Origin of the sequence: uncultured Oribacterium sp., from assembly GCF_902481605.1 — a bacterium.
Lineage (GTDB): Bacteria > Bacillota > Clostridia > Lachnospirales > Lachnospiraceae > Oribacterium > Oribacterium sinus.
In genome coordinates this window covers 1-57,671 of sequence record NZ_CABSXI010000006.1, presented here as the reverse complement: position 1 = coordinate 57,671, position 57,671 = coordinate 1, and the positions used below count along the sequence as shown (strand labels likewise).

54 protein-coding genes, 1 pseudogene and 1 other annotated feature (1 of these 56 running past the window's edge) are annotated in these 57,671 nt (G+C 42.7%); of the genes and pseudogenes, 10 read left to right on the top strand and 45 right to left on the bottom strand.

Annotation, left to right across the window (positions count from 1 at the left end; all coding sequences use genetic code 11):
* The 5 genes from RDQ32_RS02320 to RDQ32_RS02300 all read right to left on the bottom strand — a co-directional run.
* Nucleotides 1-829, bottom strand: the 5' portion of a protein-coding gene (locus RDQ32_RS02320; RefSeq protein WP_308578970.1) for a BMP family ABC transporter substrate-binding protein. It extends 353 nt beyond the left edge of the window; the window shows 829 of its 1,182 coding nt (coding positions 1-829); the start codon lies at nt 827-829; the stop codon falls past the left edge of the window.
* Nucleotides 829-2,145 (bottom strand): amidohydrolase, encoded by a 1,317-nt coding sequence (locus RDQ32_RS02315; RefSeq protein WP_308578969.1) that lies wholly within the window; start codon nt 2,143-2,145, stop codon nt 829-831. The genes RDQ32_RS02320 and RDQ32_RS02315 overlap by 1 nt, the downstream gene beginning before the upstream one ends.
* 150 nt (nt 2,146-2,295) lie before the next feature.
* Nucleotides 2,296-3,615 carry a sugar MFS transporter gene (locus RDQ32_RS02310; protein WP_007158143.1) on the bottom strand — a complete coding sequence of 440 codons (1,320 nt, stop codon included), beginning with the start codon at nt 3,613-3,615 and terminating at the stop codon, nt 2,296-2,298.
* Between the two features lie 249 nt (nt 3,616-3,864).
* Nucleotides 3,865-4,422 (bottom strand): type III toxin-antitoxin system ToxN/AbiQ family toxin, encoded by a 558-nt coding sequence (locus tag RDQ32_RS02305; protein WP_007158144.1) that lies wholly within the window; start codon nt 4,420-4,422, stop codon nt 3,865-3,867.
* Between the two features lie 250 nt (nt 4,423-4,672).
* Nucleotides 4,673-6,703 carry a leucine-rich repeat domain-containing protein gene (locus RDQ32_RS02300; protein ID WP_007158145.1) on the bottom strand — a complete coding sequence of 677 codons (2,031 nt, stop codon included), beginning with the start codon at nt 6,701-6,703 and terminating at the stop codon, nt 4,673-4,675.
* A 154-nt stretch (nt 6,704-6,857) separates the two neighbouring features.
* Here RDQ32_RS02300 and RDQ32_RS02295 point away from each other — a divergent pair, with 154 nt between their 5' ends.
* Together RDQ32_RS02295 and RDQ32_RS02290 are read left to right on the top strand one after the other, a co-directional pair.
* Nucleotides 6,858-7,268, top strand: coding sequence for an AzlC family ABC transporter permease (locus tag RDQ32_RS02295; protein ID WP_308578976.1), 411 nt, complete (start codon nt 6,858-6,860; stop codon nt 7,266-7,268).
* Complete coding sequence (locus tag RDQ32_RS02290; protein WP_007158147.1) at nt 7,265-7,597, top strand: branched-chain amino acid transporter permease; 333 nt, start codon at nt 7,265-7,267, stop codon at nt 7,595-7,597. Before RDQ32_RS02295 ends, RDQ32_RS02290 begins: the two co-directional genes overlap by 4 nt.
* Before the next feature lie 33 nt (nt 7,598-7,630).
* Here the strand turns inward: RDQ32_RS02290 and RDQ32_RS02285 are convergent, their stop codons facing one another.
* Nucleotides 7,631-8,212, bottom strand: a complete 582-nt coding sequence (locus RDQ32_RS02285) for a hypothetical protein (RefSeq protein ID WP_007158148.1) — start codon at nt 8,210-8,212, stop codon at nt 7,631-7,633.
* Nucleotides 8,188-8,367 carry a hypothetical protein gene (locus tag RDQ32_RS02280; RefSeq protein WP_040649604.1) on the bottom strand — a complete coding sequence of 60 codons (180 nt, stop codon included), beginning with the start codon at nt 8,365-8,367 and terminating at the stop codon, nt 8,188-8,190. Before RDQ32_RS02280 ends, RDQ32_RS02285 begins: the two co-directional genes overlap by 25 nt.
* A gap of 130 nt (nt 8,368-8,497) precedes the next feature.
* Here RDQ32_RS02280 and RDQ32_RS02275 point away from each other — a divergent pair, with 130 nt between their 5' ends.
* The 5 genes and pseudogenes from RDQ32_RS02275 (at nt 8,498) to RDQ32_RS02255 (ending at nt 13,441) form a co-directional block, all read left to right on the top strand.
* Nucleotides 8,498-8,848 (top strand): nitrous oxide-stimulated promoter family protein, encoded by a 351-nt coding sequence (locus RDQ32_RS02275; RefSeq protein WP_007158150.1) that lies wholly within the window; start codon nt 8,498-8,500, stop codon nt 8,846-8,848.
* A 61-nt stretch (nt 8,849-8,909) separates the two neighbouring features.
* Nucleotides 8,910-10,763 (top strand): ABC transporter ATP-binding protein/permease, encoded by a 1,854-nt coding sequence (locus RDQ32_RS02270; RefSeq protein WP_007158151.1) that lies wholly within the window; start codon nt 8,910-8,912, stop codon nt 10,761-10,763.
* Nucleotides 10,756-12,477, top strand: coding sequence for an amino acid ABC transporter ATP-binding/permease protein (locus RDQ32_RS02265; RefSeq protein ID WP_007158152.1), 1,722 nt, complete (start codon nt 10,756-10,758; stop codon nt 12,475-12,477). Before RDQ32_RS02270 ends, RDQ32_RS02265 begins: the two co-directional genes overlap by 8 nt.
* A gap of 58 nt (nt 12,478-12,535) precedes the next feature.
* Nucleotides 12,536-12,676: pseudogene (locus RDQ32_RS02260) on the top strand (YbaK/EbsC family protein); the annotation flags it as partial.
* 330 nt (nt 12,677-13,006) lie between these two features.
* Nucleotides 13,007-13,441: a hypothetical protein gene (locus tag RDQ32_RS02255; protein ID WP_308578966.1), complete on the top strand. Its 435-nt coding sequence runs from the start codon at nt 13,007-13,009 to the stop codon at nt 13,439-13,441.
* 163 nt (nt 13,442-13,604) lie between these two features.
* Here RDQ32_RS02255 and RDQ32_RS02250 read toward each other — a convergent pair whose 3' ends face one another.
* Both RDQ32_RS02250 and RDQ32_RS02245 read right to left on the bottom strand, forming a co-directional pair.
* A complete protein-coding gene (locus RDQ32_RS02250; RefSeq protein ID WP_183683652.1) occupies nt 13,605-14,471 on the bottom strand; it encodes a PD-(D/E)XK nuclease family transposase in 867 nt (288 codons plus the stop codon).
* Nucleotides 14,472-14,699: 228 nt separating this feature from the next.
* Nucleotides 14,700-15,638 carry a YARHG domain-containing protein gene (locus tag RDQ32_RS02245; RefSeq protein WP_308578965.1) on the bottom strand — a complete coding sequence of 313 codons (939 nt, stop codon included), beginning with the start codon at nt 15,636-15,638 and terminating at the stop codon, nt 14,700-14,702.
* Nucleotides 15,639-15,886: 248 nt separating this feature from the next.
* On the opposite strand from RDQ32_RS02245, the gene RDQ32_RS02240 reads away from it, so the two are divergent.
* On the top strand, nt 15,887-16,231 hold the full coding sequence (locus RDQ32_RS02240) for a type II toxin-antitoxin system RelB/DinJ family antitoxin (RefSeq protein ID WP_050768777.1): 345 nt from the start codon (nt 15,887-15,889) through the stop codon (nt 16,229-16,231).
* A gap of 192 nt (nt 16,232-16,423) precedes the next feature.
* On the opposite strand, the gene RDQ32_RS02235 is transcribed toward RDQ32_RS02240, so the two are convergent.
* Nucleotides 16,424-17,833 carry an MATE family efflux transporter gene (locus tag RDQ32_RS02235; RefSeq protein ID WP_308578964.1) on the bottom strand — a complete coding sequence of 470 codons (1,410 nt, stop codon included), beginning with the start codon at nt 17,831-17,833 and terminating at the stop codon, nt 16,424-16,426.
* 81 nt (nt 17,834-17,914) lie between these two features.
* Between RDQ32_RS02235 and RDQ32_RS02230 the strand changes: the two genes are divergently transcribed.
* Nucleotides 17,915-19,234, top strand: a complete 1,320-nt coding sequence (locus RDQ32_RS02230; RefSeq protein ID WP_308578963.1) for an MATE family efflux transporter — start codon at nt 17,915-17,917, stop codon at nt 19,232-19,234.
* Nucleotides 19,235-19,544: 310 nt separating this feature from the next.
* On the opposite strand, the gene RDQ32_RS02225 is transcribed toward RDQ32_RS02230, so the two are convergent.
* The 32 genes from RDQ32_RS02225 to RDQ32_RS02070 form a co-directional block, all read right to left on the bottom strand.
* On the bottom strand, nt 19,545-20,423 hold the full coding sequence (locus tag RDQ32_RS02225) for an aldose 1-epimerase family protein (protein WP_308578962.1): 879 nt from the start codon (nt 20,421-20,423) through the stop codon (nt 19,545-19,547).
* Between the two features lie 202 nt (nt 20,424-20,625).
* Nucleotides 20,626-20,859 carry a FeoB-associated Cys-rich membrane protein gene (locus RDQ32_RS02220; RefSeq protein WP_183683643.1) on the bottom strand — a complete coding sequence of 78 codons (234 nt, stop codon included), beginning with the start codon at nt 20,857-20,859 and terminating at the stop codon, nt 20,626-20,628.
* 373 nt (nt 20,860-21,232) lie between these two features.
* The gene (gene feoB, locus RDQ32_RS02215) at nt 21,233-23,443 is read right to left on the bottom strand and encodes a ferrous iron transport protein B (RefSeq protein ID WP_308578960.1); all 2,211 of its coding nucleotides are present in this window, start codon (nt 23,441-23,443) and stop codon (nt 21,233-21,235) included.
* A gap of 10 nt (nt 23,444-23,453) precedes the next feature.
* Nucleotides 23,454-23,681, bottom strand: coding sequence for a FeoA family protein (locus RDQ32_RS02210; RefSeq protein ID WP_040649687.1), 228 nt, complete (start codon nt 23,679-23,681; stop codon nt 23,454-23,456).
* Between the two features lie 126 nt (nt 23,682-23,807).
* Nucleotides 23,808-24,017, bottom strand: a complete 210-nt coding sequence (locus tag RDQ32_RS02205) for a FeoA family protein (protein WP_040649688.1) — start codon at nt 24,015-24,017, stop codon at nt 23,808-23,810.
* A 454-nt stretch (nt 24,018-24,471) separates the two neighbouring features.
* Nucleotides 24,472-24,867: a metal-dependent transcriptional regulator gene (locus RDQ32_RS02200; RefSeq protein WP_007158168.1), complete on the bottom strand. Its 396-nt coding sequence runs from the start codon at nt 24,865-24,867 to the stop codon at nt 24,472-24,474.
* A gap of 110 nt (nt 24,868-24,977) precedes the next feature.
* Complete coding sequence (locus tag RDQ32_RS02195) at nt 24,978-27,128, bottom strand: heavy metal translocating P-type ATPase (RefSeq protein ID WP_007158169.1); 2,151 nt, start codon at nt 27,126-27,128, stop codon at nt 24,978-24,980.
* A gap of 154 nt (nt 27,129-27,282) precedes the next feature.
* The gene (locus tag RDQ32_RS02190) at nt 27,283-27,582 is read right to left on the bottom strand and encodes a DUF6110 family protein (RefSeq protein WP_040649607.1); all 300 of its coding nucleotides are present in this window, start codon (nt 27,580-27,582) and stop codon (nt 27,283-27,285) included.
* Between the two features lie 733 nt (nt 27,583-28,315).
* Nucleotides 28,316-28,495 (bottom strand): hypothetical protein, encoded by a 180-nt coding sequence (locus RDQ32_RS02185; RefSeq protein WP_007158172.1) that lies wholly within the window; start codon nt 28,493-28,495, stop codon nt 28,316-28,318.
* Nucleotides 28,496-28,606: 111 nt separating this feature from the next.
* Nucleotides 28,607-28,990, bottom strand: a complete 384-nt coding sequence (rplL, locus tag RDQ32_RS02180) for a 50S ribosomal protein L7/L12 (protein WP_009428111.1) — start codon at nt 28,988-28,990, stop codon at nt 28,607-28,609.
* Between the two features lie 65 nt (nt 28,991-29,055).
* Nucleotides 29,056-29,553: a 50S ribosomal protein L10 gene (gene rplJ / locus RDQ32_RS02175; RefSeq protein WP_040649608.1), complete on the bottom strand. Its 498-nt coding sequence runs from the start codon at nt 29,551-29,553 to the stop codon at nt 29,056-29,058.
* 118 nt (nt 29,554-29,671) lie between these two features.
* Nucleotides 29,672-29,855 (bottom strand) — a sequence feature (ribosomal protein L10 leader region).
* A 307-nt stretch (nt 29,856-30,162) separates the two neighbouring features.
* Nucleotides 30,163-30,885 (bottom strand): DUF3800 domain-containing protein, encoded by a 723-nt coding sequence (locus tag RDQ32_RS02170; RefSeq protein ID WP_040649610.1) that lies wholly within the window; start codon nt 30,883-30,885, stop codon nt 30,163-30,165.
* Between the two features lie 73 nt (nt 30,886-30,958).
* Entirely contained in the window at nt 30,959-33,184 is a 2,226-nt protein-coding gene (locus tag RDQ32_RS02165) for a right-handed parallel beta-helix repeat-containing protein (protein WP_308578957.1), read from the bottom strand.
* A gap of 304 nt (nt 33,185-33,488) precedes the next feature.
* Nucleotides 33,489-34,955 (bottom strand): RNA-binding domain-containing protein, encoded by a 1,467-nt coding sequence (locus RDQ32_RS02160; protein WP_007158178.1) that lies wholly within the window; start codon nt 34,953-34,955, stop codon nt 33,489-33,491.
* Nucleotides 34,956-35,477: 522 nt separating this feature from the next.
* The gene (gene rplA, locus RDQ32_RS02155; RefSeq protein ID WP_007158180.1) at nt 35,478-36,170 is read right to left on the bottom strand and encodes a 50S ribosomal protein L1; all 693 of its coding nucleotides are present in this window, start codon (nt 36,168-36,170) and stop codon (nt 35,478-35,480) included.
* A gap of 19 nt (nt 36,171-36,189) precedes the next feature.
* Nucleotides 36,190-36,615: a 50S ribosomal protein L11 gene (rplK, locus tag RDQ32_RS02150; protein WP_007158181.1), complete on the bottom strand. Its 426-nt coding sequence runs from the start codon at nt 36,613-36,615 to the stop codon at nt 36,190-36,192.
* Between the two features lie 108 nt (nt 36,616-36,723).
* Complete coding sequence (gene nusG / locus RDQ32_RS02145; protein ID WP_007158182.1) at nt 36,724-37,254, bottom strand: transcription termination/antitermination protein NusG; 531 nt, start codon at nt 37,252-37,254, stop codon at nt 36,724-36,726.
* A 10-nt stretch (nt 37,255-37,264) separates the two neighbouring features.
* Complete coding sequence (gene secE / locus RDQ32_RS02140) at nt 37,265-37,465, bottom strand: preprotein translocase subunit SecE (protein WP_007158183.1); 201 nt, start codon at nt 37,463-37,465, stop codon at nt 37,265-37,267.
* Nucleotides 37,465-37,614 (bottom strand): 50S ribosomal protein L33, encoded by a 150-nt coding sequence (rpmG, locus tag RDQ32_RS02135; protein WP_007158184.1) that lies wholly within the window; start codon nt 37,612-37,614, stop codon nt 37,465-37,467. The genes secE and rpmG overlap by 1 nt, the downstream gene beginning before the upstream one ends.
* 166 nt (nt 37,615-37,780) lie before the next feature.
* A complete protein-coding gene (locus tag RDQ32_RS02130) occupies nt 37,781-38,332 on the bottom strand; it encodes a prolyl-tRNA synthetase associated domain-containing protein (RefSeq protein ID WP_308578955.1) in 552 nt (183 codons plus the stop codon).
* A gap of 141 nt (nt 38,333-38,473) precedes the next feature.
* On the bottom strand, nt 38,474-38,863 hold the full coding sequence (locus tag RDQ32_RS02125) for a HEPN domain-containing protein (protein WP_308578954.1): 390 nt from the start codon (nt 38,861-38,863) through the stop codon (nt 38,474-38,476).
* Nucleotides 38,856-39,194, bottom strand: a complete 339-nt coding sequence (locus RDQ32_RS02120) for a nucleotidyltransferase domain-containing protein (protein WP_308578953.1) — start codon at nt 39,192-39,194, stop codon at nt 38,856-38,858. The genes RDQ32_RS02125 and RDQ32_RS02120 overlap by 8 nt, the downstream gene beginning before the upstream one ends.
* 46 nt (nt 39,195-39,240) lie before the next feature.
* Complete coding sequence (locus tag RDQ32_RS02115; protein WP_308578952.1) at nt 39,241-39,867, bottom strand: Fic family protein; 627 nt, start codon at nt 39,865-39,867, stop codon at nt 39,241-39,243.
* A 491-nt stretch (nt 39,868-40,358) separates the two neighbouring features.
* Nucleotides 40,359-41,186, bottom strand: coding sequence for an FctA domain-containing protein (locus RDQ32_RS02110; protein WP_308578950.1), 828 nt, complete (start codon nt 41,184-41,186; stop codon nt 40,359-40,361).
* Between the two features lie 16 nt (nt 41,187-41,202).
* A complete protein-coding gene (gene srtB, locus RDQ32_RS02105; RefSeq protein ID WP_308578949.1) occupies nt 41,203-41,946 on the bottom strand; it encodes a class B sortase in 744 nt (247 codons plus the stop codon).
* Nucleotides 41,947-42,188: 242 nt separating this feature from the next.
* Nucleotides 42,189-43,364 carry a sortase gene (locus RDQ32_RS02100; RefSeq protein WP_308578948.1) on the bottom strand — a complete coding sequence of 392 codons (1,176 nt, stop codon included), beginning with the start codon at nt 43,362-43,364 and terminating at the stop codon, nt 42,189-42,191.
* A gap of 419 nt (nt 43,365-43,783) precedes the next feature.
* A complete protein-coding gene (locus RDQ32_RS02095; RefSeq protein ID WP_308578947.1) occupies nt 43,784-48,856 on the bottom strand; it encodes a hypothetical protein in 5,073 nt (1,690 codons plus the stop codon).
* Nucleotides 48,857-49,334: 478 nt separating this feature from the next.
* A complete protein-coding gene (locus tag RDQ32_RS02090; RefSeq protein ID WP_007158195.1) occupies nt 49,335-49,742 on the bottom strand; it encodes a metal-dependent transcriptional regulator in 408 nt (135 codons plus the stop codon).
* Between the two features lie 245 nt (nt 49,743-49,987).
* On the bottom strand, nt 49,988-50,833 hold the full coding sequence (locus RDQ32_RS02085) for a metal ABC transporter permease (protein ID WP_007158196.1): 846 nt from the start codon (nt 50,831-50,833) through the stop codon (nt 49,988-49,990).
* A 62-nt stretch (nt 50,834-50,895) separates the two neighbouring features.
* The gene (locus RDQ32_RS02080) at nt 50,896-51,768 is read right to left on the bottom strand and encodes a metal ABC transporter permease (protein ID WP_308578946.1); all 873 of its coding nucleotides are present in this window, start codon (nt 51,766-51,768) and stop codon (nt 50,896-50,898) included.
* Nucleotides 51,769-51,868: 100 nt separating this feature from the next.
* Entirely contained in the window at nt 51,869-52,657 is a 789-nt protein-coding gene (locus RDQ32_RS02075; RefSeq protein ID WP_308578945.1) for a metal ABC transporter ATP-binding protein, read from the bottom strand.
* 12 nt (nt 52,658-52,669) lie between these two features.
* A complete protein-coding gene (locus RDQ32_RS02070) occupies nt 52,670-53,758 on the bottom strand; it encodes a metal ABC transporter solute-binding protein, Zn/Mn family (RefSeq protein WP_308578943.1) in 1,089 nt (362 codons plus the stop codon).
* Between the two features lie 375 nt (nt 53,759-54,133).
* Here RDQ32_RS02070 and RDQ32_RS02065 point away from each other — a divergent pair, with 375 nt between their 5' ends.
* The gene (locus tag RDQ32_RS02065; RefSeq protein ID WP_308578942.1) at nt 54,134-54,808 is read left to right on the top strand and encodes an SIS domain-containing protein; all 675 of its coding nucleotides are present in this window, start codon (nt 54,134-54,136) and stop codon (nt 54,806-54,808) included.
* A 462-nt stretch (nt 54,809-55,270) separates the two neighbouring features.
* Here the strand turns inward: RDQ32_RS02065 and RDQ32_RS02060 are convergent, their stop codons facing one another.
* The 3 genes from RDQ32_RS02060 to RDQ32_RS02050 form a co-directional block, all read right to left on the bottom strand.
* Complete coding sequence (locus RDQ32_RS02060) at nt 55,271-55,468, bottom strand: hypothetical protein (protein ID WP_308578940.1); 198 nt, start codon at nt 55,466-55,468, stop codon at nt 55,271-55,273.
* 11 nt (nt 55,469-55,479) lie between these two features.
* Nucleotides 55,480-56,778: an ATP-binding protein gene (locus tag RDQ32_RS02055; protein WP_308578939.1), complete on the bottom strand. Its 1,299-nt coding sequence runs from the start codon at nt 56,776-56,778 to the stop codon at nt 55,480-55,482.
* A 228-nt stretch (nt 56,779-57,006) separates the two neighbouring features.
* The gene (locus RDQ32_RS02050; protein WP_040649615.1) at nt 57,007-57,306 is read right to left on the bottom strand and encodes a HigA family addiction module antitoxin; all 300 of its coding nucleotides are present in this window, start codon (nt 57,304-57,306) and stop codon (nt 57,007-57,009) included.
* Nucleotides 57,307-57,671 lie beyond the last annotated feature (365 nt).

Here is a 57,671-nt window from a genome sequence, read left to right as displayed (position 1 = left end):
CCGCCGCGGCCTCGATAACCCCTACACTGGCAGGACCTGCTGCTACGAAAACGGTGTCCGCATTGTTGGCATACTGGGTCAATGCCAGGTCCTTTGCTGTTGCGGAATCCACATAGGAGCCTACATAGGAAACCAATACCTTTACCTCAGGATCCATAAACTTTGCACCCTGAATATATCCTACTGCAGAGTCATTGATGACCGCAGCGGTATCCTTTGCGCCTACGAAACCGATGATATTGTCTTCATTTGCATAGGGCATGGAAGACTTGGTTACCCCTGCTGCCAAAACACCGGCCAGGAAGGCACCCTCATTTTGCTTATAGCTCATGGAATATACATTGGAAAGGTCTCCCAAAGTATAGTCTACAGCAGTATCGAAAAGGATGTACTTCTTCTCCGGATATTCCTGGGCAATCTTCTCGGTGATTTCCTTCATGTCCCAAAGACCGGTGATAATCAAATCCGCATCGGACTCGGAAGCATCCTGCATAGCCCCTTCAAACTTGGTCTTGTCGTTCCCCATTTCCACCATGGTCACTTCCGCCTTGTCGGAAAGCTCTTCCTGAATCTTCTTCATTCCTGCCTGCGCGGAATCGTTAAAGGCCTTGTCTCCGAAGGAACCGGTAACCAAAAGGGTGACCTTCAGCTTCTTGCCGTTACTTTCCTTATTGCCTTCCGCCTTCTCCTCCTTAGCTGCCGGGGTAGTTCCCTCCTTCGCGGCCTCTGTAGCGGTGGTGGCTTTAGCATTTGCATTGCCTCCGCAAGCTGCCAAAACAGCCATCATTCCTACTGCACTCAATCCTAAAATCCAATTCTTTTTTCTCATTATTCCTTCTCCCTTTCGTAAAATAAACTTGTATGAAGTCTATCCAGCTCTGCCAGATAGTTCTCCTTCTTGAATTTGGGTACAAAGCTCTCTTGGATTCTTTTGGCTTCCGCCCCCTCGTTTTCCAAAAGTCGCATGACCGTATCCACAAAATAGTGGGCGGGAATCTGATAGGCCTCCCTTTCATTTTCCGTGCCGAAGTCCCGGCCATGAATTCGTCCCTTGAAGCCGGAAATGCCGATTTCCACCGTGGGGAAAAGCATGGACAGGTCTCCCATATCCCCGGAGGCTGTGCCGTGGGTTCCCTCCGCAATCCGGCTTTCCGGCATATAGCGAAGAATCTGGCTCCGTACCAGCTCCGTAAGAGCCGGATCCTGCTCCAAGGGAAAATAGCCCGGGGTATTTTGGATTTCCAGGTCGCAGTTTATGGCCAGAGCCGCTCCCCGTAAAGCCCGGTCCACCTTTCTCTCCGTGCTTCGGATAGCCTCCACCGTCTTTCCCCGAATATACATTTCCATCTTGGTTCTGGCAGGAACGGAATTCACCGTCTGTCCCCCCTCGGTTACGATGTAATGCACCCTGATGCAATCCTCCTCCGGAAAGCTTTCCCGAAGGGCATTGATGGCGGAAATCGCTAAAGTCATGGTATGAAGAGCATTTACCCCCAAATGAGGGTTAGCCCCGGCATGGGCCTCCGTGCCCAGGAAGGTGACCTTCTTTTGGCAGAAGCCGTTTAAGGAAGCTCCCACCTCGGCCTGATAGTCCGTGTCGATGAGCCCCATACTGTGGCAGGACAGAAGCACCGCACATTCATCAAAAAGTCCCAGTGAAATCATTTCCTGCTTGCCGGAGGAATGGGAAACCTTCCCCTCTCTAATGAGATTTCTTCGATAATCCATGTCGCAGAATTCTTCCGCAGGAGTGAAGAAAAGCTTCACCTTTCCCGGAAGCTGTTCCATAATCCCGGCTTCCTTCAGCGCCAAAAATACGGAAAGCATCACCCCGGTCTGGGCATAGTGGCCGCAGGCGTGGGCGGCATTTTGGTCGCTTGAGGCATAGGGATGTCCCAGAACCGGCACCGCATCAAACTCTGCAACTAAGCCGATGCAGGGACCTTCCTTTCCGGAATCCAAAGTCGCCATAAGTCCTGTGTAAGCCACCTCGGTAAAGGGAATCTCCGCATCCTGTAAGGCCTCTTCCACCTTTTCTCGGCTCCGAAATTCCTTATAGCCCAGCTCCGGGTTTTTGAAAATGTCTTCCGCCAAGGCGATGGCCTTGGGCAAAATACGTTCCAGTTCTTCATGTACTTTTTGCATAGGATGTCCATCCTTTCTTTAGGGTATTGGCTTGCTGTTGTACTGACTTGCTGTTGTACTGGCTTGCTGTTGTATTATCTTACTGTTGTACTATTTTTCTGTTTTACTATCTTGATTTATATGCAGCCTTGTTTTATATACGGTCTTGTTTTACTGTACCGGCTTGCTGTTGCCGTTCCCTCGGCGCAGCAGTTTAGCCTTTTTGGTCACTTGGAGCATTCTTCTGTAGGCAAATATCATAAGAAGCAAGAGGAACATAGAGTAATAGGGAAAGAGCTTCATACTAAAGCTTCTTCCCAGCACCCCAAAGAGGGGAGGCATAATCAAGGTTCCCACATAGGCTGAGGCCATTTGTGCTCCAATCAGGGCTGAGGAATGCTCCACCCCAAAGTTGTAGGGAGTGGAATGAATTACGGAAGGATAAACCGGGGCACAGCCCAGGCCGATGAGAATTAAGGCCGGCAGTACCATAGCCTTACTCCAGGGCGTAAAGAGGAGAAAAATACCGAAGAAGACAATGGCGCTTCCCCCCAGTACCAACTGCTCATCCTTCCATTTCATGGTAAAAAAGCCGGAAAGAAAACGGCCGAAGGTAATCCCAAAGTAATACAAAGCCACAAAGGAAGCCGCCAGATTCTCTTCCATTCCAAGAGCCAGCACCATGAAAGAGCCTGCCCATAAGCCCACGGTCTGCTCCAGAGCACAGTAGGAATAAAAGCTTGCCATACATTCCTTGGCTCCGGGAATGGCAAAAATCTCTTTCAGGCTTAAAGCTTTTTGTTTGGAGACTCCAGATGGAAGAGCTTCTTGCTTTTTAGCTTCTTCAGAACAGGATTCCAGCTGAGATTCATTTTGCCGGAACTCATTTTGCTGAGAATTTTCTTGTTTTGCAGTGCTTGCAGCATTTTCCTTAAGTTCCTCCGGCTTTTTCTTCCATAAAGAAAGACTGCAAAAAAGGGCAATAGCCAGAGCAAATTGAATCAGAGAAACAATCAGGTACCCCCTGCTCCAAGGCTCGCCCCTTTGTAAAACAAAGCCCATAATATAAGGACCTACGGAGGCTCCCAAGCCCCACATACAATGTAGCCAGCTCATGTGTCTGCTGGAATAGTGCAGAGCCACATAATGGTTTAAAGCCGCATCCACAGAACCGGCTCCAAGGCCATAGGGAATGGCAAAAAGGCAGAGCATAAGGAAGCTGTGGCTAATAGAGAAACCAAATAAGGCAATGGCGGTTAAAAGCACCGAAATTGCCGTAATTTTCCCGGTTCCAAAGCGACGATTCAATTTTTCACTGTTTAAGCTGGAGAGAATGGTTCCTCCGCAAATAATCATAAAAACTGTTCCCGAATAGGATACGGGAACAGCAAATTCCTGATACATGATCGGCCAGGCCGAGCCCAGCAAAGCATCCGGCAGTCCCAGACTGACAAATGCCAGATAAATCATGAGCAACAGTATAGAAAACATCTTCTCTCCCCCTTAAATTCAATACCGCTCAAGAATACTCTGAAAAGAAGTTCTGTGCAATAAATTTTAGGGAAAGTTATGATTTGAAAGCGATGATTTGAAAATGATGGTTTAGCCGCTTACTTTTTGCTCGGATTTCCTATAGTAGTCCAAAAACTCTTCATCTGTCATTTGCCTCCCCCTTTCATCGCAAAAAAGAGAAGCAAAATATTATTCCACTTACTTGATTATGCATAAGTAATTTATATTTTACTTCCAGTCCAGCATTGCTTTTTCTAACTCTGAAAAATTACAATTTGCTCTTCTGATAGTTCCTGTTTCCTTTTGCTTTTGATATAATTTTTCTACCTTTTTCATAACCTTTGTTTTTATCTTAAGGCAAAAAGCATATTCTTTTTCAAATAAGTCTTTGTATCTGATGTCATCAAGCTTATCAAACTCAATTCTTTCATAACAACCCTTCGGTACAGGTATCATTTTCTTAATATCCAATATAGACAATATGTGCATTTTTTCTTCATCAGAGTAATCTTTGTATATATCTCCATTTATAGTAATGTTATTATCAATTACTTCATAAATCAAAAAATGCTCATCAGAAACATTCTTCCATCTTTTGTGCTTTTCCTTTGCAGAAGATATTGGAATAAAATAATTATAGTTTTCTATTCCAACAATAATTCCAACAAATGGTTTAATACTGTTCCTATATGATGGGTTGTAATAAACTTCTGAATCTATTTGATTGAGATATTCAAGATAATCAGGATTTATAGCGTAAAATCCATATTTAATCGCTTCTGCCATTGTCTTCTCCTAAAAAAACAGAGAGGTTTTATCCTCTCTGTTCGCTTTAATGCTTCACCTTTGGGATATAGGTAGTGAGACACCTTCTTTAATGCTCCACCTTTAACGGTAGCGGGACACCCTTTTTATTTACCGGAAGTATAACAAATATTTTTAGAAATGTCAAATTGGTAAATTTCCTAAGATAATATCACAATTTATGAAATGCACCAATATACAGTACTTCAACTTAGTCTTTTCAGCCCGCTATTTAGTCTAAGCTTGGAACAATTTCTATACTGTCCAGTAAAATCTCCATATTCACTACAGGATTTCCGGAGAGTTTTACTTTCTTTAAGTTCGGAAAATTCCGGAGGGCGGAGATATCAGAGATGTAATTTTCCGAAATATCCAACTCCTCAAGAGTTGTAAGCCCCTCTATACAATCCAGGTTCTCCAGTGTATTTCCGGCAATGTACAGCCTTTTCAGAGCCTTAAAATGGGAGAGATAGGCCTTTGCGTTGGGATAGAAGTTCCTTGTTTCATTATCCAAATTTTGGATTCTCGCAAGAGAAAGATTTAAGACCTGAACCGTATAATCGTCCTCCAGTTTGCTCAGATAAAGGGGAAGAAGAGGCTTGTCCGCCGTAATACTATCATCTTCGAGCAGAAAATACATTTCCTTTACGCCGAGATTGGAAAGAGAACTGCTGTAGTCTTGGTAACTGTCCATGGGAGTTCCGCGGAAAGTAACTTTTTGTAGGGAAGGAAGCTCCCGTAAAGCCGGCCCTAAAGAAGGCAGTACCTCTCCTATAATGCCGTTTCCGACAATCACTAAATCACTTAGGCTATTCATACCGCGTAGGAAGTCTCCCTCATATTCCTGTGCACTATTATGGATAGTCAAACTCTTAAGAGATGGCATACCCGCGATTTTATCCAAGTCATTGCAATAAACCTCTGCATTTTCCAAAGCGGATAAGCCGTGTAAATCCGGAATCTCATAATTATGGTAAGCAAAGCCCAAAGTCTGTAAAGAAGTAAGGCTCGACAGAGCATCGGCATTTTTCAGATTACTACAGTCCAGGTAAAGGCTGTTTAAAGAACTTATATTTCTCAGCCCGTCCAATGAAAGAATCGGAAGACTGACGAGATGGAGCGACTTCAGCTTCGGCATATTTTGCGCGAACTGTAGATCTTTAAAATTCGGAATGTTGGAAATTCCCAGATTCTCAATCTGAGGCATACCGGATAGAACACTAAGATTTCCTACAGACTGCGAATAGGGTCCGTTTATAAATAAGCTCTTACAATTGCTTAAAGAGGAGAGTGGAGAAAGGTCCAATGGCTCATCTCTACCACTTTCTATTCTTAAAGCTAAGTGTTCCAGATTCGGAAAATAGCTGAGTACACTGATTCCCGGCTCGAAATCCGAGTCTACCGATACGGAGAGTTCTCTTAAAGAAGAGAAAGACTTGTAAATATCTGCAATATCTTTCGTTTTCGAATAATCATAACTGTAGGACGGCTCATCGCGGAACGTAACGCCGGAAAGACCGATGATTTTCTCGGGATTCAGAAGTGTTCTTTCCATTTCGCTAAAAGTAGCGTATTCTGTAGAAAAAAATTGCAGATTGGAAAGACAACGAAGATCATTGGCATTGTCATCATCATAGGAATAGCGAAAACCGGAGCCGAGGGAAAGAGAAATTAAACCGGTGAAAGGCTGTATATCCTCTTCGTCAAGATAATCCGCTCCGGGAAGATAGACGGTATGTTCCTCGACCGGCTTTCCGGAATCGTCCACCGAAGTGGAGTAAGAGAAAAACCATTTATCCACACCGTCAGAAAGATCCTTCTTCTTGATGATAGCAAGGTACTGTAAAGAAGCATAGTCCTTCGCCGTAATTTTTGACAAGGGCTTGGAAAAGGCCTTTTCAGAAAAGCTTTTCATCACATCCGCTTTCGGAGTCGTTCGGTAGCTTTCCTTATTGCTGACAATTCCGGGAGAACGATAACGAAGAAGGGGAAGGATACTTACAAACAGAAAAGCAGTGGAAAGAATGCCGAGAATGACAACAACCGCAATTACATTAAGCAACTTAGAGTTATTATGTACGGTGGCATCGGGCTTATTGTAATTCACTTCCTTTATATTAAAATTCTGAGTAATGTTCGGCTTATACGGCTCGATGTATACCTTGGTATTACAAAACTTACAGGTGACAAAGCCTTCTTTTAATCCATCAGGTATATCAAGCTGGCCATGGCAATTGGGGCACTCTATTTTAGTGACAGTCATAGTTGATCCTCTTTACCTTTTTGTATTGATTTTATTAAAAACGACTACCTAAGTTTACAATATTAACAGGAATATATTCAAGGGTAAGGGGACAGATAGGCTGAACTTTTATCTACTCCTATACAGACTATTTCCACTTTGTCCCGAATAATGTATAACATTCGAGACAATTTTTTCCGCCTTCCCTCATACCGTTCCCATCTTAACCGGCTTTTTATTTCTGGGCTTTGCTTACGGTATCTATATGCACAGCGCCGGCCTTTCCGTGGTCTACACCTTCTTTATGGCTTCCTTAATCTACGGCGGTTCCTTAGAGCTCTTGGCTGTAGGATTTCTATTAGGTCCTTTCGCTCCTATGGAAACGCTTTTTCTGGCTATTATGATTCAGCTTCGACATCTGTTCTACGGTATTGCCATGCTGGGACTGGGGGTATCCATCCTGTCCTTAGTTATTTTTAAAGCAGAGCATTTCATCCTACCTGCCATGCTGGGAATCTTAGGCATTTTCCTCCTGGCAAAGCCTAAGCTGGAACAGCAATTTATGGAAGCGAATGCAAGCTTATGACTGTATGGCAACGCATCATTATCATAGCGCTTTGTATTCTGGGCACCATGCTGACCCGCTTTTTGCCCTTTATCTTATTTCAAAAAAATACCCCTAAAACAGTGCAATATCTGGGAAAGGCTCTGCCTCCCGCAAGCTTTGCTCTGCTTTTGGTGTATTGTCTTCGTAATGTTCAGTTATTTAGCGGAAACCAAGGACTACCGGAGTTTCTTTCTCTTGGACTAACCATCCTGATGCATTGTTGGAAGCGGAATATGCTGCTTTCCATCTTCTCCGGCACCGTCCTGTATATGCTGTTTCAACAGGGGATTTTGGCTTTGCCGTTTTAACGGCCTAGGAATTGTCAGAACAGCTATGCGTCTTTAAAGATAGCGATTATCGATTGCTCTACTCATGTAAGCGCCTTTTTTGAAAAATCCGCCTTCCTTTAAGCCCCAAGCGATTGCCGAGCAGGCAAGCTCTTCTTTAGCATTCATTTTCGCACTTAGAGAGGTGAGAACTATCCCTTGGGGGAACAGCTGTGCACTCAGGTATTCATACAGCCTATCTGCCTCTCCCTTTTCCACCAGCTTCGTAAGATAAGTAGGATTGGTATCCCACCATTCAGATGCCTTACAGAAGGATGCACTGGCACGCATTTCTCCAGTAGAGAGCTTCTCTGCGCAAAGCGCACGCAAATTTTCCAGCTGTGCCTCCTCTATCACACCATTTGTAATCGAATAAGCATAGTACGCACAAGCCAGACCTTCATCTTCAGCTTCCTTTAAAAGGTAAAGATTCGAAATGCCCCTTTTCTTGTATTTCTTCCACTTTGCGGCAATATCATGAAATACCTTTCCACTATAACGATCAGAGCTTCCCTGCTCTAAAGCTTCTTCCAATGCAGGAAGATCCACCTCTTTCTTTTCCCAATCATCAATCAAATTATACTGTAGCTCTGCCATCCTCTTCCTCCTAATCTTAAAGTAAAGCACAAGACAAATCCTTTACTTTTCATTGTATTTCGAAAATCATAAATTACAAGAGAAAAGCCACTATATTTGTTCTCTGCGTCAAGTAAGCCTTTTGCCAAAACCTCCAATAGTGCTACAATATCCATTAGAGTAATCTCCTTTGCATAGTTTTTTAGTCGAAACCATTGTATCAAAGTGTTAATGATTACTCTCTTTTTATTCCTTTAGCAACTGACAAAATCTTTACCCTATTGGCAAAGAAAGGGAATGCGCTTTATGAATTCAGAGCAGATTGAAAAGAAGAGACAGGGTGAAATCCGTTTGATCTCGGAGATGATTTCTCTATACTGCAAGAAGAAGCACGGTGGATCCGGGGCACTTTGCGAAGAATGTAAGGCGCTTTCGGACTATGCCATATCGAGGATTGCCCGTTGTCCTTTTATGGAAAAAAAGAGTTTCTGCAGTTATTGCCCGGTACACTGCTACTCGCCGGAAATGCGGGAGAAGATTCGGACGGTCATGCGGATAAGCGGACCGAGTATGCTGCTCCATCATCCGCTCTTATCGATTTCTCATGCGGTAGAGGGAATGAAAAATAAGAAAGCGGGAAAAAAGCCGGATGCTTAGGGGATAAAACTGAAATGATGGAAAAGGAAAGTGTAAATAGATAAAAGAAAAGGGAGAATTAATGATTAAAATGCGTTTGATTCGGCTCTTAGAGGGAGCCGGAAAGTATATCGTACAGCAGATAGTATGGCAATGGATTTCACTCCTTGCACAGGTCGTGATTGTGTACAATATTGCTCATCTCTTAGAGAATGCTTGGCAGAAGAAATTAAGTACGGAGGGAATAGCCCTGACTATGGGGATTGTTCTGCTCGGACTGGGCTTTCGCTTTCTCTGCGACCGCCTGTATACAAAGGCGAGCTTTCATGCCAGTGCGGATGTGAAACGAATCCTTCGCAATAAGATTTATGGGAAAATGCTTGCCCTCGGACCGGCTTATCGAGAAAGCGTAAACAGCGCGGAAATCGTGCAAATGGCAGGAGAAGGCGTGGAACAGCTGGAAACCTATTTCGGAAGGTACTTAAGTCAGTTCTTCTACTCCCTTTTGGCTCCGATTACCCTCTTCTTTATCCTCTCGCGCATCAGCGTTCAAACGGCACTGCTCCTCCTACTTGCTGTGCCTCTTATTCCTATTGTCATTATGCTTGTTATGATTGTAGCCAAAAAATTACTCAGTAACTATTTTGCAATCTATTATGGACTTGGCGACAGCTTTTTGGAAAAGCTGCAGGGCATGACCACCTTAAAGATTTATCAGGCGGATCAGGCTGCAGCGGAGGACATGGACAGGGAAGCGGAGCTTTTCCGGAAAATCACGATGAAGGTGCTTTCCATGCAGTTAAACAGTACTTCGGTGATGGATATTATCGCTTACGGCGGGGCGGCGGTCGGGATCATCTCGGCACTTGGTCAATTTTCCAAAGGGGCAATTTCTCTTTCCGATGTTTTAATGATTACCCTCCTTGCGGCGGAATTCTTTCTCCCCATGCGACTGCTCGGAAGCTTCTTTCATATCGGCATGAACGGCATGAAGGCAAGTGACCGAATCTTTGCTTTCCTGGATCTTCCGGAAGCGGAAGACGGGAAAGCTGTACTGGAAGAAAAAGAAATACGGATTTCTATGGAGAAACTTTGCTTTTCCTATGAGGAGAGTCGGGAAATCCTTCGTGATGTCGAATTGGAAATTCCTGCCTATTCCTTTGTGTCCCTCGTGGGTCTTTCCGGATCCGGAAAATCCACTATAGCCGGGATTCTTATGGGGAAAAATAAGGGCTACAAAGGCTCCGTAAAGTTAAACGGCAGAGAGCTTACGGAATTTTCGTCTCGGTCTGTCCTCGATAAAATGACGATGATCGGGCATGACAGTTGGATCTTTAAGGGGACTGTGCGGGATAATCTTCTTCTTGGAAATCCCGGTGCAACAGAGGAGGAGATGAAGGAAGCCTTAAAAAAGGTAAACCTCCTCTCCTTTATAGAAGCACAGGGCGGACTTGCTATGCCGCTCCTTTCGAATGGTACCAATATTTCCGGAGGGCAGAAACAGAGACTTTCTCTTGCAAGAGCACTTCTCCACGATACTCCGGTCTATATTTTTGATGAAGCGACATCGAATATTGATGCGGAAAGTGAAGAAAGGATTATGGAGGTCATTCATGAGCTTGCAAAGAGCAGAACGATTCTCTTGATTTCCCATAGGCTGGCTAATGTTGTAGGGAGTGATTGTATTTTCATGTTGGAAAACGGTAGAGTGGCGGAAGCCGGAAAGCATGAGGAGCTCCTTAAAAAGGGAGGCAGCTACAGCCGTTTGTTTAAGGAACAAAAGGAGCTGGAAATCTTTTCCGAAACACGTAAAGAAAGTTCTACAGAAAAACAAAAAGATACTGGTTTTGAAGAACAAGGGATTATGGAAGACTTGCAGGATAAAACAGGAGAAAGGGAAGATACGGTAGAGGAAGGAGGGGAAAAGCATGAATAAAAGAAGGTCGGATTTGGCCATTATGCGGAAACTTATCGTTCTTGTAAAGCCTCTTACGGGAGTAATGCTGACCGGTATTATCTTAGGTGTTTTGGGATTTTTATGTGCAATCTTCCTGACCATTCTCGGGGGATACGGAATCCTAAAGGGGATTTTGGAGCTTCCTGCTTTGCATGGGCTTTCCGGAGACGGTTTATTTATGCCGGGGGGCGTCATCTCTTTTGTTACAGGCTCATGGCAGAAGCTCTTTACCGTGATTTTCCTCTTTGCCGTAGCACGTGGAAGCTTGCACTACGGCGAACAGTATTGTAACCACTACATTGCCTTTCGAATCTTAGCGATTATCCGTCACAAGGTATTTGCCATATTAAGAAAACTCTGCCCGGCAAAGTTGGAGGGAAAGGAAAAGGGGAATCTCATCTCCGTCATTACTTCGGACATCGAACTCTTAGAGGTCTTTTTTGCGCATACCGTTTCCCCGATTGCAATTGCCTTTTTAACTTCGCTGATTATGCTGATTTTTATCGGAAAGCAACATATCCTGGCTGGGGGAATTGCTTTTTTTGCCTATCTTACTGTCGGCGTGCTACTTCCCATTTGGAACGGAAAGCGCAGCGCAGAAGCCGGAATGGCGCTTAGAAGCGAGATGGGTGAGCTAAATAACTTTGTTTTGGATAGTCTCTACGGTCTGGATGAAATCCAGCAATACCATGTGGGAGAAAAACAAGCTATGGAAATGGACGAAAGGTCGAAAAGACTCTCTGCTTTCCAGAGAAACTTAAGCTCCTTTGAGGGCTCACAGCGTGCGGTGACGAATCTTGCGATTCAGCTTTTTTCCTGGGGAATGCTCTTTACCATGCTTTTCCTTTATCAGAGAAATGCAGTCAGCTTTTCTGAAATGCTTCTTTCCACCCTTGCCATGATGAGTTCCTTTGGACCGGTTGTAGCACTTTCTTCTCTTTCCAATACCCTAAACCAGACCTTGGCCTCCGGAGAGAGGGTGCTTTCCCTTTTAGAGGAGGAGCCGGCGGTAGAAGAGGTATCAAACGGAGAAAATATTGAATTTAACGGTGCAAACGTCGAAAAACTTACATTTTCTTATCAGTATGAAATCATTCTGAAGCAGGTTTCGATTGACATTCCGAAGGGAAAGGTTCTCGGGATTCACGGTGTCAGCGGCTCCGGAAAATCCACTCTTTTAAAGCTGCTTATGCGTTTCTGGGATACGAAAAAGGGAGAGATTTTATTTTCCGGAAAAAATGTGAAGGAAATCAATACGGACTGCCTTCGCAAAATGACGAGCTATGTGACACAGGATACCATTCTCTTCCATGATAGCATCGGGAAAAATATTGCGGTCGCAAAGCTCTCCGCTACGCAGGAAGAGATTGAAAATGCGGCGAAGAAAGCAAGCATTCATGACTTTATCATGAGCCTCCCCAAAGGATATGAAACAAAGGTGGGCGAGCTTGGAGATTCTCTTTCTGATGGAGAAAAGCAACGAATAGGTCTTGCAAGAGCCTTCCTTCACGATGCGGAGCTTCTGCTTCTCGATGAGCCTAGCAGTAATCTCGATGTCTTAAACGAGGGAATTATTTTGCAGTCCTTAGAGAAAGAAAAAGAAGGAAAGACTGTAGTGCTGGTTTCTCACAGACAATCCACCATGTCCCTTGCTGACCGGATTTATGAGATGGAAAAGGGACGAGTTTCCTAGTTAGGAGAATAGTATGGGAAAAGAAACAAAAACCAATGCGTGCAGAATTCTCGACAAGGCGAAGATTTCCGGAAACAAAAAGGTAGAAATGCTTCCCATGAAGGATTTACTGAGTATCACTGGTTATATCCGAGGATGCTGCAGCCTCGTCGGAATGAAAAAGCAGTTTCCGACCTTTGTGCAGGAAGAAGCAACGGTGCTGTAAGAAAGGCTGATGTCAAGAGAGACGATTAAGAATGACTATAGAGATATATTTATTCCTCCATTTTCTTAAAATTCCGGGCTTTTCCGGGTGAAACAAAACAATATTGCTGCCATGGATAAAGCCTTTTTTTCACAAGGGGCCCCGCGCGAAGCGTGAGGTATTCCAAGTACATTCTAAGTTTTACAATACGGGAAGTCGGTCTGTATTGCAACGAAAAAATGCACTATATGTACCTACAGCTCTTGGCAAAAGATTGTGTATTCTTGGGATAAAGACTATACTACAAAAAATGACAAAACGCTTTGAACGACAATGAGGATCAATATGAAAATCAGTAGTGACTATACATCAAATAGAGCATGGTTAAGAGATGTAGTGGGCAATCAGCCGATGATTTTACGCTCTGTCTCCGCCTTGGAATATTTGCAACTCTTTGTGGGCTACTTTTCTGAAAGCAAGGTGGAGGTTTATGCCTTGGAGGAAAGTTCGGAAGAAACTATCCGATGCCATATCATAGAAGATTTGGAAGCTATAGAGTATATACGTTTTGAAAATGTTCTTTGTTCCAGTCCAAGCCAGGCTGTAAATGATATGCTTTCCGATTTTGAGCATAGCGATGAAACTGCTCTTGTAGAAGCTTTGAGCAAATATTACTATTCCCATGAAGAAAGCTTTAGCGGATTAAATATCAAAAAAGAAAACCAAAAGCGATTTGAAGAACTAAAGGACTGGGCTATAAACTATTTTGAGGTAGGTTGAATGAAATGACTAAGCAAGAAGAGATTTATTCCTAGCTTTTACGATTCCTCGAACCATTTTACAACGATAATCCAAAGTCCAACTCCGTTTGGGACAATGATAAAAAGGAATGGTCTGGCAATATCTAATTACACTTAAAGCATGCACAATAATAGAACTGCCTCTACATTAAGTTCAGTTCACGGAAGAGTTTTTTTCTGTAGCGTTTATCCTTTGAAGCTTTTTTGATATCTTCCAGTCTGCCACTTTCCGCTAAAATACCCATTAATTGTGCTAATTTCTCACTGCCTTCTTCTCTGCCTTCTTCTAGGGCAGCTTGGCGATAACGTTCTAAAAGAATATTCATATTTTTGTCTCCCTTCTGCATAAAGTCTGTAGATTTAAGTTCTGCTACTCTTTTGGACAGTATTGTCGAATGCATTTGCTTGGGATTGTTGGCATGAAAATCTTCTGCCAGTCTTCCCAAGCTATTATTTTCTATTTTCGAGGTATTAAAGTATATAATATAAGAGTCATCATCAAAGGGCTGGCCATTTTCTTTAATGATTCTTTCAATATGATAAGATTGTAGTCCTCGTTTGAAAATATCTTTAGCTGTAATAAATATAACATATGTTTTAGGTAATTGCTTGAAATTTTGTCCTTTCTTTAGAGAATGAATGTCTATTAGACTGGCGTGAAATCTAGCTCGTTTCGGGATTGCTTCTTGAGAATCATTTTGGATTTCAATGTTATATAGATTGTGCTCTTTGTCCTCGCAGTAACAATCCAAGACAAGAGAATGTCCATGAATATTGGGAGTGTCTTTCTGAATACATTGATCTTTCAAACGTAAAGAATCATTTTCCATAATAACTTGTAAAATAAATTCGGTGCATTGCTTATCCTGCAATACGATTTTGATAAAGATATCATCCATAAGAGTTAGGGATGATATAATAGCTTGTTTTACTTCTAGCTGAGAGCTTGATTTTTGTAATGTGTGTTGCTCTTTTGAATTTTTAGAATTTTTTGCTGGAAATTGAGGCATGAGATTCTCCTTTTAGAAATAGGAATAAGAATAGACATAGTAAGAAGGGAAAGAATCGACAGAATTATGTAGTGCTATAATTGTAATGTGGCAATTGTAAATATACTAGTCTCCATATTCGGATAATATCCGTTAATGGATAAGGTGTGCAATAAAATATCTCCTCGCATCCAAGGTAATGGACGAGAGGAGATATTGGAATTTCTTTTCCACTGCTTTTTCATTCTATTATCCTACTTTTCCCAGCAGGCTGTCTCTATATCCGGTAAGGATCTTTATATTCTCTCGCTCGTAAGAATTCAAAACCTGACTTTCAATCTTATCATATTCCGACTTACTGTACTGCGGTCTATACCAGGATTTAGAAGAAAAATATGCATTAAGGTCTTGAGTGTCGTATTGTCTTCCATGGCGAGCATAAATTTCATTAATCGCTAAACGGAGGGTTGCCGCATCCAAGCTCCCATACTCTCCCCGAGCAATCAGTCTCTCGTTGGCGTATGGGAAAATAAATTCAGAAGCATTGGTAGCCGTTCCGGCATTGGATTGACCTGTACTGTTCACCAAGCCGGCATAACTATAATCTCCCCCCATATCTACATCGGTAAATTCCGTACCATTGGTTAAAGTCACTATAGGATAATCAATGGTTTCAAGACTATTCCATGTCACATCCGCATCCCCGTTCCAGCTATTGTCTTTTAGGTTTCGCATCTTGCCGGATACCTTTAAACCGTTTTGCTCTGTTTTGGAAAAGGAAAGCCCCTCTAATAAAAACTTTGCTTCTCCATAAAGACGAAACTCAATCTGTTCTTTTCCGTCCTTAATATAAGGGATAAGCATATACTCATTAGCAGTACTCTTCCACATTGCATCTCCGGGATAGGATGCAAATATATTGGATTTGTTTACCGCTCCGCTATCATAACTAAGCTCCTCTGAACCGGCGGATGTACTTTCTTCTGTAGCTACAGTAGATTCATCAGCTTTCTCTTCCGCCTTTACCGATGTACTTTCTTCCGCCTTAGTTCCTTCACTTCCCTTTGCCTGACTATTCCCTTTACAGGAAACCAGACTAAGGCTTAGAAGCAATCCCAAAAAGACGATTGCCAAGCTTTTCTGCAGAACCGCTCCGGTTCCTTTTGTCTTCATCATTGTTCTTTTCATACGCTCTTTCTCCCATGATTCATTATGTTAAATTTTATGAATATACCTTATTGCATTATAAGGTTTGGAGTAGTGAATAGCAAGTATGATGGCCTTATCCCGAAGTTATGAAATAAGGATTAGATAATTTATAGAAACATAATCAATCATCACTTTACTCGCAATAATCAATCATCTATTTGCTTGCAAATGCTTGCAAAGTAGCTCCACTAAAACTATACTATGGGATAATAAAGGAGGCGAATTATATGGCAAATACAAAAGCAGTTTATGCAAGAATTGACACGAAATTAAAAGAAAATGCTGAAGGCATACTACAACAACTGGGAATTTCTCCTTCCAGCGCCATTCAAATGCTATATAGTCAGATAGTACGGACAAATGGATTTCCTTTGGATTTACACTTGTCTTACCAAGTTCCAACAGCTATAGGAAATATGAGTCAAACTGAATTAAATACCGCATTACAAGAAGGATATGAATCTACTCTGACAGGGAAGAGTTATTCTGTGGAAGAAGTTCAACAGCTAATGAAAGAAGAGTTTCAAGTGGGAACCATGGACAAGTCGAAATACTCACAGGGTTCATGTTGATAATTTTGTCATATTCTATATGGTTCATTCTAATATCAATGAGCTTACCATTCTCCGAATCTTATATGGGAAGTAGAATATTGAGCAAGTCCTAATGTCTCGAATAATATTTTATTCTTAACTCTTTATTCCGGTTTCATCTAATAAATATTACATCTTTAGTTCTTTATTTCCGCTTCCATCCCATGAACGCTATACTTTAATTTCCTTCTTCTCCCTTTCCTTCAATTCCTTTAAAATTCCTCCGGTAATCAGGGCTGCAATAAGCGCCGCAAAGATATCACTGAGGGGCTGAGACATTTGCAGGCCGAAAAGCCCGAAGGCACGGGGAAAAATCAGCAAAATCGGAATCAGGCAAATGCCCTGCCGTAGCAGTGCCACGATACTGGCCCGAAGGGGATAGCCGGTGGTCTGGGAAAACATATTGGCCATGGTAATCTGGGCAGCCAGAGGCATGGTCAGGCATTGCAGCTGCAACGCCATTGTGCCGATTCGAATAACCTCCCCATCTTCTTTTCGGAAGGCGGTGACGATGGGCTTTGCCATAAGGAAGACTCCTGCTCCGGCAAAAATCAGCATAATAAAGCAGACCTTCAAGCTGAAACGATAGGCCTCCGCCACACGCTTGTAGTGCTTGGCTCCATAGGCATAGCCGCAAACCGGTTGAAAACCCTGTCCGAAGCCGATAACCAGGGAAAAGATGAACATGCTGACACGCATTACGATGGCCATAGCTGCGATAGCCGCATCTCCGTAAGGATGGGCGGAAAAGTTCAGCAAAATGGTGGAAACACCGGCAATTCCCTGTCTGGCGAGACTGGGACAGCCGAAGCGCAGAATAATGCTGTAACGTTTGATACTCGGCTTAAAATTTCGAGGAGATACGGAAATGCAGGCCGGCATTCTGTTGCATTGGTACAATAAAATGCCGAAGGATATCATTTGACTGATTACGGTAGCCACCGCAGCGCCGCCTATCCCCATTTTCCCGACGTAAATAAAGAGGGGGTCCAGAAACATATTGAGGACACCGCCGGTACTGATGCCGATCATGGAATAAAAGGAATTTCCCTGAAAGCGGAGCATATTGTTCATGCCCAGTGAAGCCATCATAAAGGGGCTTCCAAAAAGGATGATTCTGGCGTACTGCATGGCATAGGGAGCAATGGTTTTGGTGGATCCCAAAGCGTAAACCAGAGGTTCTACGAAAATGCCGGCAATGATTGCAATCATAGTTCCGATAATCAATTCCGTAAAAAATCCTACTGCCACATAGCGTTCCGCTTCTTTCTGCTTTTTCGCTCCCAACAAACGGGAAATTTCGTTTCCGCAACCCATGCCGATCATGAAGGCGATTGCCTGAATGATTGCCGCCATGGAGAATACCACTCCCACTGCGGCAGAGGCGGAGGTTCCCAAGCGGGAAACGAAGAAGGTGTCCGCCATATTATACACCGCCACCACAATCATGGACACCATGGAAGGAACGGCCAACTTGGGAATCAAACGATTCACCGGTTCCTCCAGCATTTGCCGAAACTTCTCCTCATCGCTTATGGCCATGTCTTCCGCTCCCTTCTCTGGCAATTTTTCTACTTCCATGCTACAATGACAGCCATTATACTACCGTAAAATTTTTTTCGCAAAAAAATCTTGAGTTAGGGGAGTCAGGGGAGTTTAGAAATGAAGAAGTTTTTTCGTTATGTCAGTCAAAGTATAGCCGGGATGATTGGGCTTTCCGTTTATATTTTAGCGGATACCTATTTTATTTCTTCCTATGCGGGAACCGATGGACTTGCGGTTTTAAATTTGATTCTTCCGCTGTACGGCCTTCTCAATGCCCTGGGCAATATGATTGCGGTGGGTTGTGCCACCAGATACAGCATCCGACAGGCTGCGGGAAAGGATGTAAGCTCCTTCTTTTTACAAGCTATTTTTTGGAACTTCATTTTCGCCCTGCCCTTCACCTTCTTCGGGCTCTTTTTTCCGAAGCAGGTTTTGGCAATTTTAGGGGCAAATGCGGAATTGCAGAATCTGGGAATGATCTACGTTCGAATCATCTTAGGCTCTGCCTTCCTCTTTATGGCAAACAGCAGTATGACTGCCTTCACCAGAAATGACAAGAACCCCTCCATGGCCATGGTCGGCTCTTTGATGGGTTCCCTCTTTAATATCGTATTTGACTATATTTTCATGTTCCCCATGAATTTGGGCATGACCGGTGCGGCTCTGGCTACTGCCCTATCTCCGGTGGTTACCAGCTTGTTTTGCGCTCTGCATTTTCGGAGTCCGAAAAATACCATTGCCTTTCGTTGGCAAAGTCCGCGCTTTAAGCATCTCTGTGCCTGCTGCAAGCTGGGATTTTCCGCCTTTGTCGGCGACCTGACCAGTGCCGTGACCATCAGTACCTTTAACGGCCTGATTTTAGGTCTTAGCGGAAATATCGGTGTTGCCGCCTACGGTGTCATTGCCAATGTTTCCTCTGTCTGCACCTGTGTATTCAATGGTTTGGCTCAGGGAAGCCAGCCCTTAATCAGCAACAGCTACGGAAAACGTGATATTCATAAGTTGCAGTCCTACCTGCATTACGGCATTGTAAGCGCTTTGGTACTGGCGATTTTGATTGTGGCAAGCATCATTTTCCAAAGTGACTTCTGTATCGCTCTTTTTAACCGGGAAAATGATCCTATCCTCTACCAGTATGCCAAGGAAGGAATTCCCTTGTATTTCATCGGTTTCCTTGCGGCCGGGCTGAATATCCTGATGGTAAGCTATTTCTCTGCTACCAACAATCCCCGCCCCGCCTTTATCTGTTCTTTACTGAGAGGCACCATCGCTATTGTATTTTTTGCCTTCTTACTTTCTTCCCTTCTAAAAATGCCGGGGGTTTGGCTTTCCTTCCCCGCATCTGAAGCCTTCACCTTCCTGGTGGTGCTGTATTTTTACCGGAAGGAGCGGAAAGAGATGAAGCTGCATTTGGAAGCAAAGCAGGAAAGCAAATAAAGCCGGCGAAGGGAGGGACTGTATTCATTGATATGGCACGCGCAGAAGCAGTATAGGTATGTAATCGAGCACGCTCCCGCTAACTTCGCCCTGCAGCGGTACTAAGCGAAAAACTACAGTACCTTTGTTTTTCGCAAGTACCGGCGGGCTCAGATTGCTCTCTTTCATACCTATACTGCTTCTATCGCTTCAGCTTATTGATTTCTACAGTACTTCCCGCCGCCGGTTTGCAAGTACCGCGGGATAAAATTGCCCCTTTTTCAGGCCTATACTGCATCGGAGCTTTCTTCTATACTGCATCCGATCTTCTCTATTTATCCTCTAAAATGATACTGTAGCAAAAGCTCTTTGCTTCATCCGGTCCCAGGGAAATGCGGTCTTTCATGGAGCATAGCTCCTCCATTACGCCTTCTCTTCCGGGGAGGCTTGTCCATGGCTCTACACAGAGGAAGGGCGTTTTCTCTCCATAGGGCTGCCAGAGAGCAATATAGGGATAGTCCTCATAAAGGAAACGAAGGGAGACCGGCTCGTCATCACTTCCCAGCACCAGTTCTCCTCCACTGTGCGCCAGCACCACCGCGTCATTTCGGAACAGAACGGTTTCCAAGGGGAGACGCCCGTTTACCAAGGCGAAATTCTCCCGTTCCTCCAAGGTAAGTAAGTCTTTTGAAAAGCGAACCTTCTCCATCATCGCTTCCTGCTTAGGGAAGTGAATGGCGTAATCACTTATTGCCTGCTTCTTGGAAAAGGGGAGGTAGAAACCGGGATGTCCTCCCAGCGCAAAATACATTACCTCAATTCCCAGATTCTCCACTCTGGAGCAGACATCCAGACGATTGTCCTTTACCCGGTAGCTTTGCTGTAAACGAAAGGAAAAGGGGTAAATCTTTCTGGATTCCGCACTATCCCGAAATTCCAAGGTGCAGGAATCCTCTTCCTGATCTACGATACGAGCCTGCATGGAGCGTAAAAAGCCATGCACGTCCATGGGGTATTTCTCCCCATTGTAATAATAGGCCTTCTGAAAAAGACGTCCGATAAAGGGAAACAGAAGCGGGGAACGCTCTTTCCAATACTTTGCATCTCCCTGCCATAAGCACTCTCTGTTTCGTTTTTTGTCAAACACGGACTGTAATTCCGCTTCTCGGTTAATCTCCACCTGCAACAGGGCGGACTCAATCTTTATCATGTCTTTTTCCCTCCTTTAAACGGAACAGCTCCCTCTGTTCCTGCACCGACTTTTCCCGATGCCTCTGTCATTACTTCTGTCGTTACTTCTGTCAATGTTTCTGCCTACAATCTTGCCTTGCAAAATCTTTTTGCAATCCTGCATGCCCAATCAATCAGGATGCAGGAGAGCTTGCAAGATGCATACTCTATTTATGCTTTATTTAAGCCTTCTTCCGGTTTCTGGTATGCCGGTCAATAATAGCCTGTTGCTCCTTGGTCAAATGAAATTCTTGTCCCTTATGATCCAACTCTTCATGGCCTACATGGTCACACTTTCCGGATTTCGCATAACTGCAATATGCACAAGAGCCATTTTCCCGGTGCTCCTTCCGTAAAGCTCGAATGATGGCAACTACAATTAACGCCACAATGGCCAGTACGATAACGTTTCCCATTTTTCTTCCTTTCTCTAATAAATAATAAACCGCTAGATTATCCCGGATGAATAAGACCGCTCGCAAAACGAACTTACTTACTATATTATAGCAAAACCGTCATTTTCCAAAGGTTTATTCTAAAAATTAATATTCTTTAGGATTTCTTCAAAAAAACTTGGTTTTTGAGCTATCTCTTTTTGAGCTATCTCTTTTCGACTATCTCTTTTCCTTATCTATCGCAAAGGACAGTATAAAACGGCCAAATACACAGTAAAATGTCTCAGGCTTCAGCTTTGCCACTTTCTAAGTAGTAGAAATGAAAAAGAGCCCTGCAAGGCAGGAGCTCCTTTCCAAGCTCATTCCGTTTTCCGGAATACATTCATAAAAATCTTTATGCCATGGCCTTCTCCACTGCCAGCTCTTCGGAACCGGAAAGAGTTGCCGCTTCCTTGTAAGGTCTGAACAAGCCCCAAAGTCCTGCAAGAATCAGGATAAATGCTACGATGGTGAAGGGGTTAAAGCTAACCTCACCGGTTACCAAACCGCCTACCTGATAGATGACCAAAGATACACAGTAAGCCAGGAAGCACTCCCAAGCAATAGCGAAGATGGTCCATCTACCGTTGTTCATCTCTCTCTTGATAGCACCGATAGCTGCAAAGCAAGGTGCGCAGAGAAGGTTGAAAGCAAGGAAGCTGTAGCCTGCTACGCCGCTGGCAAAGTATTCCTTAACCTGTGGCCAGATTGCCGTACTGTCATCTTTTAAATCTACGCTTCCCGCATAGTGGAAGAGGGTACCGAAGGTTCCTACTACATTCTCCTTTGCGATAAGTCCGGTAAGAGCTGCCACAACAGCCTTCCACTTGCCCCATCCAAGAGGAGCAAAAAGCCAAGCCAAGGCATTACCAAAAGCTGCCAGGATAGAAGTATCCATATCTTCCTCAGGAAGATACTGTAAGCTAAAGTTAAAGCGGGATAAGAACCATACCAGAATGGTTGCCAGAAGGATAACGGTTCCCGCCTTCTTCACGAAGGACATTCCTCTTTCTCCTACACTCTTTAAAATATCAATAGGTCTTGGCATATGGTATGCAGGAAGCTCCATAACGAAGGGGGCGGGCTTTCCGGCAAACATCTTGGTCTTCTTCAATACGATTCCGGAGAATACGATAGCACAGATTCCTAAGAAATATGCACTCCAGCCTACCCAAGCAGAGTTGTCAAACATTGCTCCTGCCAAAAGTCCGATAATAGGAAGCTTAGCGGAACAAGGAATGAAGGTGGTGGTCATAATGGTCATACGACGATCTCTATCATTCTCTACGGTACGAGATCCCATAACACCGGGAACACCACAACCGGTACCGATCAACATGGGGATGAAGGACTTTCCGGAAAGACCGAACTTACGGAAAATTCTATCCATGATGAAAGCAACTCTGGCCATGTATCCGCAGCCCTCCAGGAAAGCAAGGAAGAGGAAGAAGGTCAGCATCTGGGGTAAGAATCCGATTACCGCACCCATACCGGCAATGATTCCATCGATTACAAGTCCCTGAATAGCCTCACTTACATTCATAGCTTCCAGTGCAGAGGTAGCAATGCCCGGAATAGATGGAACGTCCACCAGACCGAAGAAAGACCAGGGATCGGAGCCGAACAAAACGTCATTTACCCAGTCGGTCATTGCAGTTCCAATGGTAGAAATAGAAATGTAGTACACCAGGAACATCGCTGCGGCGAAGATGGGGATTGCCAGAAAACGGTTGGTTACGATGGCGTCAATCTTATCGGAAACAGTAAGTCCCTTCTGGGCTCTCTTTACATAAGCCGCATCGATAATGCTCTGAATATAGTTGTATCGCTCATTGGTGATGATACTCTCGGAATCATCATCCTCCGCCTTCTCTACAGCGGCAATAATGCTCTCCACATCTAAGTTCTTCGCTTTCTCCGGCATTTCATTACGAATCTTATCATCTCTTTCGAAAAGCTTGATGGCGAAGAAACGCTTCTGGCTCTCCGGTACATTGCCCTCTAAAAGATTTTCAATGGAGTTGATCGCTCCTTCCACCTGCTCGGAGAACTTGTGCTGTACAACAGTGTCGTTCTTCCCATTGGCTTCCGCAACGGCTAAGGCAGAGGCCTCCGCAACACCCTTGTTTCTTAAAGCGGAAATGCTGACTACCTTACAGCCCATAGCCTTTCCCAGCTCTTCCAGATTCAGCACATCTCCGTTCTTCTCTACCACATCCATCATATTGATGGCCATAACAACGGGGATGCCCAACTCCTTTAACTGGGTAGAAAGATAAAGATTTCTCTCTAAGTTGGTTCCGTCTATGATGTTCAAAATAGCATCCGGACGGTTATTGATCAGGTAGTTTCTTGCTACCACTTCCTCCAGGGTATAAGGAGAAAGAGAATAGATTCCGGGAAGGTCCGCGATGACTACATCCTTGTGTCCCTTAAGCTTTCCTTCTTTCTTTTCTACAGTAACACCGGGCCAGTTTCCTACATACTGGTTGGAACCGGTGAGCTGATTAAACAATGTGGTTTTGCCGGCATTCGGGTTTCCGGCAAGTGCGATGGTAATGGCCATGTCTCTCCTCCTAGTTCTTTAATTCTACTTCAATCATCTCGGCATCTGCTTTACGAACGGATAATTCATATCCCCGCACGGTAAGCTCCAAAGGGTCTCCCAATGGTGCCACCTTACGAACAAAAAGCTCCGCTCCCTTGGTTAGGCCCATGTCCATAATTCTTCTCTTTACAGCGCCCTCGCCTGATAATTTCTTTACGACAGCACTCTGTCCCGGTTTTAAATCTTTCAGTGTCATTTTGTCCTCCACCTTCTCTCGCTGCTAAAACTCTCTAAATTCCTCTCTTCCAATCTTCTCCGGCATACGCCCCATAACTTTCGAAGAGAAAAATTCTGAGATCCTTTTAGGTTTCATTCTATACCTTTACACCATGATTTTGTTCGCCATCTCTTTACTGATGGCTACCCTGGCATCCTTAACCTTTACAATGACATTGCCCATAGAGGTGGAAATAACGGTAACCTCTCCCCCTACTACAAAGCCCAGGTCGCTAAGATGCTGTCTCACTTCTGCACTTCCACTAATCTTCTGGATAATCTGTGGAACCCCTGTTCCTGCTAATGTTAATGGCATAGTCCCTCCTTCCGCTGTAAATACTTTTTCTTTTTTAGTTTCAAGATTCCAGTTGTTTTTGAAAAAGCCTAACACAGCCAGTCTATACAGCACGAATCTGCCTCATTAAATTAGCACTGTCTAACCATAAAGTCAAGATTTTGTAAGAATTAATTAGCTCTGAGTAGGATTGTATTTAATTAAAATATGAAATTCCAGATATTTAATGATGGCAATGTCAAAAAATTCTCCACAAAAGCTTGCCTGTAGGAAAATTCAGGCTTATAGGGCAAAAGCTGTTGATGACGCCCCCATCGGCATATCCCAAAAAGGACTGTAAAAAAATCAAAAAGCTTTTCCATACAACGAGTATCGCACACTACACGTGCGATACTCGTTAAGAATAAGGCCTGAAACAGGGTAATCTTAGATTGCTCCTGTTTCAGGCCTTATTGCCAAAAATTTATTTCTTCGCTTACGCTTTAATCTTTTGATCCTTTAATTTCGCATAAAATTCCTTGATTTTGGTGAAAGATTCCGGACTTAAAACATGCTCCATGCGACAAGCATCCTGGGAGGCGGTGTAGGCATTGACCCCTAAGGCCACCAGCACATCCGTTAATACCGTGTGCTTTTCATAAGTTCCCTGGGCGATGGACAGGCCGTGCTCGGTTAAGCTTAAGGCTCCCTTCTCGTCCACTTCCACCTTTCCCTCTTCCCGAAGGCGCTTTAAGGCAATGCTGACACTGGGCTTGGAAAATCCCAGCATATTGGCAATGTCAATAGCTCTGACATTTCTATGGTCCATGGACAGCATCAGGATGGCCTCCAGATAGTTCTCCTCTGATTCATGACTTTCGTATGGTTTCATTCCCTATTTCCTCCCTTTGTGCTTTCTTTGGATTCTTATTGCCGGAGAATTCCATCCGGCATTTTTATCTCTTCGGCTTTTCCCTCCGTTCAGAACGGGACGCATATTTCTTAGGATGCCTTCTTAGCCAAGGCTTTCTTTCTCCGTTTTCCGGCTTCCAGTACCTCTTCCTTGTCCGCTTCGATTTCCTCCTCCGGAATCAAAGGTGTCATGCTCTTCAATCCGGTTGCGATGGTGGAAATGTTATGGAACAGGGCGGAGTTGGAAGGTGTCATAATACCGGCTAAACCTAAGGCAATCAGCATAGCGTTAAAACCGATAATAAAGTTGTAATTGCCGTGAATTCTCTTCATCAAACGGTTGCTCAGCTTCTTTAAGATAACCAGTTCGTAAAGGTCGCCCTCTTGGATAGTAATGTCCGCAACCTCCTTGGCAATAGCCGCTCCTGCGGAAATGGCGATTCCCGCATCCGCTTCGGAAAGAGCCGGGGAGTCATTAATGCCGTCTCCTACCATGATTACCTTTCTGCCTAAGCGATGCTCTTCCTGAATAAAGCTTGCCTTATCCTCCGGAAGAACCTCCGCATGGAACTCATCCACGCCAACCATTCTGGCTACTGCATGGGCAGTCTTTTTATTATCTCCGGTCATCATCACAACCTTGTCGATTCCCAGAGCCTTTAAGTCCTGAATAACCCCAACCGCTTCTTTTCGTAAAGGATCGGAAATCAGAATTACGGTGGTAAGCTCTCCGTCAACTGCAAGATACAGGGCGGAATGCTCAGGTGGGATGCTTGCCAGCTTCTCCTCTTCTCCCTTTGGTACGGTACAATGCTCGTCATCAAAGATAAAGTGATGGCTTCCGATTAAGACGTGCTTTCCTTCGTAAATACTGGAAATTCCGTGGGCTACCACATATTCCACCTTGGAATGGCGCTCCGCATGATGCAGATCTCTTGCTTCCGCCTCTGCCACAACTGCATTTGCCATGGAGTGAGGATAATGCTCCTCAAGACAAGCAGCCATACGTAGCATCTCATTTTCATCCGCATTATTGAAGGTGATAATGTCTTCTACCTTCGGCTTCGCATAAGTCAAGGTTCCGGTCTTATCAAAGACGATGGTGTTGGCCTCGGAAATGGCCTCCATAAACTTTCCGCCCTTGACGGAAATCTTGTGCTTTCCGGCTTCTCTCATAGCGGAAAGAACCGCTACCGGCATAGAAAGCTTCAAAGCACAGGAGAAGTCTACCATTAAGAAGGCTAAAGCCTTGGTCACATTTCTGGTGAGCAGGTAGGTCAATGCCGCACCGCCTAAGCTATAAGGCACCAGCTTATCCGCCAAATGGGAAGCCTTGTCCTCCGTTGCGGACTTTAATTTCTCCGACTCCTCAATCATTTTCACGATACGATCATAGCGTCCGGAGCCTGCCAGCTTCTCTACGCGAATACGACATTCTCCCTCTTCCACTACGGTTCCCGCATAGGCGGAGGAGCCGATTTTCTTCCGAACAGGGATGGATTCTCCGGTCATGGAAGCCTGGTTCACCATAGCCTCACCAAAGCTTACTTTTCCGTCCAAAGGAATCATATTTCCGGTACGGACAATGATTTCCTGTCCTACTTCCACTTCATTTAAGGGAAGTAAAACTTCCTCGCCCTGAACTAAGGTCCAAACCTTGTCCACATTTAAGGACATGGTTCTTGCCAGGTCGTCCACAGACTTCTTATGAGTCCACTCCTCCAGGATTTCTCCTACGGAAAGGAGGAACATTACGGAGGACGCGGTATCGTAGTCTCCGGTTAAGATGGAAGCGGAAATTGCCACCGCATCCAGGAGGGATACTTCAATCTTTCTTTGGAAGAGAGTCTGTAATCCCTTAAATAAGTAGGGAATCGCCTTTACTCCTGTAATCACCCGCTTTAAGGGGATGGGATAGAAGAGGGTGGAAATCACTCGATCCACTACTGTCAGCACCAATTTGTCTTCATATTCTCTGTTTAAGGCTCTACCGGTCTGACTTGGTACAAGGCCTTCATTTCCCTTATAAGAAAAACGGGACAGGGCAAGAATCATGCCTTCCCGTTTTCCTTCGTAGAAAATGACTGCATCTCCGGTTCGGTCATAAACCTTCGCCTCAATGACTCCCTCCTGGGCCTTGAGATAATACTCAAGGATATCTGCCTGTGCCATGGTCATGCGCTTCTGCATGGCGTGAACACGGATACGCCCCGGGGATTCATGCAAGATATTCCATTTCATTTTCCCTTACCACTTCTTTCTGAGCTTGTCAGAGCCGGAGAATCTTAAATCCCTTCCCTAGGATCAATGCCTTTCCGGCTCGAGTTACTTCTGATTCAGTTTCCGTTGATTCAGTTTCCGTTGATTCAGTTTCCGTTGATTCAGTTTCTGTTGATTAAACTTCCTTTGCATCGAAGTCGGAAACTTCTTCAAAATCCTCGATTAAAGAGTTCTCTGCAGCCTCTGCTCTCTTCTCGTTGATGCGCTTTGCATCTGCATAGATGTCCTCGCAGCTTTCCTTAATGCCGGTGCTTACCTTCATAACGCAATCCTGGCCTCTAAGAACTGCTGCAGCTGCCTCTGTGTAAAGCTTCTTCGCATCGGTAGAAGCCAAAATCTTCATACCTGCTGTTCCGAATAAAACTCCACCTGCAAAAATTCCAATCTTCTTCCATGCCCAATTTGCTAAAAACATATTCTTTCCTCCTCTTATTTTGCTATACATAAACTACTATTTGCTACTAAAGAATAAAGCTTTCTTGCATTTGACACTCAGTTGTGCACTACGGTTAAAGTCTTGTTCTTTAGAACGAGCATATTGTAAAATAGGAATTATTATTAAGTCAAGGCTAACTCTTTTGTATTTCGTTTCCATTTTTAATACAATGTAGTCTATGCTAACAAAAGTTAGTGATAAATAACTTGTAACATCGATTATTGAAAAAGTCAAGGGGGAAGTGCTGTATTCATTGGTAAGACACGCGCAGATGCAGTATAGGCATGAAATCGGGGCACGCTCCCGCTAACTTCGCCCTGCGGGGGAAGGAACAGAAAAAATTAAAGGTGCCCGCTCTGATGGAGTATGGGTCTGTAATCGGGGCACGCTCCCGCTAACTTCGCCTTCGTAACAGTACTAACTTCAAGCTTCGCTTTGCTCGCTTTCAGTAAGTACTGACGGGCTCAGATTGCCCCTCTTACAGACCCATACTCCATCAGTCGCTTCAGCTTATTGATTTCTACAATCCTTCCTACCGCTGTTTTTCGCAAATACCGGCGGGCTCGGATTGTCCCTCTTTCATACCTATATTGCTTCTGTCGTCTCAGTTTATTGATTTCTACAGTTCTTCCCTTCGATGGCTTTCTGCAAATATCAGTGAGCTCAGATTGCCCCTCTTACAGACCTATACTGCATTAGTCGCTTAAGGATATTATTTTTTCAGCTCATTACCTTCTGCTTTTCCCCAATCCAATTCTTGATGTCGAAGGCCGTCATCTTCCCATCCGGCAAATAGTTCCTGAATCTTCGTTGCTTTGGGATTTTTATATTGTGATGGTTTAACGGTTTCTTGCATATCATGGTTTATATCTTGTTGTTTCTCTCGTTCCATCTCTTTCTCTCCATGAAAAGATAAAATATCGCACACTTCGCGAGCGATACTCGTTAAGAATTAAAGAAGGTCAGGGATTTCTCCCCGACCTTCTTATCTTCTCTAGAAAAATTACTTAAGAGTGATCTTAGCGCCTTCAGCCTCAAGCTTAGCCTTGATATCATCAGCCTCAGCCTTGGAAGCACCTTCCTTAAGAACCTTTGGAGCTGCCTCAACGAGGTCCTTAGCTTCCTTAAGTCCAAGACCGGTAGCCTCACGAACAACCTTGATAACCTTGATCTTGTTTGGTCCTACATCAGTAAGCTCAACATCGAACTCAGTCTTCTCTTCCTCAGCTGCGCCTGCACCTGCACCAGCGCCTGCTGCTGCAACTACTACACCTGCTGCTGCGGAAACACCGAATTCCTCTTCGCAAGCCTTTACCAAATCATTTAATTCCATTACGGAAAGTTCCTTAATTGCTGCAATAAACTCTTCAACAGTTAACTTTGCCATTGTATTATCCTCCATTATTTTTATTTTTTGAAAATGTCACGGAATAAATTCCGTATTAAGCTGCTTTACGCTGCTTCTCCGCCGTCCTTCTGTGCAATCTGATTAAGCACACGTGCGAAATTGCTGACAGGGGACTTGATGGATCCGAGAAGTCTTCCAAGAAGCTCTTCTCTGGATGGAATCTCTGCCAATGCCTGAACTGCCTTTGCATCGTAGAACTTTCCTTCCACTACTGCACCCTTAAACTCTAACTTTGGTGCTGTTTTTGCAAACTTTGCAAAAATTCTTGCTGCCGCTGTAGCATCGTCCTTAGATACTGCCAAAGCAGTAGGTCCATCTAATACTACGTCTAACTGAGCAAAATCTGTACCCTCTGCGGCTCTCTTGATTAAGGTGTTCTTGAAAACCTTGTACTGTACACCGGCTTCTCTTAATGCTTTACGAAGCTCTGTGTCCTGTGCTACGGTAAGACCACGATAGTCTACAACAGTAGCGGCAACAGCACCGTCCAAAAGGGCCTTAATCTCGTCGATGATCGGCTGCTTTAATTCAACCTTTGCCATTCCTTGCTTTCCTCCTTCTGTAATTTTTCTAGAAAGTATTAACGGAAACGAGAGGCTTTCTTCTTCAAAGTATCCGGAAAATGCAAGACACAAACTCGCATAAATCCGTTACTTCATTTTAGAAGAATAAAAAATCCCTTGCCAAAGACAAGGGATGAACGCACATAATAGGATAAATCCTAGCTCTTTCCTCGGCGGGCGATTTCTCTTTACATCCTGTCCTTCTTACTGTCGCAGAAAAACTGCAAAACCAGTTCGAAAGCTTAGATACCTGCTGTCTTCGGTTAATACCTTGCAGATACTAGCATCTTTCCGAGATAATGTCAAGAAAAATCGCAGATTGCTTAATCACAAATTGTAGACATAATTATATTAAGGGACAAATCCTATGTCTTATATTTAAAAAACAAAATTCCCAACTGCCTATGCAGACAGCTGGGGAATCATTCTTTGCCGGATTTGTAGTCACACTACTTACCCGAACCTTCCTTAGACAAATGTAACAACAAGAAGTCACACTTCATACATCGTCACAACTGTAAGTTCAAGGTCACACCATCCCTCACAGCACTTTCATTATATGCTTTTAATATAAATCTGTCAAATTTATCATAATGCTTTTAAACCCAAGGTTGTCTGTTGATTTTGTTCTATCCCAAACAACCGTTCGAGAAAGATAGCTTTAACATTATAAAAATTCTTTGATCCATTAAGCTCTCGGATGAAAGAATCCGGAACAAAATCTGCAATTTGTAGTCCGGCGCAATTATCCTTCTTTGTAAAAAAACTCAAAGTAGACAAAAGCTCATTACATTCCTTGGCAGAATAGATGTCTGTACCACATTCCAGCATATGCATAAAGCATCTCTGTATTTCAGCATTTTCATTCCACTGCCTAGATTCAAACACAATAGATCCCATCGACTGATTCTTATACCTAAGAAAAGTCATATAATTATTTAGTAGATTGATAAAGGCGTAATTATAATGTTTATTATGTTTTACTCTATAAGCAGATTTAAAATTTTCTGCATCAAAATAAACTCCTAACGTCGTAAAATCAATTAACGAGAGCATTTTATTAAAGTCTTGCCAAAAATTCGCTCTTTGATTTTGGTCGATAAACATTTTAAATTCATTGATATTTTTCTTCATTTCTGTATAGTGGAACACTATGCTAGTTGTAGAAAAATATTTATCTTTAAGGTCATTTACTTTTGGAATTAATGAATTCTCATATTCATCACGCCTAATTACTATACCAGCCAAACAAAAAAATGGATTCGTAGAATTTTTATTTGCTTCATCTAAATATAATATATAATCGCCCATAAATTCACCTTTCACTTTACATAAAAGTATATCACAATGGTGAATTCTGTCGAGCATTATCCTATTTTAAAGCTTATTTCAAGCTCCAATACCGAATTTTCACATACTCTACCCCTTCCGGGCTTTCCCAACGGATCCAGTCCTCTCCTTCGTAGTAGTAATCCTCTACAAAGGCGGTTCCGGAAATGGGGATATACTCCGGGATGTCATCCGGGGTAAAGTTGAAGACCTTAGTGCCGTCCTCAAGGGAATACTCCATGGACTCGTCCAGATGAATGCCTTCCAGCTTCTTCACCCAGTAACGGACGGTTCTGCCGTTTTCCTCGGTCTCTCCGGAGAACCAGTAGAGTCTGAAATTTGCGGTTTCCGGAATTTCTTCCTGATCGTGCAGCTCGATATTCAGAGCGCCGTCATAGCCGGGCTGTTCGCCCTCATGTTTTGCCTGCTCCGCCTGCTCCGCCGCCTTCTTCAGTTCCTCCGCCTTCTTCTGCTCTTCTGCCTTTTTCTGCTCTTCCACAAGCTTTTCTTCCTCGGATAATGGCGCGAAGTTCTTCTCTTCCTCTGCCAGCATTGGCTCTACATCAATGCTTTTCTCTTCGTTATTTCTTAAAGTAATTTCTGTTGTACCCTCTTCCGGAATATAGAAGTTTCCGGAATATTTTCCATGGGGAGAGTTAATCAGACGGTTATCCGAAACATTCATCTTCTTCATTTCCCCAAAAAGCTTCTCAAAATGAATGGAAGCCAGGGCATTGCCGTAGAAGTCGTTGTCGGTTCCGGTCTGGATCAGAAGATTTCTCTTAATGGAAATGTTTTGGTTGTCATCAAAGTTGTAGCCGGGGAAAACGGTGCTGACACGTAGGCCCGGACCGGAAGTGATGTCCTTCACCAGATTTCCTTCAATGCGATGGTTTTCACCGCCGTGGAGGGCAATGCCGGAAGCTCGCCAGGTCAGCTCTACCGTGTTGTTTAAAAAGGCATTGTTCTCCGCAGGCTTGGATTCTGTGTGGATATAACGAACCTGCTCTACCCCATTGACATTTTCCTTGATTTCCAGAATCGCCTTGCTGGCAAAGGTCGCCAGACCGTCATCGCCATTTCCACGGATATTGGAGTTCTGCACCTTGGAATTTCTGGTTCCCTGAGCAAAGTTCACGCCGTCCGCAAAGTTGTCTCGGATACGGCTGTTGGAAACGGTCAGGTTCTTGGTATATTTCATCTTATCCGCTTCCACATAGTCTCCTACCCAGATTCCGCACTCAAAATGCTCAAGCCAGAGGTCATGCAGCTTGGAATTCTCTCCCAAAACGCCGGCGATTCCCTTGTAATTTGCCTCCTGATGAAAACGGGATTTTAATTCGGAATCCATGTATAGGTTATCCATCTCAACATTTGAGCTGCTGTCCAGAAACTCGATGCCGCCTCCGGCCTGCTCCTCAGAGGTAAAATGAAGCCTGGTGTACCAGATTCCTGCGCCGGTAATCCGCATATCTGTAGCACTTAGCACCAGTTTTTGGTCAAAATCGAAGGTACCCTCCGGAATATATAAGGTCTTGTTCTCCGCGTCCGCGTCTTTCAGGGCATCCAGAAATACTTGGGAATCGTCCTGTCCGTCGTTTGGCACCGCGCTGTAGGGAGCGTCCGTGATGGAAATGCTGTTGCTTGGGGCGCCCTTTGCTTCCGGGGCCTGCTCCAGCTCGATAAAGTCGATTCCCAGTTCATCCGCTTTTTTATCGGTTCTGCGGATGGTGAGCACGTCACCCTCCTCCATTTCCATTAGTTCCTTGTTGTCATTTTCCAAGAGAAAATGTCTCTCATCAAAACGAAAACGAGAATGTGAATCGGCTATATTTTCATCAAAAACATCATTTTCCTTCACATACTGCCAAGCAGAGCTGTTGTCCAGCTCCACCGTTTTCTTTCCAAGAAGCTCTCCATTTCTCTCTACAAAAATCTCCAGCTCTCCGGATGCATCCTCCGGCATGGTAAAACGAAGAGTCATGGCATTGGCCGCCTTCTTAACCGTAAAGCGTAATGAAGAATCCTCCTTGGTCAACTGTACATAGCTTTGGTTGGAAGCCTCCATCTCCACTTCATCGTAAGCAGTAGAGTGCTTCAGCACCGCATCTCTTCCAACTCCCTCTTCCGCCTCGTAGCGAAGGTAGGGAAGCTTGGCGCCGTAGCCCTGGCTTTCCTTAGCCCAAAGCTCTGTCCTCGTTTCCGCAAATGCGGTTCCATGGGAAAGAAGCCCCAGGCCGGTCATGGTCAAGAGTAACGTAAGTTGTTTTCTGAATTTCATTCTTCTTCCTTTCTTCTCCAAAAAAAGTTACATGTATTTTTTTCGACTTACTTTTTTAGTTTAAAAGGAAATTCAGAAAATATTATGATTTATTCCGGACAAAATATTAAATAAATACAAAATTCGTTGTAATTTATTGTTTTCTGTTATAAGCAAAAGGCACATTTGCAACTTACTGCAACTTAGCGCAACTTAAATTTCCGCTCTGTACTCTTCAAAAACCCTTATTTTATGCGGTTCTCGGTTTTTTAAATTGAGAAATTTTATCGTTTTTGCAACTTACTGCAACTTAGCGCAACTTAAATCAAGCCCAAAAGGGAATATACTTCATATACCTAGGAGCTGTATTTTCATCTACCGCTTTAATCAGTTCTGCATCTACAGCATCTTTAATAATTCTCGAAGCTTTATATTTATATTGGTTTGTAATACCGAATATTTCTCGAATGGTATTATTATTGATGGCTTCTCCATTGACATAAGAAAAACATGCTTGCATATAGCAGGTCCTTATTCTATCCTCTTTGCTTGTTAAGTCAAATGGTACTTTTAAGTAAAGAGTCACTTTTGTAAATTTATCGCTTTGATTTTCAATTTTAGGAGCCAACATAGAGTGGTTACTTGTTGCATGAATTACCTTATCGTAACCACTGCCTCTTTCCTCACAAATTCCAATTTTATGCATAAACCCCGCGAGATTTTCATTTCTTGAAATCGGAACAGTATCGACAATGCGTTCAATAGAAACAAGAGGTGATCCTGCGTTGGAAAATTCTATTCTATCCCTAAATAATTCCACCATAGGATTGGTTCCTTTTTGGTCAATAGCCTGGTGAATCATGATATTTGCAAGCAGTTCACGAATAGCTATTTCCGGATAGCCTAATTGTGTCTTCCTTATGGATCCCTCTATTACTTCTTCTTGCGGAATTATTGTTAGAATATATTCCAAAATCTCATCATACGCTATTGCATATCCTTTGGAGAATGACTTTTCTCTAATCGTTTCCAACCTATTATTATCCTTGTACCATATAACTCTTACCGCTTTATGAGACAATGACTCAAAAGAATCTAAATTCTTAGCAATCAACAGCGCTCCCATATTTGTAACATCATAAGTTCCTGCAACATCTTTTCTCAGGAATTTTTCATTTACAAAGTCATCCGCTATTTTATTTTTGTTTTTAGGTAAAGCAAACTGCATTTTCTCGTAATATCCAGCTGAATCCAGTATAGTAAAAATCTCTGATAGCGACACATTTTCTTTTGCTGTTCTGAGTTCATACGGAGTGTTGTCAAAGGCTTTCCATAAATCTCTTTCCTTATCCGGATACTCTTTTAGGTTTTTCTTGTTACTACCTATCCTAATATACTTTTCTCCGGCAAAATGAATAGGTTGTTTCTCCGCTGAAGGAATTTCAAGTAAGGTTATTTTCTTACCTTCTAATTCAGTCTCATAAAACCTAAAATTTATACGTGGGCTCAACATACGCGCTAACCAAGCCTCAAGTGCTTCTGCGCCCTTTTTAGCAGCACCATAACTAAATGATGTCCCTATGACTTTTTGCGTCTTATCTTCTATTCCCCAAAGCATATACGCCTTTGGTCTCGCCAATAAAGCCGCAGAATTACTAAGAGCAGATATGTACTCACCTATTGTTTGTGGATCATCGTTATTATGTTTAAATTCTACCCACTCTGTTTCTCGCGGTAGTGAAATTAATTCTCTAACTAAATTATTGATATACTCTATATCTTTTATTGACATTGACCATCTCCTCGCCGATTCTCAATTTTTCTTTCATTGTATCAACTGTAGAACATATTTTCCACTGCATGATTAATCTGGATATGACCATATTTTCAATGACCAAGTATTGTTCTGCAACTTACTGCAACTTAAATTCTCACTTTACATCCTTCAAAAACCCTTATTTTATGCGGTTTTTGATTTTTCAAATAGAGAATTTTTCTTGTTTTTGCAACTTACTGCAACTTAGCGCAACTTAAATTTCTGCTCTCTCCACCTCACAAACCCTTATTTTATGCGGTTCTCGGTTTTTTAAATTGAGAAATTTTATCGTTTTTGCAACTTACTGCAACTTAGCGCAACTTAAATTCCGTAATACTCCAAATCTCTGTTACAAGACCTATGTCATCAACAGCTTCTATAATTTATTTCTATTTTTAATCAAAAACCCTGTATTTCCCATGGTTTTGATACAAAATAGAAATAAGCTATAAAGCAAAAAAAACCTACAGGTTTCCCTGTAGGTCTTGAAAATTTCACTTATGCGCCGAACTGTAATCCGTCTAACTTCACGCCGGGGCCCATGGTAGAAGTCAAGGTAATGGACTTCAGGTAGGTTCCCTTTAAGGAAGATGGACGAGCCTTTACGATGGCTGCCATTAATGCATCCAGGTTGGACTTTAACTGCTCCTCGGAGAAGGAAGCCTTTCCAACAGGAACGTGGATGATGTTTGCCTTGTCCAGTCTGTACTCAACCTTACCGGCCTTAGTATCAGCGATAGCCTTAGCTACATCCATAGTAACGGTTCCAAGCTTTGGGTTTGGCATTAAGCCCTTAGGTCCAAGCAAACGTCCGATACGTCCAACTACACCCATCATATCAGGAGTTGCGATTACTACATCGTAGTCGAACCAACCGTCCTGAATTCTTGGTACAAGGTCATCTGCACCAACAAAATCTGCGCCTGCAGCCAAAGCCTCATCAGCCTTAGCGTCCTTAGCGAACACTAAGATACGAACGTTCTTACCGGTTCCTGCAGGAAGAACTACAGAACCACGAACCTGCTGGTCAGCGTGACGTCCGTCACAACCGGTTCTGATGTGTAACTCTACAGTCTCATCGAACTTAGCAGTTGCATTCTTCTTTACCAACTGAATTGCATCCAACTCAGCGTACTTAACCTGTCTATCTACAGCCTTTGCCACTTCGGCATATCTCTTTCCCTGTTTCATGAATCAAAGCCTCCTTCTTTTACTCTTCTACCTTAACACCCATAGATCTGCAGGTACCTGCGATCATGGACATTGCAGATTCTAATGATGCAGCGTTTAAGTCTTTCATCTTAGTCTCGGCAATCTTCTGAAGGTCAGCCTTGGAGATAGTAGCAACTTTATTCTTATTTGGCTCGCCTGAACCCTTCTGCAGCTTACAAGCTTTCTTAATGAGAACAGGAGCAGGAGGAGTCTTTGTAATAAAGCTGAAACTTCTATCTGCGTAAACGGTAATAACAACAGGAATGATCATGTCCCCTTCATTAGCAGTTCTAGCGTTGAACTCCTTAGTGAAGGCAACGATGTTAACCCCGTGCTGTCCTAATGCAGGTCCAACGGGGGGTGCTGGAGTTGCTTTTCCAGCGGGAATCTGTAACTTAATGTATCCTTCTACTTTCTTTGCCATATAGGCACCTCCTTGTGGTAATTGCGGGTAAACCCTCCCACGAGCTTGCTTTGCAAGCGGTGGCTAAATGTACTCCATGGGATAAAATCCCTCGGGTATTACCAAATCTTATCTTAACTTCTGTACTTCACCATAGGAAAGCTCAACAGGAGTATCCCTACCGAACATTTCCACGTTAATGGTGACGGTCTTCTTCTGGTCATTGATTTCTGTAATGACACCAACGGTATCCTTCCAAGCACCGGAGACTACGCTTACGGTGTCTCCCTCTGCGAAGTCAACCAAAACTTCAGACTTTCTATAGCCTAAGGTCAGTATCTCTTCCTCAGAAAGGGGGACCGGCTTCGATCCGGGACCGACGAATCCGGTAACGCCTCTGGTATTTCTTACCACATACCAGGTTTCATCGTTCATCACCATGTTCACCAGAACATATCCCGGGAACATCTTCTTGTCGGTTTTCTTCTCTACGCCATTCTTTACTTCAATAACCGGCTGCATGGGAACACTGACCTCTAAAATCACATCTTGAAGACCACGGTTGTCAATGGTCTTCTCTAAGTCCATCTTCACCTTGTTCTCATAACCGGAGTAGGTATGGGCTACATACCAACGGGCTTCTGTGTTCTTCTCTGCCATATTCCCACCTTTACTTTACAAGAATCAATCCAAGACCCCACTTCATAGCAATGTCTAAACCTGTAATCAAAAGGCCTACCAACACACTAAGAACGATGGTTGCAACAGAGTGCTTAATCACTTCCTGACGTGTGGGGAAAACAATCTTCTTAAATTCAGATTTTAACCCTGCAATGAATCCGGCTCCTCCGGATTTCTTTTCATCTTGCATTACTTTGTCTCCTTATGCAGCGTGTGCTTCTTACAGAACTTGCAAAACTTTGTTACTTCCATACGCTCCGGATGAAGCTTCTTCTCTTTGGTAATAAAGTAGTTTCTCTGCTTACATTCTGTACATGCTAATATAATCTTTGTACGCACGGCTTTCACCTCCAATGATTTTTAACTTCGCATGACTACGAAATTAGTGCATAAAAAATAGGGCGTTGCCCCAAGTTCTGCTATAGGATAGCATGGAGACTCGCCCTATGTCAAGGAGTTTCGATATTCTTACCGTTTTATTTACACTCCGTCTTTTTCTATTGTCCTATTCCTCGCCCTTTAATTGCACCTCTGTCTTATAGTGCTTTGTGGACTTTAAGAACTTTCCGAAAAGGTCGGAGGTTTTTACCTTCAAGGTGGCAATGTTATGGCAGGGATGGGCACAGAGATATTCTTCCTTCATCAGATCCTTATCCACCAAAAGCTCTACCAGATCCTCTTTGTCATGAATCAGTCCGAAAATGGAGGAAGAACCCGGTGTACATCCCAGCACCTCTTCCATCTCCTCCGGTTCAGCAAAGGAAAGACGGGATACCCCAAGCTGGGAAGAAAGCTCCTTAGTCTTAAAGGGCTTATCTCCCGGCATTAAGAGTAGATAATAATAGCTATGCTTACTATTGGTTAAAAACAGGTTCTTGAAAACCTTAGCTCCCAAAGCTTCTTCGATGGGAATACAATCTTCCATGGTATGAGCCTCAGGATGGTCTACTCTCTCATAGGCAATGCCCTGCTTGTCCAGATAATCATAAACCGCAAGCTCCTTCTTGCTTCTGCCTTCATTCTGCGCAGGTCTTCCTTTTTCTACTTGTAATGCCATTGGACTTTTCCTCCATGTTCTTTCATTGTTCGAGTTTTTCGTTTCAATACTTTTCAAGTTTCTTAAGCTACTTTTTTCATCTAACCCCAAGGATAGATTGATAATTTCTTAACTACTATAACATAGAATGAGGAAAATGTTTTATTGTTCTTCCAATTTACAGAGATAGTCTATAATCACATCTATCATTTCTTTGACTTTTCTGTACTGCTCCTCAGCATTGGCTTTCGAGACAATATAAAAATCATCATAATCACAGCTATTTCTAATTTGAAAAGCACTGCTCAGATATTTAGAATATTTTCTTTCAAATATCTCTGTTTTAATATAGCTTTTCTGAAAGTAAGCGATTACTCCGGCATGTTTAGAAAAGTCTACTTGATCTTTAGCCAGTACAGCCCTAACTGCTGAAAATAAAGCATAGTAGGAGCGACCAATGGAATCTTTATATTGTCCTGCTTCTAAAAGTATATAGGCAGACTTCAATTTTTCTTTCGCTACATCGATTCTGTATTGTACTAAGTCATCCAACGATAATGCCCTCCTTATCTATATTACGGTAATAAGGTAGCTTATCTTTATACACAAGAAATTCTTCATAAGGTATTACAACCGGTGAAACTACTGCATCATGCTCCAAGCCGATATCCGAAGCTTTATCCCATACTTCTTCCAGTTTCTTTTGTAATTCCTGTCTTTCTCCTACCACTATCGCAGCAAAGTCTATATCAGATTCATCATCAAAATCTCCTCTGGCGAATGATCCATACATGACTATATTTTTAATAGATTGTCCGTAAATATCACGGTAAGCTTCTACGATTTGACTGGTAATTTTATTTAGCTGACTTTTATCACACATAAATATCCCCCCCTCCTACAGCATATTATATCGTTTATTCTGCGTGCTACATCGAAAGTATGCAAGTCATCAAGCATTCCTTTAATTCCTTACTATTTCCGGTGTCATAGTACAGTAATAAAGACTCGTTAAACTTCTCTCCTTCAGACCTTCCGATACTAAGAATCCCTATCCCTGCTTCCATAAGTATTTTGCTGGCAAATATTGTTGCTGTTCTTTTGTTCCCATCCCAAAAGAGCTGATGATAGACGATATAGCAAAAGCTTTCCAATGCTTTCTCCACCGTATCGGATATGGAAAGAATCTTATGTAGCTCTTCCTTTACTTCTTCTTCCTTGGGTATTTCAGGCATATACTCCGTTCCGCTGATGCCGACTTTGCCTGTTCTCAAACTTCCCCAAGCCAAGCTTTCATTGCGAGATACCATTTCGTTTAATTTACAAAGGAAGTTAAAGTTTGTCGTGCTTTCAAAGTTGTTGATACAATAACGCCAGGCATCTCTTAGGTTCAGCACTGTCTGTATATCGGAAACCGGTACCTGATTCACGATTCCGCCATCCAGTATCGTCTGTGTTTGTGGAAAGGTTACATTCACCCCTTCGATATAGGCGGTATTAAAGACCAATTCTGTAAATAATTTTTTTGCTAAAAATACTGTTGTTTTCTTATCCATTGCTATCCTTTGCTCTATATTTCTATTTATTGCATTATATCCTTTCTCTTATGTGATTAAACTATTCGTCCTCTAAGTATGATGTAGCTTTAAAAAGCCTTATCTTTGCATGACTCAACTTTTCAAGCATACAGCCTGTGAATATTTATAGCCTGTAAATATTTATAACTTATGATTTATTATAGTACAAAAAACTTCCAAGGTTAACTTGGAAGTTTTTTAGAACAAATAGATTTTCATCTAGGACATATAACACCATGTCCCACGGTGTCACACCAGTTGCTTCTACAACTTTTGCACTTATATTTTTTAGGATAAGCATTAGGTGCTTTTCACTTCTTCCTCTTTCGCTCAACTTAAGCTATGATTCGTCAATGAAGTTGCTTAGCCTGAAGTGCCTTGCGGCTTGTCCATCCTTGGGTTTTTGCGATTCTGAAGAAATCGCATCGAATCAAATCCTTAGTTGATTGTATATGGCTGAATCTTTAGATTTAGCCTCTGTTCTCTTTCTTCTGTCCCTGCTTTTTATAACCAAGTCCCCAGAAAAGAAGAGACATGAGGGATAATGCTGCAAAGAGTCCGTATAATGCCATGAAGCTTGCATCTCCGGTTGCTACCTGTCTCAATGCTCCCAATACTTCAGGAACCTTTGGCTCTCTATCTACACCGAGCACTCCGGGTTCTACGCTACTAGGTCTTGTTGCACCAAGTACGGAAGGATTACTGGGATTCGGGTTCGGGTTCGGGTTTGGATTAGGATTTGGGCCAGGATTAGGACCTGGATTCGGGCTAGGAGGATTTCCACCACCGCCTCTGTTATAACGGTTATAGAAAGAAATATCTCCGTGCTTTGCAGAATTCTCTCCGGTTCCTACCCAGAATACCGGTAAAATATATGGAGATACGGCATTTCCATTGGCATCTCTAGTAACTTCCGTGGTCTTTACCAAAAGTGTATAGGTTCTACTGTCGTAGGTGAAATTGCTCTGTGTTCCTACAGTCTGCTTGATTGTATACTTGTAGTCACCTTCTGTGGTATATACAATCTCCGGAAATTCCAGGATGTAATCCTTTGCTCCGTTTCCTGTAACGCTAACCTGATTCGGTGATGGTAATGGAGCGTTTGGATTGGAAGGATCTCTTTCAATCGTAACTGTATAGGTTTCCTCCGGTGCAGCGCCTGATGTGCTAATCTTTACCGGAATCTTTAAGCTTGCACTTTGCGCAGCTGCCTGGGATGAGAATCCCAATCCTGCGGAAAGGAATAGCACCGCTGATAATACTGTACCAGCCTTTATTAAAATGTCTTTTGCTTTCATTTCCGTTTTCCTCCCTTTATGGGTTTACTCTTGCTAATACAACAACCCTACCATTTGTTTCCAGCGATACACAGGTGGAGAGTGCCATGACTTGATCACTTTCTTTCATCCCGATATCTCTAAAGTTTGTGGAATGCTTTTTCAAATATTCCACCAGTTCCATAATGTGCCCTTTTTTGCCGTCTACTTGATAAATATTATGGTCATAAGCATCACATTCGATAGCGGCGAAAACCTCCATCTTGCGTGCTCTGCCGTCCGGCATAAAAAGATTTCCTGTGAGATGTTTATCGAAGTAATCTTTATCAATATACTCCATGACATCTCCGTACATCCCTCCGTTATCCATATGGTGTCCATAGGTCAGCATATAGGGATCCGAAAAATCCGCCTTATTATAGGCGCTTAAGAAAATTGACCCTGAAAGGGAAAACTCTCCTGTTACCTCCTTGTTCACATACTCCATGTCGTCTCTTCCCTGAACCATGGGGTAGTCAATGTGGGTTCCGTCAATGGTTATCCAGCCTCTTGTATCCGGATTGATTTTTAGTAACTCTTCCAGACTTAATCTGGTTTCTTCCGGATTCTCCACTGAAGGCTTGTACTTCAGTAAATCTCTTCCTAAGAATGCACCTGACATTGTGATGTAAGTGTCCCAAAGGGAGTATCCACCAAATGCTAACATGATAACCATGAGGACAATTGCCAGCATAGATAAAACTCTATCACCGGCTTTAGCGGCTTTTGCTGCTACATCCATTCTTTGTCCTTTCCACTCCTTTTCCTGCTGTACACCGTGTGTACATGGGTTTCTTGAAAGCTTCAAAAAACCAATCTACATACGTTTTCAGTATCCCTTCCGGGTGGCAAAGCCACCCGGAGTTTTTGATACTGATTCAAAATATCTTGTTTTCTTACTTTCGTGCTATTTTTGGAGAAGAAGAATTTATGCTCTACGGTAAGTTAACGCCATATTCTGAAAACATTATAAGTTGGAAAGATTTATTCCTCTTCCTTCTTGCGGTTCATGAATACTACACCTAATCCGCCGGCAACTGCAAGCATCATAGCGTAAGGAGCAACATTCATAACGATACCTGTAGGAGTAACAACATCCTTAGTGTTCTTGATATCTACTGCAGCATCATCCTTAACGGCATTGAAGCTAGCTTCAAATCCGGAAACTGCAAGATTCTTAATAAAGTCTTCTTTTCCTGCAACTGCTCCAGCGGTCATTGTATAGGTGTTATTACCCTCTCGAACGGTTACCTTGTCACCCTTTGTTAAACCGGTAATAGTAAATCCGTCGTTTTCACCAACTTCAAACGGTCCAGATTCTACACCCGCAGTTAATGCCTCTACTCCGTTTAATTTAATGTTTCCTTCCGCATTAATGTTGTATAACTCACTTCCAGTTTGTCCTTTTGTATCTGCTGGAGTTACTGTTACATAAAACTGGAACTTTTCACTGTGGTTAGCATAGGATCCAAAAATCTTCTTTCTTACAGTCACTTCATGAGTTGTATCATAAGGATTATCTGGATTTTCTGGAGGTGTTACAGGAGGAATATCTGGATTCTCGGGTGGTGGCAACTCTCTACCATAGTTGTTGTCAATACCTTCAACCTTGGTATTGTCAATTTTTCCGTCAGCCCCCCTCTTTACACGTACCACAGTGGTAGTGAATTGTGCCTTATTCTGCGCATCTAAATACTTTAAAACGAAAATCTTAAACTCGGACTTTGTATAGTAGATACCTTCGTATTTAGCATCTACCTCGTGCATGTCATACTCGTAGAATCCTAAATCAGTGAACTTGCTTTCATCAACGTGGATGTTAGCATTAGACTTGAAGATTCCATAATCTGCGCCGGTCTCATCTCCGAATTTTTTAGCTTTAGGAGCAAATTCAGCACCTGTAATGGTAACACCGTTAGCAGGTCCCGGCTTAGTAGCCTCAGTGTGAGACTTTTTGTCTGATCCAGTGTAGGTATAAGATCCTGCATTCTTAGCCGGAGTAACCTCAAAATTGAATGTTGTCTTTGGTGCGAGAGTCTTACCATCGGTGTGGACTCTCTTCTCAAACTTTACATCCTGTGCGAATGCAGGCACAGCCATAGACATTACCATCATTCCGGATAATGCCAGAGTTGCAAGCTTGTTTAAATTCTTTCTCATCTTGTTCTCCTTTTTAAAAAATAGTAGAAACGTTGTGTGATTTATAATTAGAAGGCGCGACCCTTCGAATTATTAAAGTGACTTGTTGAGTTTCAGCTCACGTTGTATCGAGATACATCCTTCGGCTTCGTGGGCGTTCCCTCGCCAATTTACCATGCCGTACCATGTCTGAACCTCCTTTCTTTTTCCTAAGAAAAAAGACTTATATTTGTTTTTTCTTTGCCGATAGTGTTACTAAAGGCAAATATTCAATCCGCTTCTGCTACAGATGCAGCTGTTGTAGTGACGCAGGAGTCGCCATTTCAACTCCTTTCGTCGGTCTTCTGTTACGAAGTTCTTTTCCAACTTCTGTCCTGCAACAGATGTATCTGTAGCAGAAGCGGGTGAATGTTTAATTGAGAATGTGCTGAAGAGGAGTCTTATACTTCTCTTCTTTTTTTGCTAATGGTGAGGTATGCCCCTGCCATTGCTACAAATCCAAAGATTCCGAAGAGGTATGGTGTAATATCTCTTACAATACCGGTTGGAACCGGAACCTTGGTCGTTTTGTTAACAAATTGTACAAAATAATGATCTTTAACACTTAATCTGTCACATGTAAACCAGTACTTTGCTGCAGAATCCGGTACTAAGTCGCAGTAATCCAAATCAGTTTCTGATGTTTTATTCTTGTACACTTCAGGTTGTGTAAATCCTTCAACTTTCAACTCTGAAAAACTGTACTTCAAATCTTCATCTAATGAGAATTCCAGTCTTTCCTTGTTCCTAAGCTTGAAATGTAGAGCATAAACTCCTGACTGAGGGGGTACTTCAACAATATCCGTAAATTTATTTTGTACATTAGTTGGGAATGTTTTCTTTAACTCTTCCAACTCTTGTATGCTAAATGCTTTTCCGGGTATCGGCTTATTTTGAGCATTTTTTGTGTCCGGATGATATACCCTTAGGTAAAAATCAAAGTCTCTCTTCTTATCTTCCTCGCTTACATAGCCATCAGATTTAAGCGCATTTTCCACTAACTTTTCAATAGTAACTTTCTTTTTAGGCTTCTCTTTGTTGTAATTATTTACAACTACCACCTGTGATTTCTCTGTTAGCTTAAATGGCTTTTCTTCAGTATTATTTTCTTTACTGATGAACTTATATAAATGTTCCTGATTTTGATATCCGTAGGACTTATTTGGAGCTGTTTCCACAACCCTGTACTTCTTATTCGGATTTAATCCGGATATTGTATAGCCTAAGGATAATCTATCATACGCTGCATTGTATACAACTTGATGTCTCTTTACAGTAATGTCGCCTACTTTGATGATTCCTTCTTTGCTTTGATCTTCGCTGTTGCCATCTTGATAAAGCTTGAAGCTAACATACTCTTTTTCTGTTCCATCATCTTGCACTTCATATACCGTAAAATTAATATCTCTTAAAACTGCAATTCCAAGATTTGTAAATCCTGATTTTGAGCTTCCTTCTTTACTCTTATAAGTTTGCCCCTCTAAATATGCTTTTCCTTCAAGTCCAAGAATCTGCTTTTCGATAACAATTTCTCTCTGTTGTACTTTTATGATTGGCTTATTATAGCGCTTTTCTTGAGGCTGTCCTCTCCACTTATAATTAAACTTTGCTTCATCATTAGTGAAAAGGCCTTTAATATCCGTTGAAGCTCCATACTGTTCATCAGGGCCAAATTTTCGACCGTTTAAGTATGTCTTGTAAATATCATTTAAATCCGTTCTTGCCTCACCGATATTTTTTTCTGCCTCGCCTTTTCTAAGCTTTTCATAAGCAATCTTACTTGGTTTAATCTTAGCTGTAAGTCGAATCTCATAGCCTGCCGGTAATTCAAAGTCCTCAGGATCTGTTTTTAACCCTATTTCTTGCCTGTTTTTTACCTTGTTCCAGGACTTTTCAGGTACCAGTTTATTTAGATTTAACTTATGATATTCATCTGGAGTCAATGCGCTTCCAACCGTTTCCACATTGTTGTCAGCAAGCTTATAGATTTCTGCAACGAGTTCTGTGTTGGCTACTAAGTCCACATTTTCACTAAATGTATCCTTAATAGTAATGTTCGTTGCTTTCTTTGGTGCAATCTTATCAGATAACTGCTTAAAGCTATTTGCCAAATTATCAGGAGTGGATCCATCAAAAATCTGACCGTCTGCACCTTTTGCAAGGGGTGTACCGGAACGAATATACTTTCTATTTCCGATTGATGCCCACTTTGGATCTAAGTCATAACCATGCTCTTCGGTTAATTCTCTCAAATGCTTCCAGTTTTGCTGGTTACCAACTCCAATTGTATAGAAGGCGGAATATCCTCCTACTTGAGCCAAATATCCTCTTGCCTGATTTAGGCCCACTCTACTGAAATCTCTACCATTTCCATAAGTATAGCCTTTTGCTAAGTTCTTTTCGTATTGGAATCTATCATTTCCAAACTTGAATCTCATGATTGTATCATCATAAAGACCGTCTGTAGCTGTATAGCTATAAGTAGGATCTCCATCAGATATCATAATGTATATCTTCTTGGCATCAGATCTAGGCGCATTGCCATCTCGAATTTTGTCGTTTGCTATTGCTGTTTTTCCAAATCCGTCAAGAACATATCTTAGTCCAATGATTCCTGCTGAGTAGTTTCTTCCATCTACCTCACCTTGATTTTCCGGCAGGCTCTTCAGTCTCTGTTTAAACTCCGCTGCATTTTTTGTATAACCATAAATTTCAGCATCGTTATAAGGAGTATCTTCAATTGTAAGATCATTCTCTCCAATAATAGGAACGCTGTATTTCTTAATTTCATTTCCGTTCGCATCCATAACCGAAACATTATTATATACAAATCGGTTATCCGCTACATTTACTGTTCTATTTCCTCCGAATCCTACAAGCGCATATTGCAGATCGTAGTTTTCATTTTGGGAGAGGCTATCTACTAACTTATTGATTTGCTCATTAACTTTAGCTTTACGGCTATTTCCTGTGGTCTCATAATCATTACTTGTATATCGAGCCAAGCCATTCTCTGTGCCGAATGGTAAATTCATACTTCTTGTAGTATCTACAAGGAATACAACATCCAACTTTTCTTTGTTTTTATAGCTTGTCTTAGCCGTTAAAGTTAAGTCATAGGTTCCATCTAGATTGTTGGTAATGTACTTTTCATTACTTTCTTCATGCTCATCCTGAATAGTTTGTCCCGTTTTATTTTCTAAGTCATAGACAAAATAAAATTCATATGCGCAATTCTTTTCGTAATGACCTGTTCCTTTTCTCAGTGTGTACCAAACATATCTTTGCCCATCAATGATATAACCCAAGTTATCAATCTTACTTATCCCACTGCGGAAATTTCCGTTATATTTTGTATTAGCGTCTTGATTATATTTATAATTAATATCGAAATAATCGTTAGTGTGCCCATTAACTATTTTATCAAGATTATCTAAGCCTGGTCTATATGGATAAGCAGCCAGAAAATCATATCCGTTGAATGTTTTATACGCCTCTCCTGATTTATTGCTTTTATCAAAGATATTAATATCACCTTGAGCATCACCAGGCACTTCCAACTGCCAAGTTTTTGGATCTGATCCCTCTTTTTTAATATACTTTTCCAGCCCTGTTTTATACGTTTTTACTGTCCTAACCGTTGGCCCAATTTCATTAAAGTTCTTATCCACATAATGGAATATAATTGGTGGGCAATACTGTACAGCGCTGTCATTCCAGTTAATCTGATATAGAGAGAAAGAATCCACAACAAACTCTTTAGTGATTGTTTCTTCTTTATTTTCTTCTTTTACCAAAGGTTCTGTAGTTTCATTAAGTTCTGTAGCCTCTTCATTTTTAGCCTTTAAGGACTGAACCACTACTTCAACTTTTTCAATGGCTTTTGTTTCATCATTTTCCACCAAATGATGAATGGAGATTTCATCAGAAGACACATCTGCTGGTAAAGCCTTCTTATCAATACTGATTCTAACCGATACCGGAGACTTTGGCTCTACTTCTACAGCGCTGTCTTTCTTATCCACAAAGCGGATATCCAAGCTAGCTGCATCGTCGTAGATGGAATGCTCTTTCAGAACTTTAACCTGCTCTTCGGAAAGCTTTTCACCTTCTGCTTCTTCTTCCGGCTTGAAGAGACGCTTTGCTTCTAATACTACGTCGCCGTCAAATGCCGCTTCGTCGTAGAATACCTGTACGTTACCGAATCCTTCGATTTCTACGTTCTGGCTCTTTCTGCCAAGTTCGTTCAAGCTGTACTGGGTAAAACGAATAGATTGTAATTCAGAAAGGATTTCTTCACTGTGCTCTGTGATATCTTTCAGAAGACTACTGTCTTCTACAACTGCTTTCTGTGCTTCTGTTGCCTTTTCAGCCTGAGCTGTCTCGGCTTTAGCTGCAGCTTCTTTAACTTCCGCTTCAGTAGCTTCTACTCTAGCTTCTGTTGCTTCCTCGGAAGCTTCTGTCTTCACCTCAGCCTTAGCTTCAGTGGATTCCGCTACTGCTTCTGCAGCGGTACTTACGATTGCTACTTCTGAATCATCCTTACGCGCTTCCTCGGAAGCCTTGCTTTCTTCTGTAGCTTTAGTTTCTGCTGTTGCTTTGCTTTCTGCCACTTCCTGCTTAGCTTCGGTAGAACTCTCTTCTGCTTTGGAAGCTTCTACAGTCTGTGCTTCTGTGCTTTCAGCCTTAGCTTCTGTAGCCTTGGCATTCTTAGCTTCTGCCTGTGCTTTCTTGGCATCGCCCAAGAACTGCTTGAACAGGCTTGTCTTGGAAGCTACGGTTACTTTCGGATATTTATTACCATCAACAGAGAGCTGGAAGGTCATTCTTTCTGTAGACTTGTTCTCATACACAAAGGTGATGAGCTCACTTCCGGTTAACTCTGTGTTTCTTTCAAGGTTACTGTCAGATGCTTTCTCTTCTTCTGTTAAGGAAACCGTTGTTGCTTCTTCTTTCTTAGGAAGAAGTCCTGCCACTGCACTTTCCTTGCTGTAGAGCAGTAAGCTTTCTTTACTTTCCTTACGAACCAGTCTATCTAAGTCCTTCGCATCTCTTTCTACATAAATCTGTAAGCCGGCTTCTTCAGCGTTCAGGCTTTCTTCCAGATTCTCAGCAATACTGTTCAGAGGAATGTTGTAAATCTCTTTCTCTCCGTCAAAGTACTCTTCAAACTCTGTCGCCAGTTCCTGATCCTTGCTGTAGGAACGAAGGTTGCTCTTTCCTACTTTCTCGCCCTTCAGGATAGCTTCTGTAGCCGCTCTCCGAAGATCCGCGCCAAGGAGCTGTACCTTTACCTGGGTTCCGCTTACTTCGATTTCGTTATTCTGTTCGGTGTGAGAGGAATCTGCTCGTCCGGAAATGGTAAGTCCACGATAGCCGGTGAACAAAAGACAAGCAATCATCAGCAAGGATAATTTCTGCTTGAATCCCTTCTTCATCTTCCCTATATAATTATTTCTACGATAATTCTTCATGCCATCGACCACCTTTTTCGTACTGTTGGGTTTACAATCCTTTGAAAGAATCCGAAAGCTTTCTTTCAGACTTTCGAAAAGTTCTCAGGCTTTCTTAGACTTTCCGGAAGTTTCCTTTAAGATTGCTTTTCTACTTTCTTTAGAATCTTCTTTCCTTATTCTTACTCAGTACAGTTCAGGCTCGATGTTGCGGGCGTTCCTTCTCTGTATCCCGTATACTAGCAAAAGCAGTTTTTATTTCAATAGACTTTGCGCGAAAGGCCCTTTAAATGTCATGAAAAGGGTTTTTCCCGTTTTATCCCATTTTTCGCCTATTCAAAATGCTTTAAATATCTTCTCGTTCCTTCGATTTTCTGTGCAATATTTCTTAATATTTTTTTAGTTTTTTCTTGTTTCTTTTTCTTCTCAGCTTTATTTTCGCGCAAAATATTCGGAAGAAGTCCTTTCTCCCTATATTTATGCGCACAAAAAAGAGTTCTTACGCCTTGTCTTCATTTTCATAGATGATTGCCCCATGGGGACAGGTCTTCGGAAAATGTAAATATGCGTTCAAACGTTCTATCAGCTTCTCATCGCTGATGTGCTCCAGCTGCTCCGCCTGTTCGTGGACTTCCGCTTCTTCATATTGAAGCTTGGTCATCAAAAAGCTTTCCCACAAACGGTGTCTGCTTAAAATGCGTTTGGCGATCCGCTCTCCCTCTGCGCTCAAGGATAGCTGTCTCCCCTCTGCTACTACAAAACCTTCTTGAATCAGTTTCTTCACCATCTCTGATGCTGATGCCCTGGAAACTCCTAAACTATCCGCAATTCTCTGATTACTGACCTCTCCTTCGCGTTCAGCAATCTTAAAAACCGCTTTGATATAGTCCTCCCGGTTCTGTGTCATCTGGCCTCCTGTATAGACTCTTACTACAGACCTCTTCCTTTCTTTTTCTGTGTTGCATAGTCGCAATTATTCAATTTTTTTCTTCTCCATTACAGGGAATATAAACCCTTTCTAAATAAAACGCAAGCGTTTCCGTCATTATTCCTCATTTTAATATTTTCACGCCTCTTATTTAAGCAATATTCTTAAATTGCAAGTTTTTTGCTTTGTGAAAATAGACTATGGCTGCCTTCCTCTATATAAAATCACCCGGCTTTTACAGGAATGGCAGCTCCTTTTCGATGCGCCTTCTTCCATTCATTTTGTATCAACCCGTCCAGCATACCGACAAAGGCGCAGCATCCGGATAGAGAGATGTTGAAGCGGAAGGATAGTATTAACGCCACTATAGCGTGTAGCAGAGCAAAGGCTATGCTATAGAGAATACATTCCCGCAGATTCCTGCTGTATAGTCTTGCCACGGCAATGGGGGCTACAAAGAGGGAAATGGTCAGGATTCCTCCCACCGTATCAAAGGAGGATATGCTTGTGATGACGATGCAAAAGAGCAGGGCATAATGAAGATGTCTTTGACTTTTTGACATTTGCCCCGCCTCCTCTCCTTCAAAAAGCAGCTTCTTCATGGGACGGTAGCTAATCAGCAGAAAGGCGGTGTTTAAGACCAGGCAGAATAGCATTTTCCAAAAAGCGACAGGCATCCCCAGAGTTCTTTGGAAGGGTATCAGGAAGGGATTTCCCATCAGCACCATATCCGTGTCCAAATGGACGTTTCGGTAATATAGGCTTAAAAGAAGTATGCCCAGAGCAAAGAAGAAGGGGAAGAGAAAGCCCAGACTCTCCTCTCTTTTCCAACGAAGCTTTTCCTGTAGCAATTCTATACAATAGAAGGTGAAGAGGGCGAAAACCCCTGTGCCCAAAATCAGCAGGGGGGAGGACAGGTCTTTGATGAGGCTAAAGCTTAGGACGATCCCCAATAGAGAGGTGTGGGACAGGGCATCTATGGACATACTGCAATTTCTATAATAGACATAGGGACTGAGCATGCCTGTGGCTATAGCGCAGAGAAGAAAGACCAGACAGATTTCCGGCATGGCACTCCTTTCTTATGGGAAGAAACTTTTCAGTGGTTTCAGAAAGAAACTTTTCAGTAGTTTCATGACGATGTTTTGTGACCTAAGCTTTGGATTCCGGCACGGAGCTCTTTCAGGATAAGCAGTAGCATAAGGCTTCCTCCCATCAGTACGATGATGCCGGCTCCGGTGGAAAAGCCTTTTTGGCTTAGGCTTAGGCCTGTTCCCAATAGGGAATAGAATAGGGATAGCAGTCCCGCCAGCAGGAAAATGACGTTTCGCCTTCCGGACAGCTCTCTGGCAAAAAGCATTGGCAGAACCAAAAAGGATGCCATCAGAAGCACCCCCAGCATTTTGATGCCCAGGGCAAGGAGGGGAATCAGAAGAAACCGGAGCAGGATATGCATTTTCCTCTCCTCCACCCCCAGAAATTCTCCATATTCCGGATCAAAGCAATACAAACAAAATGCCCTTCTAAATAAGAAGAAAAGACTTAGACTAAACAAGCTCCAGAAGAGAATCAGAACAAAGTCTTCCTTTTGCAGGAAGGCTGCGGAGCCGAAGAGAAAGCTTTTCAGGCCGGATTGGGAGGCTTTGGCAAAGTGGGGATTTCCCGTGATTACAGTTTTTAAAACCATTCCCAGTCCGAACATTCCGCTTAGGCTTAGCGCCAGAGCGCTTTCTCCCCGCATTCCCTGCTCTTCCTTCGTGAGGCTTTGGATAATGCGGAGAGTACAAAAGGCTGTAAATGCAGCGCCCAGGGCAAGAATCTTAGGGGACTTGGTGGCAAAGAGCATATAGGCCAGAATCACTCCGGGATAGGTTCCGTGTCCCAGAGCATCTCCCAGCAGGCTTTGCTTTTTATAGAGAAGAATTCCTCCGACGAGAGCAGCACTGAGGGCCAGCACCCCCAGGGGGAGGGCAATCACAAAGAAATCATAGGATAAAAAGAACATAGGCTTTCGCTTTCTATGGGGAAGCTTGCTGTATCGGGAAATCTCATTTATAGAGCAAGCCTCTTATGGAGAAATAGCAATTTTCTTATGCAAACATGGTTTAGTATGAAAAAATGGCTTCTACGTTTTCAGGGCTCAATACCTCTTCAGCTCTTCCGAAGCCGTAGCTTCCCGCCTTAATCCACAGGATATAATCAAAGTTCTCCTGCAAACGGCTCAGATCGTGGTGGATGCAGAGGATGGTCTTTCCCATTTTCTTGAATTCCTTCAGCTTTTCCGTGATGCTTCGTTCGCTTTTTTGGTCAATTGCGGCGAAGGGCTCATCTAAGAGGAAGAGTTTGGCTTCTTCCGCCAGAGCTCTCGCCAGGAAAACCTTCTGCTTCTGCCCTCCGGAAAGTTGGCTAATCTGCCGTTTTCGTAGTTCTGTTAAGCCCATTTCCTCCAGTGCCTTGTCTCTTTTCTCCCGATCCTCGTTTCTAATAGGAAGAAACCAGCCTCGTTTTTTGTAGGACGCCATCTCTACCACCTCTTCCACAGTGATGGGAAAGTCCCAATTTACCTTGGTGCTTTGCGGAATATAGGAAAGGTAATTTTTCGCTTTTTTCCCTTCTTCTCCGAAAATGCGGACGGTTCCGGCATTTTTCGGAAGAAGCCCCAGCACCGCCTTCATCCAAGTACTTTTTCCGGCGCCGTTGGGCCCGATAATGGCGGTCATGCTTCCTTCCGGAATCTCTACGGAAAGTCGGGACAGCACTTCTTTTTCCCCGTAGGAGACGGAAAGTCCCTGACAGGAAATGGCGGAGGGCATCACAGACGTGTTCGTAAGCACGGCTTGACTGCCGGCATTTGCGTGGGAGAATTGCGCCAAGGAAAAGTTCTCTGCATCCATCCTCTTCTCCTTCTATTTCAGGTGGTCTACAATCAGGTCTACGTTGTAGCGTACCATAGTGAGGTACGTGTCTCCCGCCTCTCCTCGGAGTCCCAGGGAGTCGCTAAAGAGTCCGCCCTCTCCTTCCTTTTCTCCTTCCACCACCTCTACGGAAAAGCCCTTTTCCTTGCAGGATTCCTGGAGCTTCTTCATGCGCTGGGGGTCGGTAGTGGATTCCGTGAAAATGGCTTTAATCTTATGGTCTACGATAAATTGCGCGGTTTCCGCCATGTCATAAGCGGACACTTCGCCGTCCGTGCTTACCCCCTGGGGCGCTTTCACTTCTATACCGTAGGCTCTGGAAAAATACTGGAAGGCATCGTGGGGGGTAAGCAAGACTCGACTTTCCTTGGGAATTTCCTCAAGTCTTTTCTTGGTATATGCTTTCAGCTCTTCCAGCTCCTTCTGATAGGCTTCTTTTCTTTCTTCGATAATAGATTTTTCCTCCGGAAGCTTTTCTTCCAAAGTTGCCGCCATGGTGGAGACTGCCTGTGCATACAGGTCTTGGTCAAACCAAAAATGGGGATCCGGCACATCTTCTCCTTGGAAGGCCTGAATGACCTTATCCTCCGGGAAATCCTTGGAAACCATGACGCCCCCCTGTGCCTTCAGGGCATCCTGCATTTTCCCCTCAAAATGTAAGCCGTGGTAGAAAAGCACCTGGGCACTCTGCATCTTCTTTAAGTCCTCGGGCTTCGCCTCATAGGTGTGGGGATCCTCTCCTCTTGGGATAATACAGCTGATTTCTACGCTGTCTCCTCCCAGCACCTCCGCCATATCCTCCAAGAAGCTGGTGGTGACGCAGAGCTTGAGCTTATCCTTTGCGCCGGTGGAGCTTGCGTCTTTGGATTTTTCGTCTGTCGAGTTTGCATCAGGAGACTTTGCTTCCGGGGACTTTGCTTCTGTAGAATGATCTTCCGCTTTATTGGTGGATTGGTTTTTGGATGGACTTCCGGATTGGCTTTCCATGGCTGCTCCACAACCTGCGGAGAGGGCGGTCACCAGAACCAAGCCTAGGAGTCGTTGGAATATGAGCTTTCCGTAAGAGACTTTCTTGTTCATTGTTGTTTTTCCTTTCCTTTTCGTATTGCTGTTTCTTGATGGTTATTTCTTGATTGCTACTTTTTAATTGCTACTTTCTAACTGTTGCTTCTCCATTACTACTCCTCGAATACAAAAATCAGTATTATTTATCAAGTTTAGTATTTTACTTATATTTTTTGAGAAGCTTTATTCTTTTTGTAAGGTTATCCTTACAAGTGATTCTATTACTTTGTATACAAGATTGCAAGAACTTCTTTTCCACTTTTGCTCCTTTTTCTTTTTTTTCCAAAAAATAGGCAAAAAATCAGAAAGAAGAAAAGACTGGAAATGAAAAATACGCTACAATGAGGATTGGAATTTGAGAAATTCCAAAGCATAAAGGAGGATGAAGCAATGGCTATAGAAATAAAGAACAAAAAAGAAGAACAGGCGAGGGAGGAATTGACTCTCCTGATACAGCGTTACCCGGTACTTTCCGGAATCGAAGAGAATATCTGGCAGGCTTTTACCATGATGCGGGATAGCTACGATAAGGGAGGCAAGCTTCTGTTATGCGGTAACGGGGGCAGCTCCGCAGATACGGATCATATCGTAGGCGAGTTGATGAAGGCCTTTTGCAGTAAGCGTCCTTTGGCGCCTGAACTTCTGTCCAACGTAAAAAAGCTCTTCGGAGAAGAGGAGGCCTCTTACTTCGAAAAGCATTTGGAGCAGGGACTGCCTGCCATTTCCTTCAGCAGTCAAACCGCCCTGCACACTGCCTTTAGCAATGACCAGGACGAAACTTTATTTTATGCCCAGTGTCTCCTTGGTTACGGCAAGCCGGAGGATCTGCTCTTTTGTATCAGCACTTCCGGAAATGCCAAAAATGTTTCTTATGCGCTAAAGCTTGCCAAGGCTATGGGCATCCCCAGCATTTTACTGACAGGAAAGGACGGGGGAAAGGGCAGAGCGATTGCGGACCTTTCTTTGATTGCGCCGTCCAGTGAGACGTATCAGATTCAGGAGCTGCATCTGCCGATTTATCATGCTTTGTGTTTGATGCTGGAGAGGTATTTCTTTGTAGCGTAAAGGGGACTGTAACCATCAAAAGTGTTCGCTCCAATGCAGTATGGGAATGAAATCGGGCGGGCTCTCGCTAACCTCACCTTCGTAATGAGGGACTGTGAATATTTAAGAATAAGCTCCGATGCAGTATAGGCATGAAATCGGGCACGCTCCCGCTAACTTCGCCTTCGTAGCAGTACTAACTTCAAGCTTCGCTTTAGCTCGCTTTCAGTAAGTACTGACGGGCTCAGATTGCCCTCTTTCATGTCCATACTGCATCAGTCGCTTTGACTCATCAAGTTCTACAGTCTTTCGCTACGCAGGCTGTCTTCATATACTTACGGGCTCAGATTGTCCCTATTACAGCCCCATACTGCAATCGCTTCCACTCATTGTTTATACAGTCCTTCAGTTCTCAGAATTTCAGTAAGTTTCAACGGGCTAAGATAAGCTCTCTTCAAGCCTATATTGTCTAAAATCTTTTTATTACTTTGATTTTTTATAGCCTCTTTTTTCCAAAAATTCCTTCACTTCGGCTGCATCCCGAAGATGTGTAATACGTAAAGAAGAGTCCTTTTTTCTTGTCAAAGACTCCTGGTATGATTCTTCTATAGCATTAGCAAATTTTTCGACCTGCTCTTTCCCTGATACTATAAAACTCTTTGTTATACTTTCAGTTGGCATAAGTTCTCCTTCTATAAATCTATAGCTCCTTCATCCAACAAAAACTGCTCTACGCCAAGGTAAAGAATCCCGTCTTCATCATGCTTTGGGAGGATATAGTCTTTTACAACGACTATTTTTCTAAAGAAATCTCCGGAATGCTTTAAGGAGGCTGTTTCCTGTGCTCTTTTCTCCGGACTGTCTACATGTAAGGCTGACTGAATATAATATTTATTACTTCCTCGATTCACTATAAAATCAATTTCCAGATTTTTCCGTGCTCTTTTGCCTTCTTCATTTTTATAGTTTTGCTCCACTACGCCCACGTCCACATTTAAGCCACGCATACGGAGTTCGTTGTAAATGACATTTTCCATAATGTGCGTCATTTCGTTTTGTCTAAAATTCAGTCTGGCATTTCTGAGACCGGTGTCGGAAAAATAATATTTGTAGGGTGAAGAAATGTATTTTTTCCCTTTCACTTCAAATCTTCTGGCTTTTTCCATCAAAAAGGCATCAATAAAATAATCCAAATAAGTGCTGATGGTTAGCTGAGAGATTTTGATATTTTTTTCCGATTGAAAAGTATTTTCCAGCTTTCTTGGATTGGTAAGGGAGCCAATGGAAGAGGAAACAATATCCAGTAAATCTTCCAGAATAAAGGCTTCTTTGCCAATACGGTTCCTCTCCATCACATCTTTAATATAGGTATTCTGAAAGAGATTTTTCAGATATTCGCTTTTTTCTTCCGGCGTTTTCCTGCTAAGGACGGTAGGCATCCCGCCATATAGACAATATTCTTCGAAAGCCAGTCTGGGATCTCCCTCATAGCAGGAGGAAAACTCTGCAAAGGAAAAGGGATATACCCGAATTTCATCACCTCTGTCCCGAAACTGAGTCAGAACATCAGAGGACAACATCTTTGAATTGCTGCCGGTAATGTAAATATCCGCATTGGGAAGTTTCATCAGGCCTAAAACAAGGTCTACAAAGCCAATTTTATTTTCACTGTTTTTGATATAAGGATTCTCTACTTCTTCCACAAATTGAATTTCGTCAATAAAGATATAGTAGTTTTGTTCCGGTTGCATGCGCTCCCGAAGGTAAGCATCCAATGTAAGGGGATTTCTATACTGCATGTTGCGAAGCTCATCCAAAGCTATGGTAATGATTTGCTCCTCTTTGATGCCAAGACTGAGCAAATATTTTTTATATAGCGTGAATAACAGGTATGACTTTCCACATCGCCGAAGGCCGGTGATGATTTTTACCCTTCCATTATTCTTTTTATCGATTAAACGCTTTAGATATCTAGGTCTTTGCACTTCCATAGGCTTCTCCTGTTTTATATTTTTGTGTAAATGTACATTTTCATAAAATGTTTTTCTCTATTATAAAGGTAGAGAATGGAAAGAACAAGGGAGTACCGCAGGCTTGCGATACTCCCTTCTAACAAAAGAAGCTGTAAATATAAAAATTATGTTGTATGCAATAATGGTCAGAAAGAGGGGTAGTCTGAGCCTGCTACATTTTTTCTACAATTCTCTTGTATAGTACCATTATGCATATTGTATTGTTTTAATTTGTTGTAGTTCGAGATCAAGCTTTCTTTTCTGCATTCGAATATCGATATCATTCTGCATATTGATGAAATATTCATCCGAAACACCGAATAGCTTTGCGAGCCGGAGAGAGGTATCAATCGTGATTTTTCGTCTATTATGCAGAATGTCTTGGATTCTGGAAACAGGAACATGAATTGCTTGTGCAATGCCATAGGCGCTTAGTTCCATCGGCTCCATAAATTCTTCTCGAAGGATTTCACCAATGCTTGGTGGCTCAATATAATTTAATTCCATAACTTCTCCTTTTTCAAGTGTATATGTCAATGCTGCGATGGAGCAAACCATAAAACCATAAAAGCTTTCAAACAAGTGAAGAATTTGAACTTTTGAAAGAGTTTAATGGTAGTAATGATGAATGTAAATGGTAAATAACTTGTCCATTCAAAAAATCCGCCAGCTCTAAAGCCGAGAGCATCGTCAATATCTCAAAAAAATTAATCTTTCTATCGGAGTTATGGATCAATCGAGGCTAGTAAGCGACATCAAAATGTCGGTTTGAATGTCGGTTTGAATGTCGGTTTGAATGTCGGTTTAACAAAGTACTAGGGAGTACCGCAGGCTTGCGATACTCCCTTCTAACAAAAGAAGCTGTAAATATA

Coding starts and splice junctions, on each gene's coding strand:
- RDQ32_RS02090 (WP_007158195.1), bottom strand. CDS start 49,742: ATGACACAGAACCGGGAGGACTATATCAAAGCGGTTTTTAAGATTGCT.
- nusG (WP_007158182.1), bottom strand. CDS start 37,254: ATGGCAGAGAAGAACACAGAAGCCCGTTGGTATGTAGCCCATACCTAC.
- rplJ (WP_040649608.1), bottom strand. CDS start 29,553: ATGGCAAAGGTTGAATTAAAGCAGCCGATCATCGACGAGATTAAGGCC.
- RDQ32_RS02055 (WP_308578939.1), bottom strand. CDS start 56,778: ATGGAAGTGCAAAGACCTAGATATCTAAAGCGTTTAATCGATAAAAAG.
- RDQ32_RS02080 (WP_308578946.1), bottom strand. CDS start 51,768: ATGTTCTTTTTATCCTATGATTTCTTTGTGATTGCCCTCCCCCTGGGG.
- RDQ32_RS02235 (WP_308578964.1), bottom strand. CDS start 17,833: ATGGAAGTAGAAAAATTGCCAGAGAAGGGAGCGGAAGACATGGCCATA.
- RDQ32_RS02255 (WP_308578966.1), top strand. CDS start 13,007: ATGAAAATCAGTAGTGACTATACATCAAATAGAGCATGGTTAAGAGAT.
- RDQ32_RS02240 (WP_050768777.1), top strand. CDS start 15,887: ATGGCAAATACAAAAGCAGTTTATGCAAGAATTGACACGAAATTAAAA.
- rplK (WP_007158181.1), bottom strand. CDS start 36,615: ATGGCAAAGAAAGTAGAAGGATACATTAAGTTACAGATTCCCGCTGGA.
- RDQ32_RS02225 (WP_308578962.1), bottom strand. CDS start 20,423: ATGATAAAGATTGAGTCCGCCCTGTTGCAGGTGGAGATTAACCGAGAA.
- RDQ32_RS02290 (WP_007158147.1), top strand. CDS start 7,265: ATGACTGTATGGCAACGCATCATTATCATAGCGCTTTGTATTCTGGGC.
- RDQ32_RS02210 (WP_040649687.1), bottom strand. CDS start 23,681: ATGACACTGAAAGATTTAAAACCGGGACAGAGTGCTGTCGTAAAGAAA.
- RDQ32_RS02285 (WP_007158148.1), bottom strand. CDS start 8,212: ATGGCAGAGCTACAGTATAATTTGATTGATGATTGGGAAAAGAAAGAG.
- RDQ32_RS02165 (WP_308578957.1), bottom strand. CDS start 33,184: ATGAAATTCAGAAAACAACTTACGTTACTCTTGACCATGACCGGCCTG.
- secE (WP_007158183.1), bottom strand. CDS start 37,465: ATGCAAGATGAAAAGAAATCCGGAGGAGCCGGATTCATTGCAGGGTTA.
- RDQ32_RS02060 (WP_308578940.1), bottom strand. CDS start 55,468: ATGCCAACTGAAAGTATAACAAAGAGTTTTATAGTATCAGGGAAAGAG.
- RDQ32_RS02190 (WP_040649607.1), bottom strand. CDS start 27,582: ATGTTTTTAGCAAATTGGGCATGGAAGAAGATTGGAATTTTTGCAGGT.
- RDQ32_RS02205 (WP_040649688.1), bottom strand. CDS start 24,017: ATGCCATTAACATTAGCAGGAACAGGGGTTCCACAGATTATCCAGAAG.
- RDQ32_RS02095 (WP_308578947.1), bottom strand. CDS start 48,856: ATGAAGAATTATCGTAGAAATAATTATATAGGGAAGATGAAGAAGGGA.
- RDQ32_RS02275 (WP_007158150.1), top strand. CDS start 8,498: ATGAATTCAGAGCAGATTGAAAAGAAGAGACAGGGTGAAATCCGTTTG.
- RDQ32_RS02170 (WP_040649610.1), bottom strand. CDS start 30,885: ATGGGCGATTATATATTATATTTAGATGAAGCAAATAAAAATTCTACG.
- RDQ32_RS02305 (WP_007158144.1), bottom strand. CDS start 4,422: ATGGCAGAAGCGATTAAATATGGATTTTACGCTATAAATCCTGATTAT.
- RDQ32_RS02115 (WP_308578952.1), bottom strand. CDS start 39,867: ATGGATAAGAAAACAACAGTATTTTTAGCAAAAAAATTATTTACAGAA.
- RDQ32_RS02185 (WP_007158172.1), bottom strand. CDS start 28,495: ATGGAACGAGAGAAACAACAAGATATAAACCATGATATGCAAGAAACC.
- RDQ32_RS02195 (WP_007158169.1), bottom strand. CDS start 27,128: ATGAAATGGAATATCTTGCATGAATCCCCGGGGCGTATCCGTGTTCAC.
- RDQ32_RS02075 (WP_308578945.1), bottom strand. CDS start 52,657: ATGGATGCAGAGAACTTTTCCTTGGCGCAATTCTCCCACGCAAATGCC.
- RDQ32_RS02245 (WP_308578965.1), bottom strand. CDS start 15,638: ATGAAAAGAACAATGATGAAGACAAAAGGAACCGGAGCGGTTCTGCAG.
- RDQ32_RS02230 (WP_308578963.1), top strand. CDS start 17,915: ATGAAGAAGTTTTTTCGTTATGTCAGTCAAAGTATAGCCGGGATGATT.
- RDQ32_RS02265 (WP_007158152.1), top strand. CDS start 10,756: ATGAATAAAAGAAGGTCGGATTTGGCCATTATGCGGAAACTTATCGTT.
- RDQ32_RS02130 (WP_308578955.1), bottom strand. CDS start 38,332: ATGGCATTACAAGTAGAAAAAGGAAGACCTGCGCAGAATGAAGGCAGA.
- RDQ32_RS02315 (WP_308578969.1), bottom strand. CDS start 2,145: ATGCAAAAAGTACATGAAGAACTGGAACGTATTTTGCCCAAGGCCATC.
- srtB (WP_308578949.1), bottom strand. CDS start 41,946: ATGGATGTAGCAGCAAAAGCCGCTAAAGCCGGTGATAGAGTTTTATCT.
- RDQ32_RS02120 (WP_308578953.1), bottom strand. CDS start 39,194: ATGTGTGATAAAAGTCAGCTAAATAAAATTACCAGTCAAATCGTAGAA.
- RDQ32_RS02160 (WP_007158178.1), bottom strand. CDS start 34,955: ATGTCAATAAAAGATATAGAGTATATCAATAATTTAGTTAGAGAATTA.
- RDQ32_RS02250 (WP_183683652.1), bottom strand. CDS start 14,471: ATGCCTCAATTTCCAGCAAAAAATTCTAAAAATTCAAAAGAGCAACAC.
- RDQ32_RS02300 (WP_007158145.1), bottom strand. CDS start 6,703: ATGACTGTCACTAAAATAGAGTGCCCCAATTGCCATGGCCAGCTTGAT.
- RDQ32_RS02310 (WP_007158143.1), bottom strand. CDS start 3,615: ATGTTTTCTATACTGTTGCTCATGATTTATCTGGCATTTGTCAGTCTG.
- RDQ32_RS02110 (WP_308578950.1), bottom strand. CDS start 41,186: ATGAAAGCAAAAGACATTTTAATAAAGGCTGGTACAGTATTATCAGCG.
- RDQ32_RS02220 (WP_183683643.1), bottom strand. CDS start 20,859: ATGGGAAACGTTATCGTACTGGCCATTGTGGCGTTAATTGTAGTTGCC.
- rplA (WP_007158180.1), bottom strand. CDS start 36,170: ATGAAACAGGGAAAGAGATATGCCGAAGTGGCAAAGGCTGTAGATAGA.
- RDQ32_RS02065 (WP_308578942.1), top strand. CDS start 54,134: ATGGCTATAGAAATAAAGAACAAAAAAGAAGAACAGGCGAGGGAGGAA.
- RDQ32_RS02280 (WP_040649604.1), bottom strand. CDS start 8,367: ATGGATATTGTAGCACTATTGGAGGTTTTGGCAAAAGGCTTACTTGAC.
- feoB (WP_308578960.1), bottom strand. CDS start 23,443: ATGGCCATTACCATCGCACTTGCCGGAAACCCGAATGCCGGCAAAACC.
- RDQ32_RS02070 (WP_308578943.1), bottom strand. CDS start 53,758: ATGAACAAGAAAGTCTCTTACGGAAAGCTCATATTCCAACGACTCCTA.
- RDQ32_RS02050 (WP_040649615.1), bottom strand. CDS start 57,306: ATGGAATTAAATTATATTGAGCCACCAAGCATTGGTGAAATCCTTCGA.
- RDQ32_RS02100 (WP_308578948.1), bottom strand. CDS start 43,364: ATGAGAAAGAATTTAAACAAGCTTGCAACTCTGGCATTATCCGGAATG.
- rplL (WP_009428111.1), bottom strand. CDS start 28,990: ATGGCAAAGTTAACTGTTGAAGAGTTTATTGCAGCAATTAAGGAACTT.
- RDQ32_RS02200 (WP_007158168.1), bottom strand. CDS start 24,867: ATGAAACCATACGAAAGTCATGAATCAGAGGAGAACTATCTGGAGGCC.
- RDQ32_RS02270 (WP_007158151.1), top strand. CDS start 8,910: ATGATTAAAATGCGTTTGATTCGGCTCTTAGAGGGAGCCGGAAAGTAT.
- RDQ32_RS02085 (WP_007158196.1), bottom strand. CDS start 50,833: ATGCCGGAAATCTGTCTGGTCTTTCTTCTCTGCGCTATAGCCACAGGC.